Genomic DNA, 57,671 nt, shown 5'->3' with positions numbered 1-57,671 from the left:
TGATTTATTGCTTTGAAACTCATTAGATAGACAATTCCAGGCTTCTGAATATTGACGTTCATTAATGGCTAAATAGTAAGCTTCGACAAATTTTGTAGGTGCAGGGTTACTTAAAGCAGAAGACGGTAAACGTTGAGAATAAAGTCCCCATCCTTCAATCGAGTACCACCACATTGCTCCTCGATCAATAAATTGAGCAATGGTATTTTCTCCAAAAACCGGACGAAAATACCAAGTTAAAGTGAATACGATAGCTGATATTACAAACCATCCTCTATGAAGCAGCCATTTCTTTTTAAAGGCATACTCAAGTATTTTCCTTGATTTTTGTGTTAATTCATCAGAAGTCCTCACCATATCAGTTAGTAAATCATCAAATTTATAAATAAAAATTGGCGGTTGTTCACCTTTTTGTCGGATATATAACGTTACTAAATATTCTATAAATAATAGAATGGATGCTATAGCTTTCGCACAAATAAGCAGGAAGTGCGAAAATATAAAAAACAGACAAGGTAATGCTCTCCATAGAAACCAGGGAAAAACAAATATAAACAGAAGTAAAAAAATCAGAAACCGCCACGGCATTGGTATAATTAGTAGCAGTTCCCAAAATGCTCGAATAATGCTTTGCAGGAACTCGATCACAATAATTTTTTGCCTTTTATTCTGATAAATTAATTATCTTCCTCATCTTCTTCCCAGTTAAATTCAGGAACTACAGATTCGGCACTATTATTAGTTTCATCTTTTTCTGCTAGAGGTTTTTTATTTTCTGGATTGCTGATTGGATTGCTTTTCAAAGCAGGTGCTGGACGTTCAATAAGACCCATCAATCTCTGCACTATATGTTTCCCTGCATCATCAAATTGAGACCCTTCTATAGCATCTTCTTTTAATAAGACTTCTAGCAGTTTGACTTCGTTATCAACAGCAAGCTGACGCTGTTGATTGAGCATTTGAGCCACAGCCATTACATCATTAGGGTTTTTAGCAAGTTGTAATACAAGCAATTGCAAGCTACCAGTCTGGATAATTTCATTGTAAAAGTCCATTTTGATTCGCAAGCGCTCGATCTCTAATTTATCGCTTTCTATCTTGAGCTTTTCTAGCTTGTTCTGTTCCTCAATCACTGTTTTTTCTAGTTCACTTTTTCCTTTAATACTTGTTATATCGACTTCAACTTCTTCCTGAATATTTGTTTTCCGGCGAATTCGATCTCGTACCTCTTGTTCTAAAGATAGTTTCAATACAAAGCGATTGAGTTGGAATCCCGCATCGTATACTTCTTGTTTTACCCTATCACCGATCTCACGCTCTGCAATCCCAACTTCTTTAAATTCATAGCTACGGCTCATGCTTCGCATGACGTGATCAATTAGAGGTTCTAGTACTTCATAAACGTCGGTTACATTGCGTTGTACAATTATTTCTGGCTCATGTACTGAGCAATTAAACTTGACCTCAGCATGAAAATCGAAAGCATCAGTTTTACAAGGTAAGTCACACCGAAAACTCAATGGGTGTTCACTTATATCTACCTTGTAAAGCATATTATATTTGCCCCAAACCATTTCTCCTTTGGTAGGCCCCCTTTGACCCTGTGTAATAGTTAACAAGGGTTGCCCATCACCGACAAAAACTAAGGCTGTTCCTGGTTCAGGAACAGGGCGGCGCTGAAGTAATCCCCACCGGAGTGCTTCTTTGCTAACAATAGGATTGTATGTATTTGCCATTGTTTTACCTCATCTATTAGATATTTAGATACTTTTGAATTTTTGATAGTATTTTGCTAGCAGCATTGGGTTGTTCAACATCTGCCCATTTTTGCAGGTATTTCAGGATACGGTCTTTCTCTCGTTCGCTTCCTAAATCCACAAGTAAATATATAATTCGCCAAAGGATTGGAAGCAACCGATGGTCAAAATCTGCTAGCTTGAGCCAATTATGGAGTTGGTCAAATACGAGTTTGCGAGTCAGCTTCAGATTAAAAGCGTTCCGCAATAGACCCGTGATAATTTCTTCGTATGTACGCTCAGTTGTGAGATTTTCCTTAACAAGTTGATCTTCTTCTAATAGAAGCGACAGTAATATAGGCAAATGACTGTTATTAGAGTCTGCGGTAACTTTTGTCTCGCCCATCAGCAGCAAAAAGATTCCTAAACTCAAGTGGTTTGCCATATTTGTCTTAGGCTGCTGTGTCCATATTTGCAGTGTATTGAGGACTGTAAAATATTGACCTGGTAAAAACTGTCCAGCCTTGAAGAGGATAACTACACTTTCGGCTAGTACTGAAAATAATTGTCTGTCTCCAGATTTGGCGATCGCCAACAGATCCCGCAGTGCAATATCAGGAAAGCGCAATCCTACGTAGCCCCCATAAGTAGCCGTGGCTGTCCAGCGTAGGTTTGGATTGTTCACCGTACTCCAATGATGTAGCAAACCCATAACTTGTGGAGCAAGATCGCTTTCAAATACTGGTATGCTCAAAGCTTGTGCGGCTAATCTCTGCAAACGGCGATCGTCAGAATTTGCCCAAGGTCGCAGCACTTTTTCCAAAACAAAACCAAAAGCATACTTACTTAGTTCCCCAACTGCTGCTGCTGTTCTAATCCTCACCTCAAAGCTAGGGTGCGATCCTAGCTCATACAACCATAAAAGAAGCGGTTCGCGTAAATGGTCATACTCTTTCCAAACATAATGTAGAACAGCTGGCTGAAATCTGGGATTATCCAGTTCAATTAGCTCAACTGGACTGCGCCCAAACTCTGTATTTTCATATCCCTCGGTTGAATGAGCGCAAACTCCTTTTAACCACTGGCTGCGTCTTCTGTTAAAAATTGGCTCAACATCGCTAGCCTCTTTCTGGGCTGATGGAGGTTTGATCAGAAATTGTAGACGCTTGCTAGCATCGAGAACTGCTTGATAGCTACTTCCACTCAGAACTGCCAGAGTAATTATGAAAACATATTTACTCAGGTGTTGATTTTCTTCTTTCTCGAACCAGGATTCAACTTGCTCTCGAACCCGAACACTAAAGCCTGCTAGTGCTTCCTCAAGCTCAAGCTCCTTCCTGACAACCTTGGCTAGGAGTTCCGCTAACCGATCTACATCACCAGGTAATAAATTATTGTTGAGTAGCTGACGTACTGAGTCTGAGTGAATTAAGGAATGACTAACCTCAAGCATGGCTTGGTCTTTTAAATACCATGCAAGATGTTTTTCTAAAAGTTCCTCGCTCGTTGGTAGTTCACTCCAATGAACGATATATTCCTGCAAAGCTTCTGGTGATAGACGCACACGACTGTCTACAGTGATGACCAGATAACTATCTTGTTGGCTAAGTCTCTGATTCAGACCTTTGAGTAGATAACTATTTAGTTTTCCGGCACTATCATTTGCTAGCGTATCAATCACATACACTTGCTTCGATTCACATTGAAATGAACTGAGGTCTTCTACTGCTGGGTCGATTTCAAAAATCTCTTGATTTTGTGAGTGCAAAAGTAGGTGAATTGCAGTAGTTTGTTTGCCAATTTTAGAATCACCCCAGAGGAGTAAAACTCGCTTCTTTTTTAAAATGCTTTTTGCTTGTTCGTATCTAGTCGTTTCAATATAGACACTGCGTACTTTTTCAATATCAGCACTTAATACTAAACCAGCTATCTCTTTTACAGAAAGGTGTTTAGTCGATTTCGTCTGATTTCCTCCTACGACATCTCCTGTGATATCTACTTTGTTTGCAAAATAAGCGCCACCACTACGGGCATCAATAAAAATGTTTGCTGCGCCCTGCCATTGCAAGAATTCATTAATATTTCTGGCTGTATCTTTCCCTACAAAATTTTTAATGAATTCTTCTTCTGGATTGGTATGATTCGATGGTTCAGTACCCTCATTTTTATGAGGCTGCTCTGGATTTTCGGCATTCTGCTGCCCAGATGATGGATTTTGGTCGGAATCATCACTCACTGACTCAACTTACTCCCCAGTTATCAAAAAGAATAAATTAAACGCATGACCTACACTCACTAAGTGAAGAGAGGTTTGCAGATATTTGTTTATGAAAAAATGTCAGTTTTACTTGTCAAATTTTTCCTGATTACCTCCAATTACATCACCTTTGATCTGAACCGATCCAGTTCCAAAATAAACACCACCACTGCGTTTATCAATGGTTAATTTTTCAAGTTCATTACTCTTGGGTTCAAGTGGAATCGGCTTTAAAGGAGTATTTAAGTTGTCACGAATAAATCTCTTGACCCGAATATAAATTGGTTTTTTATCCGATTCTGGTCTACAGATTGAGATATGATTTTCATCCATTGGGATTGGTATTACACCTCGAACCCCAGGATCGGCACTAGTTTCATTTACAACTAAAATTCCGTTGGTCTGATACTTTTCGCAGTAGACTTCCATTGGAATTTGACTCAGGTGTTCATGATTTCGATACAAAAGATTTAGCTCGCGTAACCGAGAATCGTGAGCCTTCAGCTCATCAACGCTGACTGTAGTTCTCAGAAGACCACCTATATATTTAATCCAATTAGCAAGGTCAGCACCCGAATGAGGAGTTGAGAGAAAAACAATTCCTTTAGTCTGCTGCGCGATCGCTTTCCATCTTGGAGTCCCGAAATCATTCGCATGGCGAAGCATTTGCTTAACTAAAAGTCCACCCATGCTATGGGTAATAAAAATCAGGGGGCGATCACCAATATCATACGTGTCTAGAAGCGCCAAGCAGTTGGTAGCTCGATCTACCAATGGCATTGTATTTCCTTTCCAGGCGAAAGGTTCCACTTCATACCCTAGTGACCAAATACCAACATTTGGTAGATCCCTACCCAGCCAAGCCGGCCAGAAATCATTATCATTACCCTTAACCTTGCCTTTGGGATGCCAAGTATCTCGGTAATTACCCATCAATCCGTGAACAAAAATTACGTCCCCAATTCTTTGGAGGTCGTTGCAACCTGAGATTGGGAATAAGTCATTCAAGTTTTCCACGCCCTAGTTCTCCAATTGACGATTCTATGTATTAACGAAATTAAGTCGTTTCAGGCTGTTGGCAACTACCTCCAAATAGGTCGTTTAGAGACTATGCAGCTTGTCGTTACAACTTGCTTGCTAATAATGAAAAAATAAAATTTTTATTTAATCATTTCTTCCTATGTAATTTATATATGTGTGCTTTTTGTATAGGGAAAATGTAATATGTAGCTTATCAGCCATAATACAAGTAATAATATATAGATTTCATTAAAATTTTTGTAAATTTTTAGCGCTCGCTTCCTGGTTTTCACTAGAGTTACAATCACACAAGACATTGGATAGTACTTCAGTTCAGCAAATCATGAGCCTGGAAAGATGGCAGTATTAAGCCAATCTCCCTGATACCAAGCAATGCGGGGTAAAAAATCTAAAGTTAAGAGTTAACGTCAAAATACTTACTATTAATCATTGATCAAAAAAATATCCCCTACTTCAGAAGCGCAGTTGCAAGGGAGCGCTAAAAGCAGGGGTTTATTAACTTTTATTTTGTTGTTAAAACTACTTAACAGAAACAGCATCAACATCTATGGTGCTTGCAGTGGAAGTAGAACCCTCGGTAGTATTAGGTACTTCAGTAGCCACATCACCCTTACGAGCTTTCCAACCTTCAATTACTAGGCCAGACACCTCACTAACTAGCAGGGTCAAAAGAAAAACATCATCGATCTGTCCTACGACAGGTATAAAATCTGGGAGAATATCAAATGGGCTGACCAAATAGACCAACGTTCCTAAAATTACCCACCAACGGTACTTGGGGTTACGAAGCACATCGCGATACCAGGTGTAAAGTGATTGGATTGAAAATTTCATATTTTGAACCTCCTAGTTATCTTTAATTTTGACAAATTATCCTAAAAACTCCCGGTGCGAATAACCGCCCTAGTTAGTCTGGAAGACGCTACTCATTATTTGTCAACAAAGATAAATTAAGTAGGTAAGCGGGAATATTTATAACTATGTTCCCTTAGAAGACAAATAGTTTGCCTCTTTGTCTAGCTTCACAAATAATTAGTTATTCGACAAAAATAAATCGGGATGACTGGATTCGAACCAGCGGCCCCTTCGTCCCGAACGAAGTGCGCTACCAAGCTGCGCCACATCCCGCCATAAAAATGGCATTGTAAATTAAGAATATCACAACCTGTGCCAAATAGCAGAATTACATCTACATCTATATATAGATGATCGCTTCATCAAAGGCTTTGCTTGCTACGATTGAATTTGTATAACTCTAGTGGTAAAAGCGGATTGTGACTGTAAAACCAGACTGGTTGCGGGTAAAAGCACCTGGGCGTGAGCGCATCGGTAACGTTAAAGAAATTTTGCGGGATTTAGCCCTCAATACAGTTTGTGAGGAAGCGTCCTGTCCGAATATTGGTGAATGCTTCAACGCTGGGACTGCCACGTTTTTGATTATGGGCCCGGCTTGTACACGTGCTTGTCCCTACTGTGATATTGATTTTGAGAAAAAACCCAAACCACTAGACCCCACGGAACCTGCTCGATTGGCGGAAGCTGTTCGCCGCATGAACCTTAATCATGTGGTAATCACTTCTGTAAACCGAGATGACTTGCTTGATGGTGGCGCGTCTCAGTTTATGGCGTGTATTGATGCGGTTCGCTCTGTTTCACCTAACACCACAATTGAGGTGCTAATCCCTGACTTATGCGGTAATTGGAATGCTCTAGAGTTGATTCTACAAGCTGCGCCAGAGGTCTTAAACCACAATACCGAAACTGTTCCACGCTTGTATCGCCGCGTGCGTCCCCAAGGAAACTACGATCGCACATTAGAATTATTGCAGCGCACTCGCCAAGTTTCTCCTAGCACATACACTAAATCCGGGATCATGGTTGGACTCGGTGAAACTGATGCCGAAATCCGCCAAGTCATGCAAGACTTGCGAACTGTGGATTGCGACATTTTGACAATTGGGCAATACCTCCAACCTAGTCAAAAACACTTGCAAGTAAATGAATTTGTCAACCCAGAACAATTTGCTGCTTGGAAGGCATTTGGCGAAGAAGTAGGATTTTTACAAGTTGTTTCTTCACCTTTGACAAGAAGCTCATATCATGCCGAACAAGTCAGGGAATTAATGGAACGTTACCCCCGCAGCCAATTTTAGATTTGAGATTTTAGATTGGTGAGCTAAGAGAATGGGATGATCGGGTGATGGGGAGACTCTTGATTAATGACTAATCCAAAAACTGTAGCAATTCTTGGTGCGGGTGCTTGGGGTGCATCTCTAGCAAATCTCGCCGCAGCAAATGGTCATCAGGTACGCGTGTGGTCGCGTCAAGGTTCCCAAATCCAAACAGTTTTAAAAGATGTCCAAATAGTTTTGTCCGCTATCTCAATGATCGGTGTGAGGGATGTTGCTTCCCAAGTTCAGTCTTTCCCCCTTTCTCCAGAGACAATTTTTGTGACGGCGACGAAAGGCTTAGACCCCCAAACCACCTGCACGCCGTCACAAATTTGGCAAACAGTATTCCCTAACCATGCAGTGGTTGTTTTGTCTGGGCCTAATTTATCGAAAGAAATTCAAATGGAATTACCAGCAGCAACAGTGGTAGCCAGTAATATTGCCACGGCTGCGGAAGCAGTGCAGTTAGTATTTTCTTCTCATCGTTTTCGGGTATATACCAATCCCGATCCCTTAGGGGTGGAACTAGGGGGAACACTGAAAAATGTCATTGCGATCGCAGCTGGTGTGTGCGATGGGTTACAACTGGGAACCAATGCTAAAGCAGCTTTAGTCACCCGTGGACTTACAGAAATGGTTCGCATCGGTAACGACTGGGGCGCAAAGACGGAAACATTTTATGGTTTATCGGGTCTGGGAGATCTGTTAGCAACCTGCAATAGTCCTTTAAGTCGCAATTACCAAGTTGGCTATCAGCTAGCTGGTGGTAAGTCACTTACAGAAACTCTTGCAAATTTACAAGGAACTGCTGAAGGAGTGAACACTTGCCGGGTTTTGATGCAACGAGCCAAGCAACAAAACATTACTGTCCCAATTACTGAGCAAGTTTATCGGTTACTTGAAAGCGAAATCACACCCCGACAAGCACTTGATGAACTGATGCTGCGAGATATCAAGCCGGAGTACAACAACTAGTTAGTAGCCTGTCAAGTTGAAATTGACGGGTTAAGACTGCAAAAGAGGATGCGTCACTCACTCTTTGCATCTTCTATAGCCCTTTGGGGTTGAGTTCAATACAAACCGAACAAGAACAACAGCCCTTTCCCTACCTCTCCCTAACCTTTCCTAAGAAGAGCTTGTGTGCACACCGTAGCTCCTAGAAGGAGAAAAGAATGGAAGTGAGGTCAGAATGTATTAGATACATAGACGTGTAGCGGCTTGTCATAAGACATCGCTATATCTCCGTATCGAGATAATTTTTGCCGTTAATACTAATCACTTCCTCGATATCTATTAGTTCTACTTATACCTGAATAATCCTGAGAAAAAATTGGTAAATCGTCAGGATATTACTTTTGTAGCCATGTAAATGTGACTATGCCAATTATAAAGATGACATTCACTGAAGGATGTTTATACTGTGTTACAAAAGTTACTTTAAAACCATCAGGGTTAAAATGTTAACTAAGTAGTTGAAATATTGAAAGCCTAGCTGTGGATTTGAATAGCTATTGGTTCAATCAAAAGTTTAGCAGCCGATTAAGTTCAGTAATACTGTATCCAATAAAACCCTTACAGTTAATTTCTAAAAAAATTGTAATGGAACCTTCAACCATGTTAGTTCATCGTAAATCACGGGAACAATAGCAACAGTTGAATAGCTGACCGTAATCTAAGCTGACCGTAATCTATTGTTACCTGGAGCCATTGAGACGATCTTTATGCCAGCAACATCTTTTTATGCAGATGCCGCCTACAACACCAAAAAGTCCCGCCAGGCTTTGGACTCGGATCTCACGGTTGACGAAAGTGAGTTATCGGTAGATGACCTACAGGAGCTAGAAATGGCTTCTGTTGACCATGCTAGCTTTGCTGCTAACACTAACCGTCGTAGTACAGACCTAGTACGTCTATATCTTCAGGAAATTGGTCGGGTTCGCTTGTTAGGGCGGGATGAAGAGGTTTCAGAAGCTCAAAAAGTCCAGCGCTACTTGCGGATGCGGATAGTACTTGCTAACGCCGCCAAGCAAGGGGATGAAGTGATTTCGCCCTATCAGAGGTTAATTGAAGTTCAAGAACGTTTAACCTCAGAACTAGGACATCGCCCGTCTTTGGAAAGATGGGCTGCTACTGCTGGCATAATGGTAGCCGATCTCAGACCGACTTTGGCAGATGGCAAACGTCGCTGGGCTGAAATCGCCAAGTTGACAGTAGAAGAGTTGGAGCAAATTCAGTCCCAAGGACTGCAAGCAAAAGAACACATGATTAAGGCTAATCTTCGCCTAGTTGTGTCTGTTGCTAAAAAGTATCAAAATCGCGGTTTGGAATTGTTGGATTTAGTCCAAGAAGGCACACTAGGTTTGGAGCGGGCTGTAGAAAAATTTGACCCAACTAAGGGTTATCGCTTCAGTACCTATGCTTACTGGTGGATTCGTCAGGGAATTACACGGGCGATCGCTACTTCTAGTCGCACGATCCGCCTACCGGTTCATATTACCGAAAAATTAAACAAAATCAAAAAGGCTCAACGCAAAATTGCTCAAGAAAAAGGTCGCACCCCGACTCTAGAGGATTTAGCAACTGAGCTAGAGATGACACCGACCCAAGTACGAGAAGTTTTGTTGCGGGTTCCTCGCTCCGTTTCTTTGGAAACCAAGGTAGGCAAGGATAAGGATACTGAGTTAGGCGAATTACTCGAAACTGACAGTGTAACCCCAGAAGAGATGTTAATGCGAGAATCTTTACAAAGAGATTTGCATCATCTTCTGTCAGATTTGACTAGCCGGGAGCGCGATGTAATTTTGATGCGGTTTGGTTTGGCTGATGGTCATCCTTATTCCTTAGCAGAAATTGGCCGCGCTCTTGATTTATCGCGGGAACGAGTTCGACAAATTGAATCCAAGGCTTTGCAAAAGCTACGTCAACCCAAGCGACGCAACCTCATCCGCGACTATTTGGAGTCTCTAAGTTAGTCAATGCTCAAGAGTCATTTGTCATTAGTCATTTGTCATTAGAAAACTAAACTTGACAAATGACTAGGGACAAAAGGCTGATTTAATCTTTAGATCAAAAGCCTATTAGAAGCTTGTAGCAAATAATTTGCATTTAATTGGACAAGAGATTCCCCAGACCTTTGTTCAGATATCTTAAAGGTGGGGATCAATTAAGCAATTCAAAATTAACTCATTCAAAATTCAAAGTCAAGGGATGCAATCGTTACAAGTATCCTAACTATTAGCTGTATGCAAATTAAATGCACTACAGCTAATTACTTGAATTTTGATCAAGATTTGATGAATTGTTCTTATATATTTAGTAAGAATTCTCAATAGGCAATGATTGTTGCAAATTGCTCCCAAGATTTGTTATATTCTCAACTAACGAGCTTTGTTGAGAAATATTAGTATGACTGTCTACACAACTACTTCACTCAAGGCAGAACTGAACGAACGAGGCTGGCGATTAACTCCCCAGCGCGAAACAATTTTACACATTTTTCAAGAACTTCCGCAAGGTGAACATCTGAGTGCGGAGGATCTTTATCATCGGCTAGAAACTGATGGTGAAGGGATCAGTCTGTCAACTATTTATCGGACTTTGAAGTTGATGGCAAGAATGGGGATTTTACGGGAACTAGAACTGGGTGAGGGACATAAGCATTATGAAATCAACCAGCCTTATCCCCATCACCACCATCACTTAATTTGTGTTAGATGCAACTCAACTATTGAATTTAAAAACGACTCAATTCTCAAAATTGGGTCGAAAACCGCTCAAAAAGAAGGTTTTCATCTGCTGGACTGTCAAATGACCATTCATGCAGTGTGTCCCAAGTGCCAACGGGCGCTGATGCCGCTTTAGCACTTGGGTGGATAAATAAGACGAAACTACTCAAATTAACCAAATAAGTGGAATTTTGAGCAGTTCGTAATTTGCTGTTACTGGAGGCAAGCAACCAGTTGGGAACTGATAATAACAACACCAAAGCGGATGTTAAAAGCGTCCGCTCTTAAGATCCTTGAGACTGATGCCATAGAATTCCTGGGCTTGTTTAATCGCTTTTTTGGTGTCATCTGCCATCACACCGTTCAGCTTGCCTTTATAAAAACCCCGCTCCCGTAGTCGTGTTTGGATTTCTAGGGTGTTAAATTCGCTTTTGCTAGCAGTATTAACTGAGCTATATAACTTAGCTCGAGTAGTTGGGCCAGCAACGCCGCTTGCTGCTAGGAAATTAGCTGCCTGAAATCTCCTTACAGCATCGGCAGTATAGGGGCCATAGTAACCATTTGGCTCTCCCTCTAAATATCCTGCCTGGATCAATTGTTCTTGAACAATTCTCACTGGCTCACCGCGATCGCCTACACGAAGTTTATCTCGATTGACTACCTTTTTGGGAGCCTCTTCTCCATCACCGATGCCAACTCCCGGCAATTTACCTAATGTTGCTGGGCCAGCAATGCCATCAACGCTTAATTTGTATGAATCTTGGAACCGCTTGACAGCTTCTTCGGTAATTGGGCCAAATATTCCTGTGGCGTTTCCGTAATAAAAGCCTGCGACTCTTAAACGTTCTTGCAAAGCCCTGACATCTTCACCTTCATCCCCTTTAGCAAGGTAGTTGGGATTACGGCGTTGGCTAGTTGCGGAACTAGTAGTGTTGGACTTTTTGGTTTGTGTACTTACAACAGTGGCTTTTTTAGCTTGTGTAGTTGTAGTACTGGGCTTTTTGGCTTGCCAGCTTTCTAATTTTTGCAGGGTGCTTGCTCCAACAATGCCGTCCACTGGTAAACCAGCGGCCTTTTGGAAGCGCCGCACTGCTTCTTGTGTGGATACGTCATATACCTGGGTAACAGAAGCTTGGTAAAAACCTGCTGTTTTTAACTTTTGTTGTAGATTTCTGACAGAAGGGCCTTGATCGCCTTTTTCTAGTGCCATGACGCTGCTAACAGCGCCAAGAATAGATAAAGACAGAGCAAGGGGCAACATATACTTCCAAGCCCTACCTGAAAGCCTTTTCCAGTCTGGTGCAGCTGCGTCCTTAAACAAAGAACTGAGGGAGACCAATTCACTGGGTGTGCTGTCTTCGTAGGCGAAAGCTAGGTGCAAATACGCAAGATTCTCCATATTTGTTTCCTACACCATTGATTTTTCTTCGATAACTGCTTCAGCTTGATGTACTAGGTTCCTCAAAGCTTCTAATGTTCCTATATTTACATCCTCCCACAAATTGCGCTTGTGTGCTTCTAATAATTTTTCAGCAATATCACGCAGTGCGTAAGGGTTCTTTTGCTGAATAAATTCTGACACAACTGGGTCGAGCAAGTAAGCCTCTACTATGCCTTGATACATATAATCTTCGACACATTTAGCTGTTGCATCATAGGCGAATAGATAATCTACTGTCGCTGCCATTTCAAAGGCACCTTTGTATCCGTGGCGCATAACTCCCGCAATCCACTTAGGATTAACTACGCGAGAACGATACACTCGTGCAATTTCTTCTTTCAGTTGACGAACGCGTGGTTGGGTGGGTATAGAATTATCTCCAAAGTAAGTTTGGGGATTTTTTCCCTGTAGAGAACGCACCGCTGCGGTTAAGCCACCCTGAAATTGATAATAATCATCAGAATCGAGTAGATCGTGTTCGCGGTTATCTTGATTGTGCAGGACAACTTGCATTTGCGCCAAGCGTTGCTCGAAGGCTTCGGCATTGGGGATTGGGCATGGGGCATTGGGCATTGGGGATTGGGAGTTAGGAGGAATTTCTGCTCCTCTGCTCCGCTGCCCCTCTGCTCCCCTGCTCCCCTGCTCCCCTGCCCCTGCTCCCGAAGAGTAGGCGTAAGAACTCCAATTAATGTAGGCACGAGCTAAATCTTGATCATCTGTCCAGTTTTGCGATTCAATTAAACCTTGGAGTCCCGCACCATAAGCACCTGGACAAGAACCAAAGATGCGATAACGCGATCGCACCACTGCTGCTTCTAAAGTTAATCCTTGGCTTGTCCACAATTCAGTCTCTTGGCGCACTGCATCCGCTAGGGGATTTTGTTCTGGCGGTTCATCCAAATCTGCTACTGCTGATACTGCTTGATCGAATAAGTCAATCAAGTTGGGAAAAGCATCCCGGAAGAATCCTGAAATTCGCAAGGTGACATCTACACGGGGACGCCCCAAAATCGCTAAGGGCAAAATTTCAAAATCTACTACTCGCCGTGCTGCACCATCCCATACAGGTTGAACTCCGAGTAAAGCCAAGGCTTCGGCAATATCATCACCGCCTGTCCTCATGGTGGCAGTTCCCCACAATGATAAGCCTAGTGTTCTGGGATACTCGCCATGCTCTTGAGTGTAATATTCAACGAGAGTTTCAGCGGCTTTTCTACCGATATCCCAAGCTGTTTCTGTCGGAATGGCGCGAATATCTACAGAATAAAAGTTTCTCCCTGTTGGTAGAACTTCCGGGCGGCCGCGCGTGGGTGCGCCAGATGGGGCACTTGGGACATAACCGCCATCGAGTCCGTGTAATAAATGGGTGATTTCTTGATCGGTTTTTTGTAAGGCGGGAAGGAGGCGATCGCATATCCAGGTAGAGACGCGATTCATCGCATCTGTGCTGGGGGGGGAGACGCGATGAATCGCGTCTGTACAAGAGTCCTGAGTTATAAGTTGTTCTACTAAGAGGGCGGCGTGTTCTTCTAGGACTTCAACGATATCACCGAGGGTACGGCATTCTGTACCATTGACTACTGACCATTCACCACTAGGCATTGACAAATCTGCCGTGAGAGGATCGAAATCTAGTCCCCAATCTTGAGCTATGGCACGGGTAATACCTGAAGAATGGCGATTGGGTATGCGAGCGATCGCTACTATTAAGTCTCGCAGTTGCCGTCCTTGGGGACATTGCCCAAAAATGTGCAACCCATCGCGGATTTGGGCTTCTTTCAATTCACAAAGATAGCCACCGATGGAATTCAAAACTAGAGATTCAGAATTAAAAATTTCTGTTTCATTTTGAATTCCTAAATCTAGATGGAGATTTTCTTGGATCACCAGTTCGCGGATGCGATCGCGAATCACTGGTAAACGCGAAGGATCTAGACTGTCCGCTTCATAATACTCATCAATTAAATTTTCTAACTGTTGCAAAGAACCGTAGAGTTCCGCACGAGTCATTGGCGGCGTGAGGTGATCTATAATCACCGCTTGAGCGCGACGTTTGGCTTGGGAACCTTCACCAGGGTCATTCACAATAAACGGGTACAGGTGGGGAAGTGCGCCAAAAGCTACTTCTGGATAACAATTGCTCGATAAAGCCACACTTTTACCGGGTAGCCATTCTAGATTTCCGTGTTTTCCCACATGAACTACGGCATCAGCACCAAAACATTCTCTTACCCAATAGTAGAAAGCTAAATAAGCATGAGTTGGTTCTAAATCCGGCGCATGATAATTCAAACTGGGGTCATTATCATAACCTCTTGGCGGCTGAATTCCCACAAAAATGTTGCCGAGTTGAATTCCGGGAACGGGGAAAGAGGCAGGGGGGCAGGGGGGCAGCACTTCTCTACGAGAGGCTGCGCCAACGGCTACGCTCAGTGACCGAGGAGCAGGGGGGAATAATTCTTGATTGCTTCCCTGCTCTAAATTTCCCCACCTTTCACTAATACCTTGCTGTACTGCTGGCGGTAATGAAGCGAAATATTTTTGATATTCTTCCCAAGAAACACTTTGGTGTACCGGAAGCGATTCTCTACCTTCCGGATCGTTGGTTACGCCATCTGTCAGCCGTTGAATCAACTCGTCTCCTTGAGCAGGTGGATTTTCTACTTCATACCCAGCCTGATGTAAACCTTGCAAGATTTCTACACAACTAGCTGGGGTGTCGAGTCCCACACCATTGGCAAGGCGGCCATTCCGGTTGGGGTAGTTTGCCAGAATTAAGGCAATTCGCCTTTCTTGGGGTGGTTTTGAACGTAGACGCGCCCAATTTGCTGCTAGTTTAGCAACGAACTCGATGCGATCGCTCACTGGTTCATAAATTACCACATCTGTCTCTAGATGGGGATTACGAGTTTGTACTGCTTTAAAAGACACAGCACGAGTAATAATCCGCCCATCTACTTCTGGTAGCGCCACATTCATGCCAATATCGCGGGGAGAAAGCCCTTGAAACTGTGACTCCCACTGCTCAATTGACCCACCACTGAGGATCACCTGCAACACAGGCACATCTAATTTTTGCCACAGGTCGGTTTGGGGTGTTTCGCTTTCCAAGCGTGCTAGAGAAAAACTGGTGGTATTTAGCAGCACAGCAATTGAATCGGCTTCTTTGGGTTGGAAAAATTCACTCAACTCAACTTGAACATCAGGTTCACGCAATGAGGAAACAAACACTGGCACAGGTTGTAAATTTTTCTGTACCAAAGCTTCGCATAGAGCATCAATTACCTTGGTATTTCCCGCTAAATAATGAGCGCGGTAGAAGAGGATGCCGACTTTGGGGATTGGCAATTGGGCATTAGCTATTCTTTCTCCCCCTGCCTCAAGAGCCTCCCCTGCTCCCCCATCCCCCACTCCCCATTCATACAATCCCACACGCGGAATTGGCCGGGGTGACGGGGGATTGTATGCAGTTGACAAGCAACTGTCGGAGATAAATTGCAGAGCATTAACGAAATTTTCGACGCCGCCTTCGCTAAAATACTGCCATACCTGGTTAACAATACCCAAAGGCACGGTAGACTGGGAAATTAAATCGGGATCAAAAGCGTCGTCCCCTGGCATTACAATGAGGGTTCTACCATTACGTTGCACAATTTCCTGCACTACTTCTAAGCCATAACCCCAATAAGAACGTCCTCCTAACAGGCGCAAAATAATTACTTGGGCAAGTTCTAAAACTTGCTCTCCATAAGTATCTACACTTAATTGCTGCTGCAACTGCAACAGATTAGCGACTCTTAATGCAGGAAAGCTTGCAGGTAATTTCGGAACCGCCGCTGCCAAAGTTTGAATGTCGGTATCAGCAGCCGTAATCAGCACGAAAGGCGCTGGAGTCTGTTCTACAAAAATTAAACCCTCTGACTGATTCCATCCACCCGATGTGCTACTTATACGATGCATAATCCTGTCTTACCGTTTTAAACTGTTGGTTAGTAGATAATCAAAACAAACTTTTTTCCCTGCATTCAGCCCCTCTTACCAAAATGATTGAAAATGCTTAGTTCTCCTGATTTGAGCTTTTCTCGAACCTTGCCTATTGTTGTATTTAATCAGCTTGGGGAATTGTTGGAACAGATGGCTCAAACGGTGGGAAGTGCCGCTCTGGTACTGACAGAAGCTGTGTTAGTGCGGATTTGCATACCTGTGGAGTGGCAAAGGGAAAGGTTTACACTAGTGGTTTCTGAACAGTTTAGTGCACTTCTGGTAGGAAACTTGGAGGAGGAGCAGGGGAGCAGGGGAGCAGAGGAGCAAGAAGTTTACTCGGCACTCAATGCTAAATTGACATTTAATTTAGAGGCGATCGCTTCCTTTGTCTACAAATTGAGAGACTTGTTTGAGTGCGATTCTTCCACTCACCAAAATCTTGAACGCTATCGCCAAATTATTAGACCTAATGATGCCACGCTCCAAAGTCAATTCACGCTGTTGTTATTAGAATATCTCCTAACTCAGCCAAACCAAGAAATAATAGCACCTCCAAGCTCAACTGCGCCGGCAGTTTATATCTGTCAGCCAGTAGAAGATGCCTTAAAAAAACAGATTTCCCAAGAGCGGCTGTTGAATCAGGTAACAACACAGATCCGCAAAAGCCTGGATTTACCAGTGATTATGGCAACAGCGATTACACAGGTACGTGAGTTTCTAGAATTAGACAGATTAGTAATTTATAAATTTGAAGGTTCCAAAACCAAGACTCAACAATACCAGTCTGATATTATTCCCCTCAATGAAACGGCACTGGTAACAGGCATGGAACTATCAGTTAGGGAACCTGACGAAATCTATTTTTCTATACACGATAACAACTGTAAACACTTGCCTTTTTTGTCAGTCAATAATCAACCCCTACTGGAAGACTACCAAAAAGATGGAGGTTATATTGTCTATGAAGTCCGGGCTACAGATGCTATTACATCGGTGTTGAATTACAGGGAGAAAAATTGCTTTATCCGAACCTCTCAATGTTGGGAAAAGTATCGCCAAGGCTTTACCTTAGCTGTGGATGATGTCGAAAAAACTTATGCCCTAGAAGAGTGCTTGTTGCATTTTTTAAGGGAAAGCCAAGTTAGGGCTAAGTTGGCAGCACCAATTATGTTTGAAGAAAAATTGTGGGGGTTACTGATTGCTCATCAGTGCGATCGCCCGCACCAGTGGACTGAGAGTGAAAAAAACTTGCTGACTTCGATCGCAGAACAATTAGCGATCGCAATTCACCAAGCTGAGTTAATGCAAACGCTCACTCAAGAAAAACAAACTCTCGAACAACGAGTTATTGAACGCACAATCGGACTACGTGATGCCCTCCTGGCTGCTGAAGCTGCTAACCGTCTCAAAAGTGAATTTCTCGCTACTATCAGTCATGAATTGCTCACGCCTTTAACTTATGTTATTGGGATGTCTTCTACATTATTACGCTGGCCTTTGGGTGAATTGAGCCAACGACAACGTGATTATCTCCAAACAATCCACGACAGTGGAGAACATTTATTAGACATGATTAATGACATCCTCGATTTATCGCAAATCGAGGCTGGGAAGACAGCTTTAAATATTTCGGAATTCTCTTTAGTGAATGTTGCCGAAAATGCTATAGAATTACTGCGAAAAAAAGCAACAAGCGAACAAATCAATCTCAACCTTGATTTACAAATCGATCCCAGGCGCGATCGCTTTACCGCCGATGCAAAAAGAGTAGAACAAATTCTCTTGAATCTGTTAACTAATGCGATTAAATTCACACCCGAAAGTGGCAGCGTTACCTTACGTCTTTGGGTGGAAGATGATACTGCTATTTTTCAAGTGGAAGACACCGGAATTGGTATTCCTGAAGAACAATTACCATTACTGTTTGAGAAATTTCAGCAACTCGATACACCCTATCGCCGTCGCTACGAAGGCACAGGACTTGGACTGGCTTTAACTAAACAACTCGTGGAACTCCATCGAGGTCGAATTGAAGTAGAATCAACTGTGAGTATTGGTTCCATTTTTACTGTATGGATACCAACTCAGGCAATGAGAGTGGTGAGTTAGGATTTTGCTTGTTTCCCAATTCCCTTTATGCCAAGTGATTTTCTTAATTTAATTAAACTCCTGCGTAACGGACTGATTGTCTCTTGTCAAGCGCCTGTTGATTCACCATTACATGAACCTGAGATAATTGCTGCGATCGCACAAGCTGCTGTAAATAATGGTGCAGTTGGTGTGCGTATCGATACTCCAAATCACATTATCGCTGTGCGTGGAAGGCTACAAGTACCAATTATTGGGCTATGGAAGCAATTAATCGCCGGATCTGATGTCTACATTACACCACAGTTTCACCATGCTGCTGCGATCGCCAAAGCCGGAGCAGATATTATTGCTATAGATGCAACTACTAGAAACCGTCCTGGTGATGAAAAAATAGTGGATATCATTGCCCAAATTCATCAGGAATTGGGTAAACCAGTGATGGCAGATGTGGATACAATTGAGGCAGCAAAAGTAGCCGCAAATGCTGGTGCAGATATTATTGGGACAACACTTTACGGCTACACTGCTGCAACGAAGCATCTTTCTCCTCCTGGATGGGAACTCCTCACCCAAATCGTTCAACATCTAGATATTCCAGCGATTTGTGAAGGTGGTATTTCCTCACCCCAAATGGCTCGTAAAAGCTTAGATTTAGGAGCTTACGCTGTTGTAGTTGGTACTGCTATTACTGGGATTGATTTGCAAGTTAAAGCTTATAAATCTGTGCTGAATGCAGAGTGATAAATTAGCCAACCAAAGCACTGAATTATTTATTTTGAGGCTAGGCTAATAAGCATTTTTTCAAATATTTTCAACACAGGTTCTTCTCCATTATCTCTAATAAAAATACCAAAATTTGGGTGAGAATTGATTTCAATTAACCAATATTGATTATCTCGATCTAATACGATATCAAAACCACCATAATCAATGTCTAACTCTTCAAAAACTGGTTTGACAAAATTAGCAATCTCTGACAATATTTGTGGATCGTTGATATAATTTGCTTTTGCACCATTCCAGTGTAAAGGACTGAGATTACCGACAAATTTTGCATCAGTTATATCTTTTTCATAGAGCAAAACTAACTCTTTATTTAAGAAAACCGCTCTATATTCAGATTTGATGTGAATCAATTCTTGAGCAAGAGCGACGTAATCATACTTTTGATTAATATTAAAAATCTCTTTTAAAGCAGTTTCAATTTCATTTATAGTCTCACATAAAAAGACATTATGTCCGCCCGCACCAGAATTTCTTTTAATAATTACTGGTGTTTCAAACTTTTCTTTTATTTCTAATAAAATATCTTTAATAGTCGGGAATTTTAAGTAAATCTTATATTGGGCGTCACAAAAAGGAGAAAGAAAACCTACTGTCCGAGGAAGTTTAACTTTTTTATTTAAGACATGATAAGTATATTCTTTGTCTTTTATCAGGTGTGCTACTGCTTGATTAAGTAATGGAGTACTATAGTTACAAAAATAATGCTGTTTACTATTCAATTTTACTTTAACTAAGTTTTCAGCAGGATAAATAATTTCATAGCTGATGTTTAAGTTTTTACAAGCTTGTAGCAATAGCGAGACGTTGTCTAACATAAATACTTAAAGTTAAACGTCCAAATTACGAATTACGTTAGCGTTAGCGAGTAATGGAGCGTCGGAACCAGCGTTCCTAAGAGCGTCATTACGAATTATTTTAACTTGTTGTTTGCCGTTTAAAAATCACCATCTCAGTACCAACAACCGGGTTACGCGCTATCAGCCTATTTTGGGAGTCGAAAATTTCTAAATGGGTAAAATCAAGTTCTTGAGAGCGTTGTAATATCTCCGCAGCTAGTTTGTCCTGCTGAGATTCTTTGAGAGTGTACCAATCGTCACTAATTTTGACAGTTAGATTGCTGGTGCGGAAGTTGGCTTGAATTGACTTTATCAGACCAGAGGCAATGCGATCGCTAATTTCAGCTACCTGATTTTCAATAGCTGCAATCAAAGCTTGTTCTGGCGTCAATTCTATAGTTGGTGTTGGCGTTGGCGTGGGAATTGGTTCTGGTTCTGGTTCGATTTCGGGTTCTGGCGGCGTAATTTCTTCTGGTGGCTGCTGTACTTCTGGCGGCGGCGTAATTTTCTCTGGTGGCTGTGGTTCTGGTGCGACTGACTCCGGTGGAGTAGTTATCGTTGGTGTCGGTGCAGGAACCTCTTCAACTGGTGGAATTGTTGCGACTTCAGTCGGTTTACCAGTAAAGACAGTCGTAGTTGTCCAAACGAGAATTACAGCTATTCCAGTAACAATTCCCGTCAAAGCTGTATCTGATAACTTTGTTGACAAATTTGATGGCAAAAACAAGCGGATTGTTCTTAACAGTCCACCCCATCGCAACTGAAGCTGCTGCAAAAAACTAGGTGTTTCCTCAGTACCAGGTGGGGGTGCTGTCTCCAGTTTCTCCACCGTTACTTCTAAAACCCCAATCGTCCCTTGGAGAAGTTGGATAATTTTAGCCTTCCAAAATGGCTGAACTCTCTGGTAAGGTTTTTGGGGAGGTTGATTTACCTGCTCATCCGTCGGTTTTGACTGATTGTCTTGTGACATGGAACTTTCACCAAAAGCAGCGAATCAAAGACAAACAACGTACATTATTACTGGTGCTGCCTCTTTTGCCTTAATGTATCACTTCATTGCACATTACTTCAGCCAAACTGACTATTTATTAAATTTGGTGAATTATGAACCTGAAACGCCGTCAATTTTTATTTTTAAGTAGCCTCAGCGCCATTGGTACAGGATTTTTAGGCTGGACTTTAAATCGTCAAAATCATCAAAGTGCTAGTATTATCGATTCAACAACAGCTATAGCCGCCAATCCACCCAAAAAAGACTTGTTATTACGTTTTGTGTCTGTAGCAGATACGGGGACTGGGGCTAAAGGACAGTATGCTGTGGCTGGGGCAATGAATTTTTATCATAAGCAAAATCCTTATGATTTAGTCGTTTTAGCTGGAGATAACATTTACAATAACGGCGAAATTGAAAAAATTAATGCAGTTTTTGAGCGTCCTTATCAAGCATTGCTAAAGCAAGGTGTGAAATTTCAGGCTTGTTTAGGTAATCACGATATTCGTACTGCTAATGGTGAGCCGCAAGTCAAGTACGCCGGCTTTAATATGAAGGGACGTTATTATACATTTAAACGTAATCAAGTACAATTTTTTGCTTTAGATACTAACAGTAATGCTGATTGGAAAAACCAGCTAAGTTGGTTAGAAAAAGAATTAAGTCTTAGTAAGGTTCCTTGGAAAGTGGTGTTTGGACATCATCCGATTTATTCATCGGGTCAGTATGGGAGTAATTCAGCTTTTATTAAAACTTTCACTCCTTTATTTCAAAAATACGGCGTTCAACTTTACATCAATGGTCACGAACATAATTATGAACGCACTCGTGCTATTGATGGTACAACTTATTTAATTTGTGGCGCAGGTGCAGGGAATCGTCCTGTAGGTCGTTCTGAGTGGACAGAGTTTTCCACCAGTGATTTAAGTTTTGCCTCTTATGAGGTGTATAAAGATAGAATAGAGGTTGCTGCGATCGCTACTGATAAACGCATTTTTGATAAAGGTATTATTGAATTAAAATCAGCTTAGTTATATGACTCAGCAAGAATTTCCTTCTGCACTCAAAAATATTTTAGAATCGTACCAAGCACCAGATGCTTTCTTTTCTGCACTGTTACCAGCTATAGGCGATTTTTTGCAATCTGATAGATGTTTTCTATACCTGCACAATCCTCAAAATGACCTTGGTAAAGTTGCCTTTTGTTGGATTCGTACTCCAGATGTACCTACTGTTTATAATGAAGAATGGGCAGCACAACCCCCAACTTTAGTAGATGATGATCCGATGTTTGCGGCTGCGCTACGTGCTGAACCTTCAATCTTTGTAGAAGATGTAGAAACTGCTGATTCTAAGGTTTTAAATCGGGAATTTGAACAGAAGTATTTTGGACATCGCGCCCTTATTCATGCCCATATCCGCCAGGATGGTCAACTTTGGGGAATTTTACAACCATGCATTTTTGGTCATCCCAGAATTTGGACTGAATATGAACGAGGGGTGATTAATAATCTTGTCCAAAGAATTACACCTTTGACAGTTGATTACGTCAAGTCTGCTTTTGATTAGCTGAGTCTAGCTGACAATACAAATTATTTGTATAGCTCATTAAATCGCAAAAAAAATCTAAAACCTTTGATTCTAATTGTTGATAATTAGATAACAAATCCTCAACTTAATTCTCACCAAATAGTATATGATTCTTGAGGCTGTGATGCTTCATGTTAAACCTGGTTTGGAATCTGATTTTGAAAGTGATTTCAAAAAAGCTTCTAAAATTATTTCCTCAATGGACGGATATTTATCACATGAATTGCATAAATGTATAGAAGTTCAAGGTAAATATTTATTACTTGTCAGATGGGAAAGTTTAGAATCTCATACTGTAGGATTTAGAAGTTCTCCTGAGTATCAAGAGTGGAAAAAACTTCTGCATCATTTTTATGAGCCATTTCCTACTGTTGAACACTTTGAAGAAATTGAAATATGAAAAACAAGTCATAAGGGTTTAGCATTGCTCATACGTGTCAACTTAACGTGAAACCCTTGTCAAGACGTGATATTGAATTCATTCACTTACGGTTACTCACCGCTTTACCCCACCCCGGTTTTGTCTAAAGCCAAAACCGGGGTGGGGTAAAGCGTGTGTGGGACAAGCGTCTGAATACTTTGCAAACACCCCAACATCGCAAAGCTTTTTGTGCTGTAGCCGTCTAGCAGTTTTAAGAGAATAAGTTACAAAAACTCATCCTTTGATAAATTCAGAAGAAGCTGGAGTTAATACAACTTAAGCTCAACTTATAAATGTTGATGTTTTAGTTACAAATACTCGTTTTTAGATAAGTAAAACTAAAGTTGGATTTAATCAATTTAATCATTAATTATAAAAAGTCCAAAAATGATAAGTTAGGAAGGAGTTTTATTAACTAAAACTCCTTCCTAACTTATTAATCAACAAGTTTTAGTTAATCCAGCACGTTCTGGAGTTACAAATGAACAAGTTTTAGTTACTACAGCATGTTCTAGAGTTATAAATGCTTCTTCTGTAGTTGATACAGCTTGTTCTGTAGCAACGTATCATTAAAATATAGTCGATCTGGTCGTTTATATACGTCTTACTCTACTCGTTGCAACTGTGCTACTCTTGGGTCAACAATTTTTTGTCCTAAGCTGACAAATTTAATTGCCACAGACATCTTATTACCCGTTCCAAAAACATGCGTGATTTCACCAAGACCAAAAGTTTTGTGTAATACTCTATCGCCCACTTGCCAATTCTGTGTTGAGTCTTGTTTCCCATTAGAAGTAGAGGCACTCTTAGTATAAGTTTGACGACTCGCGCGTTTGGTAGATAATAATTCTTCTGGTAATTCGTCGAGAAATTGCGATCGCATCGCAGGTTCACGAGAACCATACAAACGGCGTTCCCGTGCGTGTGATAAATACAACCTTTCTTGGGCGCGAGTAATTCCCACATAACACAAGCGGCGTTCTTCTTCCAAAGATGCAGGATCGCTGAGGGAACGGTAGCCGGGAAATAGCCCCTGTTCTAATCCCACCAAAAACACTACGGGAAATTCCAAACCTTTGGAAGCGTGTAAAGTCATCAAAGAAACGGCTGTCTGTCCTTCTTTTAAGTTATCCAAATCTGAACTGAGGGCGGCACTACTCAGAAAGTCTCGCAGGGAAATCTCTTCGTTTTCTTCTTGAAATTGCAGTGCGGCGTTATAAAGTTCCTGGACGTTTTGTACCCGATCTGTAGCTTCATCTGTGCCTTGATTCATCAAGTCTTGAACGTAACCAGAATCTTCTAGTATTCCTTGCAAAACCTCAGTCACCGGAAGCGTGGCGACTTGTCCTTGCCAACGGCTAATCATTGCGGCAAAGTTATTTACAGCTTTTGTCGCCCGTCCAGCTAATGTATTAACTGATGTTTCGTCGCTGAGTATTTCCCACAAAGTTGTCCCTAATTGCTGAGATGCATTTATCAAAGCGTCAATAGTGGTTTTGCCAATTCCCCGCCGGGGAGTATTAATAACTCGTAATAAACTGACTGTATCAGCTGGGTTATTTATCGCTCTTAAATAAGCAACGACATCTTTAATTTCTTTGCGATCGTAAAATCTCATTCCCCCCACAACTGTGTAAGGAATTTGATATTTGACCAACAATTCTTCAAAGGGACGAGATTGGGCATTCGTCCGATAAAGTATGGCAAAACTACCCCAGTTTAACTCTGGATTTTGCTGTTCTAAAGTGCTAATTTGATTAATTACAAATGCCGCTTCTGCAAGTTCTTCATCGGCTTTGTGACAAGTAATCTGTTCACCCGTCCCCCGCGTTGCTTTCAGGACTTTATCAATCCGTTGGGTGTTATTTTCAATCAGTTCATTAGCCGCTTGCAGAATGTTTTCACAAGAACGATAGTTTTCTTCTAGCTTAACCATCGTTCGGGTATCATCATCTACCAAACCATCGCCAAAGTCTTCCTGAAATCCTAGCAAGATGGTGAAATCTGCCATGCGAAAGCTGTAAATTGATTGATCCGCATCGCCGACAACAAAAACTGAGCGATTTTCCCATTGCCATTCGCTCTTTTTGGTTTCGCCATTAGTAACTAATAAATTAATCAGTTGATACTGAGTGCGGTTAGTATCCTGATATTCATCTACGAGGATATGACGAAATTTGCGATGCCAGTAACCCAATACCTGCTCGTTTTGTTGAAATAATCTAGTAGGTACAAGAATAAGATCGTCAAAGTCGAGAGCGTTGTTTTGTGCTAACTTATCTTGATATAAATTGTAAACTTGGGCAATTACCCGTCCGCGATAATTTGGTTGGTCTTGCTCAAATTCTTGGGGCGATAAACCTTGGTTTTTAGCATTACTAATAGCGTAGCGGACAGAGCGGGCATCAAACTTCTTATCGTCTAAATTTAGCTCTTTATTAACGAGTTCTTTAATCAGAGTCATCACATCTGATTCATCAAAAATAGAAAAATTACGATTCCACTTGCGTCCTTTTTCGTCTACGTATTTTTCAATATCAAAGCGGAGAATGCGAGAAAATAGACTGTGGAAAGTGCCACACCATAAGTCTTTGATAGTGCTTTTGTAAACTTGCGATCGCAGCTGCGTTTGTTGATATTCTGTCAACAAATCCAATCGCTGGCCGTGTTGTTTCATTGCCAGTTGTTCGGCAAACAGCCGTTGAATCCGCTCTTTCATCTCCCGCGCGGCTTTATTGGTAAAAGTAACCGCCAGAATATTCTCTGGATCGACACGGTGTTTCAGAATTAGATTCGCAATACGATAAGTCAGCGCTCGTGTTTTACCGGAACCTGCGCCGGCAACGACTAGCAACGGGCCGCAGTAGTGTTCGACAGCTTGACGTTGACTAGGGTTAAGGTGACTGAGAAAGTCGATGGTTGTTGTCATGGATGTGAAAAAGCGATCGCCTGGTGTCACATCAATAGAGAGTCGCTATTGCCCAGGTTACAATATCCTAACGAAACTTGGTCAATAAAGATTGTGTGGCAATCTTCTTAACCAGAATGGTACTGTATCATGATTTATGTAGAAGCAAGAAAAAGCTATGCTGTCAGTCAAAGGCACATTCCAAAACGGTGTAGTTCATCCTAACGAACCAATTGAAGGGCATGGGGGGAGTTAATAGTTAGAATAATTGCTCCTGGACGATCTTCGCTAATTGTATAGGAGTTAGTGATGTCTGATTTATCGTTGGCACAAAATAATCCTTTGCTCGGAACTTGGAAATTAATTTCAGTAAGTGCAACACTTGACGACGGAACTGTGGAAGGACAAGCCTATGGAAGCAGTCCAAACGGTTACATTACCTATACACCTGAAGGGCGGATACTCGTTATCCTTTCCAGGAGCGATCGCTCACTACTAAATGGGGATATACACTCGCCACTGAGCCAAGACATAAATTTAGTAACCATTGCAGAACGCGCCCAAGCATTCTCTACATTTAGTGCTTATGCTGGAACCTATAGTGTAAGCGGCAATATTGTTACCCATCATATAGAAATTGCATCTATTCCCAATCGAGTCGGTACAGATTTAATTCGTACTTTCACTTTGAGAGAGAACCAAGTTACGTTAAAGACACCTCCGACTATGAGCAACGGTGTCTCAAAGGTTTTTGAGCTAGTTTGGCAACGTATAGAGTCATAGAGCCAAAATTGCGGCAGTAGCCCAATGAAAAGCATTGACACTCACAAGCTAGAAACGAGGTTTTAAAGGGGTTTGGTCTTAAGTTGACACCAATCAGCAATACTCTGCTGTGCCCTTAAAATATATGTGGTTCAAATAAATGAAAATTGCTGTAAGCAAGATTTGTGTAAGAGCAATTCATAAATTGCCCCTACAATACATTAATTTTTTCTACGCTAAATACGTTGATCGCGAGTTCTCCCTACACTTTCTGTCGTAAGATCAGCGACGGGGAATCCAACATCAAAAAATGTTGGGCAAGCTCTCACTTTTTCTGTTCTCAGCGCTGTTTAACACCTAATCAATAAGTATTGTCACCAATAGGACAATTCACTCCTTGAGTACCCAATTGATACGGGGTAGTCATACACAATACATCACGATTCAACTGTTAAGTTTTTAAAGATGAAAAATTTCTTTAATTTCAGGTTTAACCAATACAAGGATAGGTGGATATGGATCTGAGCTTAATTGTATCCAACATTTTGAATCCCCCAATTCTGTTTTTCTTTTTAGGCATGACTGCGGTTTTTGTCAAGTCCGATCTAGAAATTCCCCCACCAGTGCCTAAACTCCTTTCGTTGTATCTGCTGTTTGCCATTGGTTTTAAAGGAGGGGTAGAACTAATCAAAAGCGGACTTAATCAAGAAGTGATTCTAACACTCGCAGCAGCAATGATGATGGCTTGTGTTGTTCCAATTTACACCTTTTTTATTTTGAAGTGGAAATTGGATACTTACGATGCGGCTGCGATCGCAGCAACCTACGGTTCTATCAGTGCCGTCACTTTCATCACTGCTGGCGCTTTTCTTAGTGAGCTTGGTATTCAGTATGATGGTTACATGGTAGCAGCTCTTGCCCTGATGGAATCTCCGGCGATCATTGTTGGTCTGATCTTGGTGAGTATATTCACCGCCGATGAAAAGCGAGAGTTTGCTTGGTCGGAAGTTTTGCAAGAAGCATTTCTTAATAGTTCAGTTTTTCTCCTAGTTGGTAGCCTCTTAATCGGTGTCTTGACAGGAGAACGTGGTTGGCACGTATTAGAACCCTTTGCTCAAGGGTTGTTTTATGGCATTCTCACCTTCTTTTTACTGGATATGGGACTGGTTGCTGCCAGAAGAATTAAAGACTTGCAAAAAACCGGAGTTTTCCTGATTTTATTTGCCATACTAATTCCTATACTCAATGCAGGCATTGGGTTAGCGATCGCCAAATTCATCGGTATGCCTCAGGGGAATTCACTGTTATTCGCTGTATTGTGTGCCAGTGCTTCTTACATTGCTGTCCCGGCGGCGATGCGGATGACTGTTCCCGAAGCAAATCCCAGCCTATATGTTTCTACCGCTTTAGCAGTCACATTTCCGTTCAATATTATTGTGGGAATTCCGCTATATCTCTACGGAATTAACCTATTTTGGAGGTAATAATATGCACGTAGTTAAAAAGATAGAAATTATTGCCAACTCCTTTGAGCTTGCCAAAATTTTAGAGAGTTTAGACAAGTCGGGTGTACATAGCCATGCCGTAATCCGCAATGTAGTTGGTAAAGGATTACGAGGAACGACAGAAGATTTAGACATGACCATGCTTGATAATGTTTACATCCTCGCATTTTGTATGCCAGAAGAACTCAAGCGTGTTGTCGAAAATATCAGACCAGTCCTCAATAAGTTCGGAGGTACTTGCTACGTTTCCGATGTGATGGAAATTCGCTCTGTCAGATGTATCGCGTCGATTTAAGAGAGTTATAAATTCAATGAAGCATTTCATGGAACGTCGTGACTTTTTGAAGTTGGGAATGACCGGGGCCTTTGGAATGGCGATAACTGCCAGTGATTTACTCTGGCGGGTAGAACAGGCTAAAGCTGACGAAGCACACCCAGCCCCCACTCCATCTCTCAGTCCCGATGCCGCCTTACAAAAGCTGATTGAGGGAAATCAGCGATTTATCGATCATCATCCCCAATACCCCGATCAATCTGCGCTGCGGTTGCAGGAAGTTGCTCAAGCTCAACATCCATTTGCAACTATTCTTAGTTGTGCGGATTCACGAGTGCCGGCAGAAATTGTTTTCGATCAAGGCATCGGGGATATCTTTGATGTTCGGATTGCCGGAAATATTGCCACACATGAAGCGATCGGCAGTATTGAATATGCAGTTGTCTTATTAGGTTCTCCGCTGCTGATGGTGATGGGTCATGAACGTTGTGGCGCAGTAACCGCAGCTGTTAAAAAAGAATCATTACCTGGTGATATTAGTACTTTTGTTAAGGCAATTAAGCCAGCCCTGAAAAGGGTCAAGGATCAGCCTGGTGATGCAGTTGAAAATGCTGTGGTGGCAAATGTGCAATATCAAATTGAACGATTGAAGCGATCAAAGCTTTTAACTGAGCAGGTGCAGTCTGGCAAATTAAAAATTGTCGGAGGACGTTACGACTTGGATACAGGGAGGGTGAATATTATTACCTAATTCGGCAGATAATTCCTAACAATTAAACAATTTTAAATTCTTGCATTGAAGACAGTTTCAGTCCAGGTCAATAGCATTTCTCAGTTGCACAGAATACAGGTTTTCGTAGGGGTGCACATCTGTGCGCCCCTATATTGCATCCAAATGAGAGCAGTTATATAACCTGTTTGAAAACTTAAGCCCTGCCTCCTGCCCAATACTACTTGGATAAGCGTTTTTTCCTCCCCTGCTCCCCCTGCTTACCTCAACAGATAAATTTCTTAATCAAGCAGTATATATCTTCTGCCTCCTTCAATCCTGCACAGTCATTGGCAGACGAATGGTGAAAGTAGAGCCAATTCCCGGCTGACTTTTGACAATAATTTCACCACCCATCATCTGGCAAAAGTGGCGGCTAATTGCCAACCCCAGTCCCGTACCTCCATACTTTTTCGTAGTCGAGGTATCTCCTTGTGTAAAAGGTTGAAATAACTGCTGCTGTTGACGGTGAGACATACCTATACCTGTATCGGTAACGGTAAAAGTAATATTGCCTAAAGGAGCCTCCGGTCGGAATTCATCCTTTTCTCTCTTGACTGTCAACGTCACCTTGCCGTTTGTAGTAAATTTACTGGCGTTGCTTAGTAAGTTTAACAATACCTGCCGCATCCTGGTTTGATCGGCGTACATGGTTCCAAGTTGCTCATCAAAATCGACTTCTAAAACATTGGCATTTTTTTCTATAGCTGGTTTGACTGTGAGGACGACGTTATGAATCAGCGTCGCAATCTCAAATGTCTCTGGATAGAGGGTCATTTTCCCCGCTTCAATTTTTGACAAGTCGAGGATTTCGTTGATCAAGTGCAGTAGATGCTTCCCAGCAGAGTTAATTGTTTCTAAGTCGGTGATAAAGTCTGCCGATAAACCAAGATCGGTGGCGTCGTCTTCTAGAAGTTGGCTCAAGCCAATGACAGCATTTAATGGTGTGCGTAATTCGTGGCTAACATTGGCCAGAAATATGCTTTTTGCCTTGCTAGCAGCTTCGGCTAATTCTTTAGCTTGTTGTAGTTCTTTTGTTCGCTCCGATACGCGCTCAATCAAACGATTTAGAGATTTGGCGAGTAGGCCAATTTCATCCTCAGTGGTAACAGGTGCTCGTAAATCAAAATTATGTTTCCTCGCCACTTGTTCCGCTACTTGGGTGACAGTTATTACTGGTTCAGCGATCGCTCGACTAGTACGCCAAGCTACAATAGCTGCGATCGCTACCGAAACCAGCATACTCAGGATCACGATAAATCGCTCAACTACTTTTGCCTGCTCAACGGCTTTTTGTCTTTCTTGCTCTTGATCTTCAGCAGTTTGCAGGATGTTAGTCAAGTTCTGCGAAAGCTGGTCTAGCTGCATGGCTGTCTCACCACGCATAATTGTTAATAACTGCGATCGGGCAGAGGAAATCTGCTGAGGCTGCACTTGCTGTGAATCAACTTTCTTTAAGACGACCTCGATTTGGTCAACGTAGGCTTTTAAATTAGTCTTGTAATCTAGCAATAACGCCTGTAAAGTCGAACTTGTTGCTGCTAGTCTTTTAGGTTTACTGTCGATAAATCCGGCAATTTGTGACTCTAGTTGCTTGGCTTTTTCAACATTCTTCAGAAAATCGGCTTTTTTACTTTGTAGTTGTTGTGAATTTTCCAATACAGCAACTAGGTTAGAGCTATGTAATTGCGCCCCTACGACTGCATCTTTATAATTACTCAGTAGTTGTCCTTGTTCATAGGCTTGATTGAATTGCCTAACTTCCCTTCCCCGGTAGTAGTTGGCGATCACTAACCCAGTCAGTGAGCCAAAAAAGCCAATTCCGATAGCTACAAAGTACCCATAGCCAATTTTTTGATGAATGCGCCAAGAACTAGCTTTGAGTTTCCCTCGTGAGGGAAATTCTATGGTTGGGAGTTCGTCTGTCGATGGCTCTTCGGCTGACACTTTTTTGCTTTCTGAACTGCTGTCAATAGGGGTTGGCTTTTGAGTTGGCATTTCTCAAACCTCCTTGCCTTCCCACAAAAATCACCAAATTAGTTTAGCTTGTGCAAACACTTCAATTAGTCATCAACATCTACATTATCTTCTTTTATAGCAACAGCAAATTATTGCTTACTAGCTAATTAGCATAACCTTATATAGTAGGAGTAGTTTTTATAGAAATTTAGCTAAGTAGTATTACTGAGAGCGAATAGAATTCACTTTTTTCAGCAACGCCGAATTAGTTTACTGCACTAAAGACCTATCTGAGACTGTCTTCTCCTTACCACACTACTTTCCTCAATATACAGTTGATAGCAACGAGTTCTTGCCATCAGGAATGCCATTACTCTACCTTACTGCTTCCTTATAAAATTAATACAATCAGGAAAAAAACAAAAGCTTTGACACTCGTTGGACATTGGGCATGGGGCACTTGTACTGAGCGACTCGTGCCGACTTGTGCCGAGCGTACCCCTGCGGGGAAGCAAGCTACGCGTAGCGTCTCGCAGAGAAGCCAAGGTAAGCCGTAAAGCCTGCGGCATAGCTACGCTTAGGGCGCAGCCTCTCGTAAAGAAGTATTGGGTATTGGTTATTTCTCACTTATCCCCCTCATCCCCAGGCACGAACATCACAAAATACTTCTAAAGTCTAGTCTATATGAATACATAAAAACTTTTATTACGTATTAATATCAATACGAATGCCTTAATTGACGAGCGCGGCTTAAGATAGCTTTAATATCCGATAAAATCGGCTTTTAGGCTTATATAAATGAGAGGAAAGCTGATTTTTGCCTGATTTGTACTTATATTTAGTACGATTATGAGCAAATGACCCGGAATGGGATAATTACAACCTGAGGATTCCAGTTGATTAAAAAAACTCAGAAAGCTGATTATAATACATTCTGCTGCCTTCTGAGTTTTATGCTCCTACTGACTTTCTACCTTGTAGTTGATGCAGTAGATATTACGGGGCAATTATGGTTATAGGACACTCAAACCCTTTTGTGGCCTTCACGCAATTGTACTGATGCACTTGTGCATTACCTAATTAACAGCCTTTTGGTTGTAATTATCCAGATTAGAAAAACTCAACTGTCAAATTTATAGGAGTGAAAATGCCAGAACAAGAATTTACCGAAACCGCACCCAAAGATACTACAGTGGCAGAAATCAACAGCCAAACGGGAACCATCACCAAACTCCAGCCTCCCGCACAGTCTCAAGACGAATGGCTAAAATATGGGGAGCAAATTTCTAGCTTTTTAGCAACATTGCCAGAATATCTGGGAAGCTTTTTTAATCAATATAAGCAACCCCTGGTCACTGTTGGTTTAATTGTGGGATCAATTGTTGGGGTTAAAGTACTCTTGGCAATATTAGATGCTTTAAATGATATCCCCTTGGTAGCTCCTACTTTTGAGTTGATCGGTATTGGTTACTCTGCCTGGTTTGTTTACCGCTATTTACTCAAAGCCTCAACCAGGAAAGAGTTAACTAGTGAAATCACCACTCTTAAATCACAAGTTGTCGGTAAAATTCCAGAAGCTTAATAGTGATTATCGCTTCTCTACGAGACGCTGTGGATAGCTTGCTCCTGTATAAGAGTACGCTCTAATTGCAAATCACTGTTGTCTGAGCGCCGGAAGTCGGCGCTCAGACATCTCTGAAAATTCTCTGCGAAGTTCATTGAGACGAACCACCAGCGGACAATCTACCCTTTGAGTTCGGTTTTGGAGTCTGCGAAAATTCTGGAGATATTTTGGGCGATGCCTGCGGCGGGCTAGGCCTACGCACAATGTTTTGAGAGGGGATTGCTTCCAACTTACCCCGTTTTACTAAAGCTTGATGAATCATTGCCGCCACTTCAGCCCGACTAGCTACTTTGTTGGGAGCAAGAATTTGTGGATTTGGATAGTTAACTACTAGAGCATTGGCTGTAGCAGCAGCTATTTTGCCGATCGCATAGGTTGGTATATCTTTAGCATCTTTATAGACACTTAAAATCTGATTTGGGGAAGTGGGTGCTTTCAAATCTAAGCCACTGACAAGGGCAACTAAAACTTGCACTCGCGAAATATTTTGTTGTGGTTTGAAAGTTTTTTTCGGGTAGCCTTTGAGAAATTTGGCACTGATGGCTTGGTCAATTGCTGGAGTTGCCCAAAATTTTGCTGGTACATCTTGAAATGCGATCGCAGTCTTAGACGGTTCTTGGTCAAAGGCTTTTTGGAGTATAGCAGCAAATTCGGCGCGGTTTACAGGCTGATTTGGTCTAAAAGAATAATCAGGAAACCCTTTGAGAATACTACGAGAAGAAAGAACATCTATAAAACGCCGACCCCAAAAGTTATTGGGCACATCGTTAAATGCAATTGGCGGCGGAATGATTGATTTTTGTTTTGCCGGAGTTACTAAAGGCAATGCTGATGATGTAATTAATGGCTCAAGTCCTGTTGAAGAGGGTACAGGCGTCTGTATTTGTGGGGATTGAGTTGGAATTACCTTCGCAGATGGCAACAATGCGGGTGAAGGAGTTCTGCTGTTAGTTGGGAATGAAGGTGTCCTGGGTTCAACAACAGCCTCAGGTGGAGAATAGGGTAAAACATTGTTTGGTACTGCATTTGGTTCCACCTTGGGAGTAGGGGAGGGCAATACTTGATTTGGTTGAACGCTAGGAGAAGGAGTGGAGGAAGGCGACAGCAGTCCGTTTAAGTTCCAACTAGAATCCCTGCGGGACAATGACCAAAAAAGAATCGCTCCGATAGTCGTAAAGGCAACCAGAATGGCTATAAATTCATCAAAGCCAAGGGCAGTTTTTTGGGATGACTCCGGTTCGGAAGGAGGTCGATTTGTCATCGTGATTACCCTGTTAGCAGTAAAATTTGTGTCTAAACAAATTAAGCCACAGATGACTCTTTTACACCACCCCTTTTTAATTCGTAATTCGTAATACTCAACTCCGGCGAGAAGCAAGCTACGCGCAGCGTGTCGCAGACAACCCTCTCGTTCGCGTCTCTGAAAAAGAAGAGAAGGCTTTACGCTGCGCTAACGTAATTCGTAACAAAATATTAGGCTCTCTCTAAATATTCTCCACCAAGATTAGAAACCGCCCGCCCGTTACAGAGGAGGGAATTTTCAGGCTCAAAGGTGCAGCTTTCAGCATCAAAGGCGCAACTTTCACGCTCAAAGGTGCAACTTTCAGGCTCAAAGGTGCAACGTTCACCCTTAAAGGCTCAACGTTCATCCTCAAAGGTGCAACGTTCACCCTCAAAGGCTCAACGTTCACCCTCAGAAGCTCAACATTCACCCTCAAAGGCTCAACATTCACCCTCAAAGGCTCAACGTTCACCCTCAAAGGCTCAACATTCATCCTCAAAGGCTCAACATTCACCCTCAAAGGCTCAACATTCATCCTCAGAAGCTCAACTGCGGCATATTAACCTTGCAACTATATCAACAAGTAGAAACCTCATAGATGCTTGGACACTAAAGATAGCCATCTATGGTATAGAAATGTATAGAATCTTGTAAAGATATAAAATATAGTTCTTAAATGCACACATTTCTAGCTTCTTCCTCAATGCAGCTGTCTGTACCACCAAATCACTTTCAGCCAATGAAGATTGTCGCACTGGGGGACAGCTTAATTTATGGATTCGGTGACCCGGAAAAAGGAGGTTGGATTGAGCAACTACGGCGATGGTGGATGTTGCCGGATAGTGCGGGTCATGTTTTATATAATTTAGGGGTAAGAGGCGATCGCACGCAACAAGTAGCACAAAGGCTAGAAGTTGAATTTCGCCACCGAGGTGAACTCCGAAATCGTGTCCCCGACTTAATTATTTTATCAGTAGGCGTGAATGATTCAGCGCGGTTGACGCGTCCCGATGGTCGAAGTTACACAGATTTTACATTGTTTGAAAAAGAAATTGCTTCTCTGTTAGATTTAGCACAGCAACTCTGTCCTGTGTTATTTGTGGGCATGGTGCCAGTAGATGAAGCCAAAATGCCATTTTTAGATTGCTTTTACTATAATCATGCCGATCAGTATCGCTACAAAGAAGCAACTCGAATTGCTTGCACCAAACGGCAGATTCCCTATTTGGATATTTTTGAGCAATGGATGGAACGCGGTGAAAATTGGCGGCTCAAACGCTTGAGTGAAGATGGTCTTCATCCCAATACACTAGGCTATCAAGCTTTGTTAGAGGATGTAATCAATTGGGATGCAATAACTTCAGTGGGCTTTGCCAATGCAGCTTACCATTCTCAATTTGATTATCACCTTAAACCATCCTGAGAATCATCCTAATAATATAGATATGTTGGTGCTTTGGGGCTAGCTGATATTCTCATATTTGCCATCCTCACAAAAAGCACCAAAATCTTACTAAATTTTAAATGAAAGTAGGTGTAATATCCTTTTACAATTCATCTATAAAAACTTTTGTTCATTAACTCACCATTCCTAACTCTTGTACAGACGCGATTAATCGCGTCTCTCCTAACTCCTAATTCAGCACTCTTATGACACCAACTTTATTAGGTCGCTGGCAAACTCGATTATTATTACTTACAACTATAGGTGTATTCGTATCTCTGCCTTTTGCAATGGGTTGGATTGGCCCTGGTGCTAACTCGGTTTATTTTTGGATACTTGGTTATGTCGCCATCTTTGGCATAGGCTGGGATGTGCTTTATGATTATCTGCAAAAATCCCGCTGGGATAGAGATTGGCCCGCAGTTTATCAACTCTTAGCTGGCATCTGGGAATTGGTGTTTGTGTTTTGTGGAGTCAAACTGTTTGGTTTCTTACCAATACCTTTACCAAAAGAAGAACTTTCGCCAGCGGCTTTTCTATTGCACTATAGCGTCGTGTGGCTAGCAGTTTTTATTAGTTCACAAAGTCTGATGCGAATTATCTTTCTCCGTTGGCGTTTCCGGGGCGGCGAGTGGTTGTAAAATCTCAAATCCTCAAAACTAAATTTATCAAAAGTTTATCAAAAATAAAAAATTAAATCGCAAATTAAAAAAATCACATTTGGCAATTTTACTTGGGATGCAATATGTTGTATTGACGTACAGTTGTGTGCGTCCCTACGAACAACCTGTAAGCTGATATGCATTCACTTTGCAGTCTCCCCGTAGTTCTGGGAGTCATAAGCCAGGAGTCAAAATAAAAAAGGCTCCTGGCTCCTGATTTCTGACCCCTTGGCGGAAATTCTATTTCAACATGCAACATGAATGTCAATTAGCTAATCTCATCCAATAAAAAACACCTAATATTGTGTTTCCAAAATTGGCACTTGTGCTGATGTAATAGTCATGTATGAGAAAAACAGGACAAGTTTTGGAGTGTGGGAAAATTTTTCAATGCAGAGACGTAAATTAAGGTGGTGCAATGTCAAATTTTGATCTAGTTATTCAGCTATTTCTACAACTCACAGTTATTTTAGCCACGTGTCGCATCGTCACGATTTTAGGACGCCGCTATCTTGGTCAAACCGATGTTGTTTGCGAAATGATTGCAGGTGTAATGCTAGGGCCATCACTTTTAGGATTGATTGCACCAGATTTTCAGCAATGGCTGTTTCCTAAGCTTCCCATCATCACTGCTGTAGGACTCAAGATACCCAATCCATCGATGTCGATTTTATATGCTATCAGCCAGATTGGGTTGGTAATTTATATGTTTTTGATTGGTTTGGAGTTCAACACCAAACTGTTGAAACACCATATCAAAAGTGCAAGTTTGCTATCTGCTGCTGGGATTATCACTCCCTTTCTTTTAGGAGCGATCGCTTCTTTTTGGTTTTATCACAATGGTGATTTCTTTCAACCAAAAGTCATGCCTTGGTCAGCCGCTTTGTATTTAGGTGCGTCGATGACAATTACGGCTTTTCCAATGTTAGCTCGCATTCTTTACGAACGTGGTCTTGCACAAACCCGCTTCGGTACTTTGGCTTTAGGTGCAGCATCGGTAGATGATGCAGTTGCTTGGTGTTTACTGGCGATCGTGCTTGCTAGTGTGAAAAATTCTCTGAGCATTGCCATATTAGCAATTGGTGGTGGCATTTGTTACGTGCTATTTGCGATTTTTCTCGGTCAACCTCTACTGAGAGCGTTCACACGCATGACAAAACGCGATGCAGGTGTGAACAGACAAACCCTAACTTTAATGTTGATAATTTTGATGTTTTGTGCATGGTTTACCGATGTCACAGGCATCTATGCAATATTCGGTGCTTTTGTGCTGGGAGCAGTGACACCACGCGGAGAATTTGCCCAACAAATTCGCCAATATACGGAGTTTTTAACTACTTCTTTTTTGTTACCAATATTTTTTGTCTTCTCTGGACTGAACACTCAAATTGCGCTGGTAAACACACCTACTTTGTGGGGAATTACGCTCTTAATTATTGCGATCGCAATTCTTGGCAAAGGTGTTGCTTGTATGTTGGCTGCAAAATTGGCCGGCGAGAATTGGCGCGAATCTGCAACTATCGGCGCTCTGATGAATGCTCGTGGTTTGATGGAGTTAATCATCCTCAATATTGGTTTGGAGCAAGGTATAATTACCCCGACTTTATTCACTATCATGGTGATTATGGCAGTCATTACTACCCTCATGGCATCACCACTGATTGCCTTTTTGTTGCAAGGTACAAGCTATGATAAATCTTCCGCTTAAGCAAATTTAAATATAAAATTAATTACCTATAAATTGGGTAAAATTCTCTGCTTTGACTCTGGCTATCACCGCTAAATAGTTTGTAGTGGCGTTTAAGCGCTACTACAAACTGACTGCCTATTACCTAATTTTTTTGAGATGGGTAATTGGGAACATATTCTACATTTAGCTCCTAAAATCATCAAAATTCATGTTTCACGGCTGCAACTGCATCGTAACAGCAATTGACATGACAACAAAGCACAAATTACTCTTGGGTGTATCTGACAAACTTGACATTTTCCAGTCTTTTAAAGAATCATCTTAGAGAAACCAGATAGTTAATTGTGAGGAAACCATGCACATAGTTATTCTCGTTCTGGTTGAGGTACTGATTGTTATTGGACTTTCAAGGCTAGTAGGGCTAGGATTCCGTTCTATTAAGCAACCGCTGGTAATTGGTGAGATTGTCGCTGGGATTATGCTCGGCCCATCTTTATTTGGTTTAGTTGCTCCCGATGTCGCAGTTACCTTGTTTCCACCAGAAACTTTTCCTTTTCTAAATGTTTTGTCTCAGGTGGGACTAATATTTTTCATGTTTCTGATTGGGCTAGAACTTAATCCTAAATACCTCAGCGGACAATTAGAAGTAGCAGTTTTAACTTCTCATGTCAGCATTTTGGTGCCGTTTTCTTTAGGAACATTGCTAGCGGCGATCCTTTATCCTCTAGTTTCCAATGCAAGTGTATCTTTTACCGCTTTCGCCTTGTTTTTAGGGGCAGCGATGTCGATTACTGCCTTTCCAGTCTTAGCGCGAATCATTACTGAAAACAATTTACAAGGAACGCGTTTAGGAACGTTGGCATTAACTTGTGCAGCTGTGGATGATGTGACAGCCTGGTGTCTATTAGCAGTAGCGATCGCAGTTGCTCGGACTGGCGACTTTGCTGGTGCGATACCCACAATTATCGCCAGCATAGTTTATATCGGCTTGATGTTGACGGCGGGACGTTGGTTCCTCCAACGCCTTGCCAAACACTACCTTCGTGCGAGACGCCTCAGCCAATTGCTGCTAGCTGGGATTTATATGGCAGTGGTTGCGTCGGCACTAATCACCGAACTAATTGGTATTCACTTAATTTTTGGGGCATTTTTACTGGGAGCAGCCATGCCCAAAAATGAAGATTTAGTGCGGGAATTGGCAGTAAAAACCGAAGATTTTGTCCTAATTTTCTTGCTGCCAATATTTTTTGCCTACAGTGGTTTACGGACGCAGATTGGTTTGCTCAACCGTCCAGAATTATGGCTTTTGTGTGCGTTGGTTTTAGGAGTGGCGATCGCAGGTAAATATGTTGGCACTTATGTAGCGGCTCGTGTCAGTGGCATTAGTAAACGGGAAGCTTCGGCACTCGGTTGGTTAATGAATACTCGCGGCTTGACCGAACTGATAGTGCTCAATATTGGTCTAGAGTTAGGGGTAATTTCCCCCTTAATATTTACCATGCTGGTAATTATGGCATTGGTAACTACATTCATGACCTCGCCACTGCTGGAATGGACATATCCGAAGAAGCTGATCAGGTTAGATGTCATGGAACCGGAGTCGGAAGCAGAAATAGGTGATATAGATACAGAGACCACTGCTGGAAGTGAAACTTACGTTCGTCCCTACCGAATTTTGGTGCCAGTAGCTAATCCGAGTACCCAAAAAGGTTTGGTACAGTTGGCAGTAGCGATCGCTCTTAACTACCGACATCCCGCTGTTGTTAACCCTCTTAGCCTGATTGAATTTGAAGAAGACTATGCCTTTGAAAGTACCCCAGTTGAAGCAGACCGATTAATCGCCCAGCGCCGCCAACAGCTAGAAGAATTGATTAATACTCTCGAACCACTAGAAACACGCTCTTATGTGCATCCCATCGTTCGTATATCCAGCAATGTTGCACGGGAAACAGCACAGATTGCCGCACTAGACCAAGTTGATTTAATTCTCGTGGGATGGCATCGCCCAGCTTTTAGTAGCAATCGCTTAGGTGGAAGAGTCGGTCAAATTCTTACCAGTGCCCCAGTTGATGTCGCAGTATTTGTAGACCGGGGAAGCGATCGCTTAGAAAGCTTATTAGTGCCTTATTCTGCAAATATCCATGATGATTTGGCACTGATACTGGCGCTCAGACTGCTAATTAATCATGAAACTTGTATGTTGCAGATTTTACACGTTTTACCAAATCCCCTCAAGGATGAATTGAGTTATGAGTTGGACATGATGATAGAGCAATTACCGAGCAGTGTACGCGATCGCATAGAAATTAAAATTGTCCAAGCTCCAGATCCAATCCAAGCTGTAGTCGAAGCCTCAAAAAGTGTAGACCTGACAATTGCTGGTACCAGCCGTACTTGGGGTATCGAACGTCAAACCTTGGGTAGATATACAGATCAACTAGCCATCCAATGCCGCTCCTCCCTGCTGATTACCCGCCGTTACAGTCAAGTCTCCGCTCATCTAGCTTCCATGCTTCCTGAGGTTAGTAGTCAAGAGCCAACATTGAGGAGTTGAGATTATGAATCATTTCAACTTCAAATCTTTAGTTTTTTACGGAGTAGCAATAAGTTCAGTGCTAGTGTTGTTTAAAACTGTCAGCGTTTATGGGGAAAACAATCTCAAAGCTCCTCCTCCAGTTAACGGCCGATATCGTCTAACGCTGGCTGAGAATTTGCCGAACTGTGAAAAATCGGATACCCTGACGTTAAACATTGAGCAGTCGGGTATTTACTTAAATGCCTCTGTATTACCAGCAAACGCTAACGCCGATACTGACGAAAAGCACTCTCTGGCAGGCATCTTCAGAAATCAACAGTTAAATTTATCTGGGAAAGTTGGCAAATCAATCCTTTGTAATATTCCTCGCCCCCAAAATGATCCTCTAAAGTCAGTCACAATTCAAATGCAACTTGTGGATAAAGGTAGTATGACCGGTCAATTAGCCGTAAATGGCATCCCACAAACTCTGAAATTTACTGCTGTGCCCCAAAAAGCTCAGGAAAAATCTCAGAAGTTAAACAGCCATTGAACTGGTTCCTGGGGGTTGGGGATAGGAATTGGAAGCGCGAAGTAAACAGCAATGTCAGCGCAGTTTTATGGAGCAGATAAAAAGAATGGATCAGGGACTAAAGACTAAACAATTTTGCCAATGGCGCAAGCAGCTATTTAGTATCAGTCTATTAGGCTTTTATGCAGCGATCGCCCTCGAAACTTCCACTACTGCTGCTACACCAGTGGCAAAGCTAAATAATTGGCGTTTTTCCCCCAAGACACAACAACTCGAAATAAATCTCTCAGCAGGCACAACCCCCCATTATTTCTACCTGGCCCAACCCTCTCGTCTGGTTGTAGATTTACCAAATACTAAGTTGGGCAAAGTTACCACACAACAAAATTATTCTGGAGCAATCAAAAGCATTCGCGTTTCTCAACTGAACGATCGCGACACACGCATTGTCCTAGATTTAGCACCAGGGACTGTTTTTAATCCCAAACAGGTACAACTGCAACCCGTTTCCCGAAAAAACTCCACTCGCTGGGTATTACGTTCGGTTATTTCTGGTAAAACTACTGCCGTGAAACCAGGAAACTCCCCACCTTCACCCAAGAAACAACCTCAAACACTTTATAAGTCACAGCCGCCTAATTTACCCGTAACTACTACTAATCCACAACCGCCCTTACTCACAGTTCCTCCTCCATCCAATGAACTGCCCTCAACAATTACTACTAATTCAGGGCAGCCTTTTGTCACTGTACCTCCCCCAACTCCGAATACATCCTCTCAACAACCTGCTTTGATTCTTCCCCCTCCGTCTTTCCCAAATCAACCCGGTAATTTAAATAGCATTCCTCCTTTCGGGATGTCAGAATTTCCAGTTCCAACAGTCCCCAATGTTCCCGAACCCCAGGTGATCGAGTTTGGTCAACCTCTTCCTAAAACTAGATAGGGACTGGGGTGAAAAGAAGAGGAGCAGGGGAGGCAGAGGGAGAAAGAATAACCAATACTTCGGCTTACCTCGGCTTCTCTGCGAGACGCTACGCGTTAGCGGAGCTTTCGCTTTAGCGATACGCTCGGCACGAGTCGCTCAGTACAAGTGGCCCATGCCCCATTTCCAAATCTAAAATCTGTCCGTTTCCTGGGGTGTTCCAACTGCTCCTGGTTGAGCCGTGAAGAAGTTTTGAGCAGCTTCATTCTGATATATACACCTAATATCAGGTTTGTCACTGTCCAAGTTCCCTGTGAAGCCAAAGGTGTTCAGGCGATTTTTGCAATCTCTTACCTGATCGGATGTCACCAGCTTACGATTCTCTAAAAGCGCCCAGTTATTTTGTCGGATCACGCATCCAGGACGCATACTGGGTTGGGCAACATAGACATTGAAGGGGTTGAGAGTGACGAACAGTCTAGCGTCCATCACCATCGCGCTGGCTCCGTACTGCACACAAATCTCAGGGTTTGGTGCTTTGGTGTCAATGAATTCACGAGAAGCCACATTTGATGGAGTCAAAGTGGTTGTAGAACTAAAAGCAATGCCAATCCCAATTCCCAAAATCAACACCCCTCCCATAATTGCGATGGTGAAGAGGTTAAACATAGGGGATTGGAAAATAGAGGGTTTAGAAGTAGTAGTCGATCTACCAGTCGGTTTACGTCTCATTGTTGCTTAATCACCTTCACGCCGATTTAGCAGGGAGTAGTCTAAAGTTTTCTCCCTCTTTTCAGTATGCCTAGTCTTGACTGTAATTGCCTGTGACTTTCTGTGCGATATTCTTGTTATATGAGAAAAATAGGAACTTATCTAGATAATTTAGTGGGCGTAAATAATTAAAGCCTGGTAGTAAGCGGCTCTAACACTGAAAATAGGGCTAGAGCCACTTACTAAGAGCCAATATCAATTTAACATTGTTTATATTTGAATTCATTCTTGCAGGCTTATATATCTGGACAGAATTTTAAGTTGATCGCTTTTTGTTTCTGTCTGAAATAATTTGTGAGTATTCTTCTTTATTTGCTCGTTAACCAATTGTTATTACTTATGCATGAATTTTGTGCTGTTTAACTTAACATTAATTTTTGATGGATTTATATTTACCAATTATATCATATAGGACTCATATTTGATTTTTGAAATATACGTAGGATGCGTTAGCCAGAGGCATAACGCACCGTCCGAAGGCTTTGGTGCGTTCCGCTACGCGATAACACGCCCTACAGATACTTAGATTTTTTCAGAAATCAAATCGGATTCCTATATTTTTGATTATTATCAGATAGCCTGAATTAAATTTTCACAATTAATGCAGTCAAAATGCTGAGATTATCTAGCTTTTGTTGTTAATTTTCAATTTTTAGGATGAGATATTTTTGTTACCCCTAGTAATTGATGTGTCAAACAATGTAAATTAACACTTAATCAAATTTTGATAAGTAATTGAAAGCACGTGACATCTCAAAGAGCGCTACTTTCGGGCAAGAGGTTCAAAACTTCGCAACTTCAACTTCTCCTAGCTGATAGTCTGACTATTTTTTGGGGAGATTGGTTAGATTTACGTGTAAGAATCGTACAAGTTGCTGCATCAGGCTTAATATCTCCACTGATATATATTTTAGCTTTTGGTTTGGGTTTGGGTAGTTCCATCAAACCAGGTTCAGGAATTAGTGGTAACTATGACAACTATTTGGAATTCATATTACCGGGGATGGTGGCGCTATCATCGATGACGATTAGCTTTGGTGGAACGACATTTTCGATTTGTGGAGACAGACTATTTACCAAAACCTTCGAGGAATTGTTGTTAACTCCTATACAGCCGTTAGCGTTGCACATTGGAAAAATGCTGGCGGGAGTCGTGCGGGGGTTGATGACTTCCGGTTCAGTGATTTTAGTCGCGCTGCTGTTGACTGGAAACTGGAATTTTCTCAACCCACTATTTCTACTGTTGGTGGTACTAAATTGTGCGGTATTTGCTGGGTTAGGGGTGATTGTGGGGTTGAGTGTGCGATCGCTCGAATCAGTCGGACTCTACAACAATTTTATAATTATCCCCATGTCCTTCTTAGGAGCAACTTTCTTTGACCCTGCAACATTACCAGCTGCCCTCAAAGTCGTAGTTTACCTGTTACCGTTGACCTACGCCAGCATCGGACTGCGTGCAGCGGCTTATTTACCCTTATCCCAGTTTCCTTGGTACAGCATACCGATTTTGCTGGCGATCGCGATTGCTCTTTCTCTATGGGGTGGTTATAAATTTGCTCATCAACAGGATTAAAGCCTTCATTACAATCTGTGCTTTAACTGTTGAATTTTCTGTAAAACTTTTTCCCGATGCTGTGTAAGCTTGAGCCATTGAGGTAAGCGACTGGCAAGACTGCCATTTTGCCAGCCTAAAGTGTCATCTGCCAGGCGTTCTCGCAACCTTGATTGAACATAGCTTTCTAAGAAGTTCAAATGTGCTTCATTATACGCCCAAAGCACCTGACCGCAACAAGAGGTTTGTAGCCACAGGGGCAAGCCAAAAAAATGGTCTAATATTCCATAGCTGGAATTTCTTTGAGCCATGTAATTGTTCTGCCACAATCGCAGTGCAGATTTTCGTTTGGCAGCATTTGACTGTTGTTTTGTATAGCTACAGTGCTGACAGGTAATTCTTTTGATTGAACTGGGACTTGATTGCTCAGAGTTTACAGTTAATACCTTGGCAGTGCGTAGGCGCAGCCCGCCGTAGGCATCGCATTGGGGACAACGAACTAAAATTTCTTCCTCAAAATCAGAAAGCCGTTTGCTATAGTCTCTAAATCTTATAACCATTTCATATCAAGCCTAGTACGTAGCTCACAGTTAAGACAGTAATGAACCACGGTTCATTAGAATTAAGAATAATTATTTATGAGCCACATATTGTCTAATCTGTCAACGCATAAGTTCTAATTTAGATTTTTTATAAAGATTGCGTGAAATTACTAGTTATCGTGATAAAGCATTACAAGAATTGCTTTATAAATCAACCTATGGGTAGATATCAACTCAGTGAGCAAGCACACATTAACCACTATTTATCTAGCAGGTAGATAGCAGTTTCAAAGTGAGTTTTTGCTGTTTGATTTAACCTAAGCGGTATAGCATTCTGTTAACCAATATGAAAAGGACACAAATATGACTACAATCACAACCAAAATAGCCTTGTCTGTTCTAGGAGCAGTAGGAATCAGTTTTTTGTCTTGGACACCAGCGAGAGCCTTCATTTTTGTAGAACCCATTGTGACGACTAAAAATCAAGACATACTCGACACGAAAAGCCCAAGAATCCTTACAGACTATCTACCAGGCCAAGTAATAGAATATGGTGTTCCAGATGTAGCTAATAACTTTCTAAATTCCACCGGGTACGATATAAATAGTTTGGTTTTTGATTTAAAAACGCTGTCCTATAGTAATCCGAATTCTACTCCACCATTTGATAATGAACCAGTACAGTGGGGAGATGTTAATGGAGATGGGAAGATTGGTTACTCTACTAACTCTGATTTAAAGGATATTTTTACAGACATTACCATTGATGGTAGTATTATCACTTTTAGTGGTGGCGTGATTCCAAATGGAACCCTGTTTTATAATCCATTCGCTACCCTGCCTAATCTAGCGCCAGGTGGTGGAATCATTCCACCAATACCAGCAGATGTACAGGATAAAGATGGGCCGATCAGAGTGGCTGCTTATTACACCGCGATTCCGGAATCAACTAATGTTTTGGGTGTACTAGTCTTTGGCGCTTTAGGTGTAGCTTTAAAATTAAAGCGATCGCTACACTGTTAATGCTGTTACGGGAGATTGGGGACTGGGGAAGAAGCAGGGGAGCGGGGAGCAGAGGGAAAATTCCTCTCCCCCTTGCTCCCCGCACCCCGCCCCTCTGCCTCTTGTGCCCAATATCCTTACTCTGTAATTAACTCACGATACACTGCCAGTGTTTCCTGATGGACACGGGCAACACTCAGCCGCTCTAGGTTTTGATTTGCCCGTTGTTTCCACTCGTGCAGCATCTCGGCATTACTCAATAATTGTACTAAGACCACAGCCAAAGCATTACTATCTTTTACTGGCACCAAAAGACCCGCTTGCCCATTGTCCAAAGCTTCAGGAATCCCGTCTACCTGAGTACCGATGATAGCGGTTCCAGTTTCCCTAGCTTCCGAAAGTACCAGAGGGCAAGGGTCACGGTGCGAAGCCAGCACAAATATGTCACAAGATATCAGATAGCGTTGAGGTTCTGGTTGGAAGCCTTCAAAATGAATACGTTCTTTTACAGAAGTTGCTTGTGCCTGTGCCTCAAATAGCTGTTTATCAGGGCCATTTCCTACCAAATAAAGATTAGCTTGGGGAAAATCTGAGGCAATTTGTTCAAAAGCAGCGATTAACTCAGCAATTCCCTTACGTTGATACATTCCGGCTACGGTGGCGATCGCTGGATGCTGTAATGGTAAAGGTTGATAATCTTTTATCTGTCGGGTGCGGGGACTGCCCAAAGTTCCGTTACATACTACCCGCAACTTATTTTCTGGGATACCACGCCGAATCATCGAATCTTGCACAGCTTTACTCACAGCAATTACCCTGTCAGCTAAACCCATCAGCAGGCTAGAACGCTGAAATTCGTTGTGTACTGTGGAAACTAAGGCATATTTGTGTCCTTTAAAAATGCGTGCTAGGATGACTCCTGTCATCATGTGGGCATGAACTATATCCGGCTGAAATTCAGCTGCGATCGCTCGGTAACGCCTAGCTGCTTTAATCATACTTATCGGTTTCCGGCTTTGGTCTAATTGGTAGTGTTTGACACCATAACTATTTAGTAAAGCCTCGTATTCACCACCAGCAGAAATAACCGCTACCTCATAACCAGATTTTGCCTGTAGACAAGCCAGATCCACAGCCACATTCACAATACCGTTACCTATTTCTTGAACGTGGTTCAAAATATGTATAATTCGCATAATCTTTGAGATGTGTATAAAAAATAAAGATAAGTAACTGAGTGTAAATCAACATAATCATTGAGGTTATTAGTGACAACTCAAAAGTAGCCAGTAGCGTGTAAAATTGACCACTTGCTACTGACTAACAGCGCTTCTAATCAGTTACTTAGCTTAAAGACTTATTCAGTAACGGCTCGATAAATCGGGGTAAAACTCCAAAATTCTGAAGGCTGAATCTGCTATTTCAGTCGCTTTGCTATTCCCCAATTGGTACGGTCAGCATGAGCCAATACCCAGGCATCTGACTCTAGTACAGCACAGCAGAAATATGAATACGATTCTTTTGATTTTTGAGTTCCCAGTCATCTAGGCCGAAGCAGCTTTACAAAAACAGCAATTTGCCTGATGATAAAAAAGAAATTATCTAGTAATAAATAATTCATTACTATTGTTAGTAATTGTGTGAAAACCCAGTAAAGACAAAGCTTCAGTCAGTTTGAGTTGACCTCATAACCTTATCTTGAAGTAACAAAATGGTAACTTTACAAACTCCACACTTCCAATTAAATACAGTAATTTCCACATCATATACACCTCACCTGGTCTTCATCGACACGGCAGTTGAAGACTATCAGAGTTTAATTAACGGTGTTATCCCCCACACCGAAGTATTCGTTATTGACCAGACAAAGAACGGTGTTGAGCAAATTACGGAGATTTTGACGACTCGTGCTGACCAGAATCTTAGCAGCATTCATATTGTTTGCCACGGTGCCCCCGGTAGCTTGCAACTGGGTAACACTCACTTGGGACTCGATTCCCTCGAATCCAATAGCCAGCAACTGCAACAATGGCAGAAGATATTTTCCACCTCGTCCAAAACTGCTAAATCATTAGTTCCATCTGCTACAACATCTATAGTAAACTTACTCATTTATGGTTGCAATGTAGCTTCTGGTGATGTGGGTACAGAATTTATTGCCAAACTGCACCAACTTACAGGAGCGAATATTGCCGCTTCGCGTCAGTTGATAGGCAATGCAGCATTAAGAGGTAATTGGGAACTGGAAGTACGCACCAGTGATATGGAAGTGAGTTTAGCGTTTGCAGAAACGACGCGTAAAGCTTACGCAGGAGTACTAGCAACGTTTACCGTGAATAATACCGGGGACGCAGATGATGGTGATGCGAACAACGGTATTACCACACTCCGGGAAGCAATTAACTTAGCCAATGCGACTGCTGGAAATGATGCGATCGCCTTTGGGGGCGTATTCAGCGATACTACGCCAGATGTAATTACCCTGACCTCTGGGCAACTGACAATTACCGATGATGTTACTATCTTGGGCACTGGGGCGTCGAACCTCACAGTGAGTGGAAATAATGCCTCCAGGGTATTCGAGATATCGGGATTAGGGAGAGATGTCAGTATTGATGGTTTAAAAATTTCTAACGGTAATGATAGCGGTATTTTGGTTAATAACAATACCCTTCTTAGTCTGTTCAATAGTAATATCTCTAATAATACGGCAACCTCCAGCGGCGGCGGTATCAATAACAAAGGCACCCTTAAGCTTACCAATACTAATGTCTCTGGCAATACGGCAATCTCTAGCGGCGGCGGTATCGCTAATCAAGGCATCCTCAGCCTAACTAAAAGCAGTGTCTCTGACAATACAGCAACCTCCAGCGGTGGCGGCATTTATACGGAAGGCATCCTCAACGTAACTAAAAGCAGCGTCTCTGGCAATACGACAACCTCCATCGGTGGCGGCATTTATACGGAAGGCGACTTAAAGCTTACCAATAGCACTGTCTCTAACAATACGGCGAACAACGGTGCAGGCATTTATAACGGAGGAATTAATGTTTCTTTTAGCATCGGTACAGCTACCCTGACTAATAGCACTGTCTCTGGCAATAAGGCATTAAAGGATGGCGGTGGCATTTATAACTTTAACAGCCTTAGCCTCATCAACAGCACGATTACCAATAACACTGGTGACTCAAATGGCGATGGTGTTGGTAACGGTGGTGGCGTTTTCAATAGTGAGCCTGAGATATACAAGTACCCACTCACCGTTGTGGGCAACACCATTATTGCAGGCAACTTCGACAAATCTAGCTCCGGGAATATCAACCCCGACCTGTCCGGCATCACTTTCAAAGATTCGGGCAATAACCTGATTGGTAATCAGACTGGTAGCACTAATTTTACCACCAGCACCTTAGTCGGCACTAACGCCAACCCCATTGACCCAAAACTTGGGCCGCTGCAAAATAACGGTGGTGCGACTTTAACTCATACCTTACTTGCTGGTAGTCCCGCCATTAACGCAGGCAATAATTCTCTAGTTGGAGCTAATGTCACTACTGACCAAAGAGGTGTTGGATTTAACCGAATTTTCAGCGGTACAGTTGATATTGGTGCTTATGAAGTCCAGTCACCGATTGCCCCACTACCTATTAACACAGATACAGTGGTGACTAATACCAACGATTCTGGGGCAGGGTCGTTGCGGCAGGCACTCCTGAATGCCAATGCAACTGCTGGGGCAGATACGATTACCTTTGCAGGCAGCGTATTCACTGATGCTACCCCAGATATTATCAGCCTTACTTCTGGTCAACTGACGATTACTGATGATGTAAGCATTGTGGGAACTGGAGCATCTAAGTTAACCATTAGCGGCAATAATGCTTTCAGTGTATTCGAGATTACGGGGACAGGGACAGATGTCAATATTGATGGCTTGAAGATTGCCAATGCTAATGATCTTATATATGGCAGTATTTTCCTCGATAGCAATGCCAGCCTCAACTTGACTAATAGCACTGTCTCAGACAATCAGGGAGCAGTAGGAGGCATCTTTAACAGAGGCAACCTCAACCTGACCAACACCACTATCTCTGGCAATCAAGGGTCATCATTAGGCGGTGGTGTATTTAACACAGGCACTCTCAGCCTGACTAATAGTACTGTCTCTGGTAATAGGGCATATATCTACAGATCGTTCAATGCCTACGGGGGCGGCATATTTAATACAGGCATCCTCAAGATAATGGGAAGCACTGTCTCTAATAATACGGCATATGCCGAAGGTCTGGCGTACCGTTTTCCTAACCCCTACCCGTCCTATGGTGGTGGAATTTATAACTCAGGCATTGCCGATATATCGGCAAGCACCATCTCTGGTAATGGGGCAGCAGACGGCGGTGGCGTCTTTAACGATGGTACTTTTAGCCTGACTAACAGCACTATCTCTGATAATAATGTAGATACTAAGGGCGGTGGCATCTATAACAACAGCGGCACTCTTACCCTCACCAATGACACTATTACCAATAACAAGGCAATAGGTGGCTACAGGAGTTATGCTGAGAATGCGGGTGTTTTCAATGAATCTGATGGCACTGTTATCGTTGGAAATACCATCATTGCAGGCAACTTAGATGATAGCGACGTTAAAGGAAACTTCACCGACCTCGGCAATAACCTGATTGGCGATAACACTAATAGCACTGGCTTTACTACCAGCACCCTCGTCGGCACCAACGCCAATCCTATCGACCCCAGACTCAGCCCCCTGCAAAATAATGACGGTGCAACCTTTACTAATGCCTTAATTGGGGATAGTCCCGCTATTAATGCAGGCAATAATGCTCTAATTCCAGCAGGTATAACCACCGACCAACGCGGCGCTGGATTTGACAGAATATCTGAGGGTACAGTTGATATTGGTGCCCTAGAGTTCAACGGGCTGAATGGAACCAATGGCGCTGATAATCTAGTGGGCAATAATTATAATGACATAATTAACGCTCAAGCCGGGAATGATACTATCACAGGTAATAAAGGTAATGACATCTTAACTGGTGGCGGCGGCAAAGACAAATTTGTTTACAATTTAGGTGACGGTATTGATATCATCACCGATTTTGGTGGGCTAGGTAAAGGCTCAAATCCCTCGGCAGCGATCATTAGCGAATTGGATACCCTCAAATTCCAAGGTGCTGGATTGACTGCCCGAAATCTGGTACTCACCCAGAATGATAACAATCTGGAAATCACTTTTGAAGGGGTAGCTGATGACAAAGTTATCCTGCAAAACTTTACCCTGGAAAACCTAGACAACCTCTCTACCGTCGGCAATATCTTGTTTGATGGGCAAAGCAGCATTCGTGACAGCTTTGATGTCTTCAATGCCAACTCTACCCAAAGCACCATCTTCAACAAAAACACAGTCACCTTTCTCAATGGACTAATCAATAATAATGTCAATGGCTTTGACAACTCTGATGATGTGATTAATGGTCAGGGGATTTATAACCGCATCGACGGCAAAAGTGGCAACGACTTACTACGGAGTAGTTTCTTGGGCGGTTACGATACCCTTATTGGTGGTGCTGGCGATGATACCCTGCTTGGTGCTTTTGGCGAACCTGATACCCTCATTGGTGGTGCTGGCGATGACATCCTTGTTGGTGGTAGTGGTACACATTACAATATCCTAACTGGCGGTAGCGGTCGTGACCAGTTCATCTACCAAACCTTTGATGCCAATGATACAATCACTGACTTTAATCAAAGCCAGGATAAGTTAGTCCTTACTGACGTGTTTAAGAGTCTGGGCTACACTGGCAGCAATCCCATCTTAGATGGCAACCTACAATTTGTGCAATCGGATACTTCTACACTAGTTAAAGTCGTTGCTAATTATTCTTACACCTTGGCGATTTTGGATAATTTTACCGCGACAAATCTGGTAGTTGGTACTAACGTCATCGTCTAGGACTCAGAAGATTCCTTACCCTATCTGCAACCCTGCCCTCAGCAAGAAGAGGGTTGCAGATGGGTTTTGTCCAAGTGTTGTATTCTTTTTCAAATTGGTATTATTTACTTCTTAATTTCCGTAAATGCTAAGTTTTTAATAGCAAAAACCATCGCCAACGCTTAAAAAATTAGGACTCAATCAACACAAGTTTACGAACCTGAGAATTGTTTCCCTGAGAACGGCGTGATGAGGCAGCAGTGAGCAAAAACTTCCAAGACTGAGGAGAAAGTATAGACGGGTCTATCATTGAAAGAAAACTCTTGAGATTTTTCTGCTTCAGTGCTACTAAACTCCAATGGAGTTTCAGGTAATTTTTGATATCTTGAAGCAAAGGAATCTTTGAGCGATGTTGCTCATTTACCAAGGCGTAAATTTTTTCCTTCATCAAAATATTTGTCGCCAACCGCCGAGACAAAGAAAACTTTTGATTATAAGCACCGGGCCAGATAGTCCGGTAAGCAAGACACTGATTGAAGAAAATAGCATCTCCAAACTGGGCAATCCGAATCCAGGAATCGATATCATCACAGTTAGCATCGAGTGTAGAGTCCCAACCACCAGTTTGCAGGAAAGCATCACGCCGACAAGCTACTTGTACAGGTGTGCCAAAGGGTACAAGCTCTAAGAGCATACCGTAGTGAATATCGGCTTGTGGGATATAAAAAGCTAAACCGGGGCCAACTTGGGGGGTGCGAGAGAGTTCAACTTCATTGCCATCCACCTGAGCAGCGACACAAGAGCAGATTACAGCATCGGGACGAAGTGCGATCGCCTTTGCCATTTCTTCTATGCAGTTGGGCGCTAAATAGTCGTCATCATCTAAAAACTTAATCCAGTCGCCGCTAGCTTTGGCAACTCCAGCATTTACCGTTGCTGCATGACCAAGGTTCACCTCGTTACGATGATAAACAACCTTGTCCCCGAAGCTTTTGAGATAGGTTTGGGTCTCATCAGAAGAACAATCGTCAGCAACAACCACCTCGCACTCGATTGTTTGGTTACGAGCCGAATCAATTGCTCTTTGCAGCAAGTTCAAGCGATTATAGGTACTGATAACGACGCTAAATTTCATAAATTTCACCCCTGTGTTACAGCATTCTGCAATATAGCTTTGAACTTTACGCTGTTGTATCAGTAAAATTATCAATCTCAACAAGTAGACTGAAATAGGATTATCGATTTATCATTGATGATCGTGAGATTTTTTTAAGCAGACAGAAAGACTATGAGCGCTCAAGAGATTATCCGCTCGATTGAAGCGGAACAACTAAAATCAAATCTGCCCGACATTTATGTGGGCGACACAGTAAAAGTGGGAGTGAAAATCAAGGAAGGCGATAAATACCGCGTACAACCCTACGAAGGAGTAGTAATTGCCAAGCGCAATGGTGGCATCAATGAAACTATTACAGTCCGTAAGGTTTTTCAAGGTGTGGGCGTCGAGCGTGTGTTTCTGTTGCATTCTCCCCGGATTGACAGCATCAAGGTATTACGTCGTGGTAAAGTCCGTCGTGCTAAGCTGTATTATCTCCGCGATCGCGTAGGTAAGGCAACTCGGATCAAGCAACGGTTTGACCGCCCTTTGTGATTCGTCCTTCAAAAATATGGGAGAAATCTCAAGCCTCAAGCGGCATCTGCCGCTGACTTGTTTCCCCGACAAAATTGAGGTATGATAGAAATCGCATATTGCGTTAAACTGAAATTTAGTTCAGCGCAATGACTGAAACAAAAACAGCTTGTGCGCTCTTAGTTCAGTTGGTAGAACGCAGGTCTCCAAAACCTGATGTCGGGGGTTCAAGTCCTCCAGGGCGCGCTCAAGAGCAAAAAACAAAGCCCGAAATAATTACGCAGCTGCTAATATAGCAGTTAGCGCTAATAATTTCGGGTAAACTTATTGTATTTGCAGTTGTTTTGCTTCTAGTAAGTGAAATAGAGTCGAAACTGCAAACTTGGATGACAATTAACTAAGGTATAGCTGTATAAGAAACGGGGGAATAAACGGTCGTGGCCAAAAAAAGTGAAGCAGAATTGCCAGAAACTACAAATGGGTTTAGCTTTGGTAACTTCATACAAGGAATCAAAGAAGAACTTGAAAAAGTAGTTTGGCCTAGTCGAAAACAGATAGTGAGCGAATCCGCCGCTGTCTTGTTAATGGTGGCACTCTCCGCATCTTTGATATACTTGGTCGATGGATTGTTTGCTTGGGCAGCCAAACAGGTGTTCTGATGACTTTTGCAACAGATGAACCGCGCAACTCAATGTTGCAGTCGGAGGAAACAGCAGAAACAGCAGAAGCAGCGTCAAAAGAAGCACGCTGGTATGCAGTGCAGGTTGCCTCAGGCTGTGAAAAGCGTGTAAAGACTAACTTAGAGCAACGCATTCAAACTTTTGATGTAGCTGACAAAATTATCCAGGTGGAAATTCCGCACACGCCAGCGGTAAAAATCCGCAAAGATGGCAGTCGGCAGCATACAGAAGAAAAAGTTTTCCCTGGCTATGTGCTGGTGCGAATGATGATGGATGATGATACCTGGCAGGTGGTACGAAACACCTCCCATGTAATTAATTTTGTCGGTTCAGAACAAAAACGTGGTAGTAGTAAGGGTCGCGGTCATGTGAACCCAATACCGCTGAGTTCTTCAGAAGTCGAACGCATATTCAAACAAACCAGCGAACAGGAGCCAGTTCTTAAAATTGACATGGCTACTGGTGATAAGATAATGGTGCTTTCTGGTCCATTTAAAGACTTTGAAGGCGAGGTAATTGAAGTGTCTCCAGAACGGAGTAAGCTCAAAGCCTTGCTCTCAATTTTCGGCAGGGATACACCAGTAGAATTGGAATTTAATCAGGTAGAGAAACAGAGCTAAATACAAATGGCGAAGAAAGTAGTGGCGGTCATTAAACTGGCCTTGAATGCTGGAAAAGCCAACCCAGCACCGCCAGTGGGCCCTGCCTTGGGTCAACATGGCGTCAATATCATGATGTTTTGTAAAGAGTACAACGCCAAAACAGCAGATCAAGCTGGAATGGTGATACCTGTAGAAATTTCGGTTTTTGAAGACCGGAGTTTCACATTTGTACTCAAGACGCCACCAGCATCAGTGCTGATTCGGAAGGCAGCGAAAGTTGAAAAAGGCTCGAATGAACCCAACAAAAAGAAGGTTGGGTCAATTACTAAAGCGCAATTGCAAGAAATAGCCCAAACGAAACTCCCCGATCTCAATGCCAACGATATAGACGCGGCCATGAAGATTGTGGCAGGAACGGCTAAAAATATGGGCATAACAGTCACAGATTAGTCATTGGTCATTGGTCATTAGTAAAAACCAAATGACATAGACCCGTTAGCGGCTTTCCGCAGTGTAGGACAAATGACAAAGGACAAATAACTAAAAATTATCGGGGGAGAGGCAAAGCTTCGGAATTACCCCAGGAGAACAAAATGCCAAAAATATCGCGTCGTTTGCAGGGACTGCAAGCAAAAGTAGAAGATAAGGATTATCATCCTTTAGAGGCTTTAGCCCTTCTCAAAGACACAGCAACAGCTAAATTTACCGAAGCTGCTGAAGCCCATATCCGGCTGGGAATTGACCCCAAGTATACAGACCAACAGTTGCGGACAACGGTAGCACTGCCCAAGGGTACAGGACAAATTGTCCGGGTGGCGGTGATAGCCAGAGGCGAAAAGGTAAACGAAGCAAGCAACGCTGGTGCTGATTTAGTCGGTTCAGAAGAACTGATTGACGAAATCCAAAAAGGTAGAATGGATTTCGACAAGCTGATTGCCACACCCGATGTGATGCCACAGGTAGCGAAGCTGGGTAAGTTGCTTGGGCCGCGTGGTTTGATGCCATCGCCCAAGGGTGGAACTGTGACATTTGATTTAGCAGGTGCGATCGCAGAATTCAAAGCAGGTAAATTAGAATTCCGGGCCGATCGAACTGGTATTGTCCATGTTATGTTTGGTAAGACAACCTTCTCGCCCGAAGATTTGTTAGTCAACCTGAAGGCATTGCAGGAGACGATTGACCGTAACCGTCCTTCAGGAGCTAAAGGTCGTTATTGGCGCACATTTTATGTGTCAGCCACTATGGGGCCATCAATTAAAGTTGATATCAGTGCCCTAAGAGATTTAAAACTGAGCCAAGCAAGTTAATTTTTAGTCATTAGTCATTTGTAAAGGCAAAGGACAAATGACTAAGGACAAATGACAAAATTAAATAAGCAAAGCCGGAGACAGCAGGTGCTAATAACTTAATATCCTGCCGAGGTTAAAACTCTAATTGTCAGAATTACCACCCACAAAGGTGTGATAACTATGGCATCACGAGTCTTACTACTCAACCCCGGCTAAGTTAGCTGGGGTTTGTTGTTTGGGTTCAGGTTGAGAAAAAACACATAACTAGGGCACTTCCCCGATTGTTTTAAGGAGGTGAGATTGGAATGGGTAGAACACTAGAAAATAAAAAAGAGATAGTAGCTGACCTCAAAGAAACTTTGAGTGCGTCAACTCTGGCACTGGTAATTGACTATCAGGGGCTAACAGTTTCAGAAATCACAGACTTACGGCGGCGGTTACGTCCCAGTGGCACTGTTTGTAAGGTGACGAAGAACACCTTAATGGGCATTGCTATCAAAGACGATGAAAAATGGCAGCCTTTGTCGGAATTGCTCAATGGTTCTTCCGCCTTTTTGCTGGTAAAAGATGATTTTTCATCGGCAATTAAGGCGTACCAAGAATTCCAGAAAGTCACCAAGAAAACAGAACTTCGTGGTGGTGTGCTGGAAGGTCGCCTACTCAAAGAACCTGATGTCAAGGTACTAGGAGACTTGCCATCTAAGGAACAACTCATTGCACAAATTGCTGGGGCTATCAATTCCTTGGCTACCAAGATTGCTGTGGGTATCAACGAAGTTCCTGGTTCGCTGGCTCGCGCTTTGCAGGCTGTGGCCGACCAAGAGCAAAGTGGTGGTAGTACCGAAACTGCTGCTGTACAAGATAGCGGCACCGAAAGCACTGCTGAAGGTGATAGTAGCACTGAAACTGCTGCTGAATAGACTTCGTGGTTCATCAGTCAAAAGTCAAAAGTCTATAGTTAAAGACTAATGACCTATGACAAATAAATAATCAAAATTACAGGAGTTATATCAATGTCTGCTACAACCGATAACATTTTAGAACAACTAAAAACTCTTTCTTTGCTGGAAGCTTCTGAGTTAGTCAAGCAAATTGAAGAAGCTTTTGGTGTAAGTGCTGCTGCACCTGTTGGCGTAGCGTTCGCAGGCCCTGGTGCCGCTGCTGCGGCTCCTGAAGCTGTAGAAGAGCAAACTGAATTTGAAGTGGTTCTCGAATCAGTCCCAGCTGATAAGAAGATTGCCGTACTGAAGATTGTACGGGAATTGACCGGTTTGGGTCTGAAAGAAGCTAAAGACTTGGTGGAAGCTGCGCCCAAGGCAGTTAAAGAAGGTGTTGCTAAGGATGCCGCTGAAGATGCTAAGAAGCGCATCGAAGAAGCTGGCGGTAAGGTGACTGTTAAGTAGTCACAATTCTCTTACCACTTTTTTATTAAGGAGCCTAAGTTAGGCTCCTTTTTTTCTCGTAGAGTCTTATGTTGCAGATAAAAATAGTATAATGCTTGGTAAATATCGTCTACCAACACCTTTGCCCCTTGATTTTCACTGCGGCGATCGCCAATCCCGCAGATGCCCAACTCGTTATACTTTTTTACTAATGCATAAATCCATGTCCTGCTGTAGCCCGTTATTTTCTCTACTTCCTCTGTTTTCTTTCCTTGCGCTAGTAACCATATAATCTGATACTGGCGACTTTCTATTCCATCTTTAGCTTGTTTGTAAAGCTGCTCTAATTC

At 42.4% G+C, this 57,671-nt stretch carries 47 protein-coding genes, 2 tRNA genes, 1 pseudogene and 1 other annotated feature (1 of these 51 running past the window's edge); of the genes and pseudogenes, 31 read left to right on the top strand and 19 right to left on the bottom strand.

The genetic code is table 11. The annotated features are described in order from the left end of the window. From RM347_RS25370 to RM347_RS25345, 6 genes are all read right to left on the bottom strand, one after another. Window positions 1-648: the 5' portion of a hypothetical protein gene (locus RM347_RS25370; RefSeq protein ID WP_428850613.1), read on the bottom strand. 237 nt of this gene lie to the left of the window's left edge; only the first 648 of its 885 coding nucleotides appear in the window; it begins with the start codon at window positions 646-648; its stop codon lies off the left edge, out of view. 29 nt (window positions 649-677) lie between these two features. Continuing rightward, window positions 678-1,736, bottom strand: a complete 1,059-nt coding sequence (locus tag RM347_RS25365) for a hypothetical protein (protein ID WP_322721050.1) — start codon at window positions 1,734-1,736, stop codon at window positions 678-680. 16 nt (window positions 1,737-1,752) lie between these two features. Next, window positions 1,753-3,972, bottom strand: a complete 2,220-nt coding sequence (locus tag RM347_RS25360; RefSeq protein ID WP_322721051.1) for a hypothetical protein — start codon at window positions 3,970-3,972, stop codon at window positions 1,753-1,755. A gap of 108 nt (window positions 3,973-4,080) precedes the next feature. Continuing rightward, complete coding sequence (locus RM347_RS25355; RefSeq protein ID WP_322721052.1) at window positions 4,081-5,010, bottom strand: esterase/lipase family protein; 930 nt, start codon at window positions 5,008-5,010, stop codon at window positions 4,081-4,083. 543 nt (window positions 5,011-5,553) lie between these two features. Then, on the bottom strand, window positions 5,554-5,868 hold the full coding sequence (locus RM347_RS25350) for a YkvA family protein (protein WP_322721053.1): 315 nt from the start codon (window positions 5,866-5,868) through the stop codon (window positions 5,554-5,556). A 220-nt stretch (window positions 5,869-6,088) separates the two neighbouring features. After that, a tRNA-Pro gene (locus tag RM347_RS25345) sits at window positions 6,089-6,162 on the bottom strand. Between the two features lie 146 nt (window positions 6,163-6,308). On the opposite strand from RM347_RS25345, the gene lipA reads away from it, so the two are divergent. From lipA to RM347_RS25325, 4 genes are all read left to right on the top strand, one after another. After that, window positions 6,309-7,187, top strand: a complete 879-nt coding sequence (gene lipA, locus RM347_RS25340; protein WP_322721054.1) for a lipoyl synthase — start codon at window positions 6,309-6,311, stop codon at window positions 7,185-7,187. Window positions 7,188-7,253: 66 nt separating this feature from the next. After that, window positions 7,254-8,180, top strand: a complete 927-nt coding sequence (locus tag RM347_RS25335) for an NAD(P)H-dependent glycerol-3-phosphate dehydrogenase (protein ID WP_322721055.1) — start codon at window positions 7,254-7,256, stop codon at window positions 8,178-8,180. 746 nt (window positions 8,181-8,926) lie between these two features. Continuing rightward, complete coding sequence (sigC, locus tag RM347_RS25330) at window positions 8,927-10,177, top strand: RNA polymerase sigma factor SigC (protein WP_322721056.1); 1,251 nt, start codon at window positions 8,927-8,929, stop codon at window positions 10,175-10,177. A 433-nt stretch (window positions 10,178-10,610) separates the two neighbouring features. Beyond that, a complete protein-coding gene (locus tag RM347_RS25325; RefSeq protein ID WP_012407750.1) occupies window positions 10,611-11,066 on the top strand; it encodes a Fur family transcriptional regulator in 456 nt (151 codons plus the stop codon). A gap of 132 nt (window positions 11,067-11,198) precedes the next feature. On the opposite strand, the gene RM347_RS25320 is transcribed toward RM347_RS25325, so the two are convergent. After that, complete coding sequence (locus RM347_RS25320; RefSeq protein ID WP_322721057.1) at window positions 11,199-12,329, bottom strand: peptidoglycan-binding domain-containing protein; 1,131 nt, start codon at window positions 12,327-12,329, stop codon at window positions 11,199-11,201. 9 nt (window positions 12,330-12,338) lie between these two features. Then, on the bottom strand, window positions 12,339-16,331 hold the full coding sequence (gene cobN, locus RM347_RS25315) for a cobaltochelatase subunit CobN (protein ID WP_322721058.1): 3,993 nt from the start codon (window positions 16,329-16,331) through the stop codon (window positions 12,339-12,341). A 93-nt stretch (window positions 16,332-16,424) separates the two neighbouring features. Between cobN and RM347_RS25310 the strand changes: the two genes are divergently transcribed. Together RM347_RS25310 and RM347_RS25305 are read left to right on the top strand one after the other, a co-directional pair. Further along, window positions 16,425-18,464, top strand: a complete 2,040-nt coding sequence (locus RM347_RS25310; RefSeq protein ID WP_322721059.1) for a GAF domain-containing sensor histidine kinase — start codon at window positions 16,425-16,427, stop codon at window positions 18,462-18,464. A 27-nt stretch (window positions 18,465-18,491) separates the two neighbouring features. Next, window positions 18,492-19,187 (top strand): N-acetylmannosamine-6-phosphate 2-epimerase, encoded by a 696-nt coding sequence (locus RM347_RS25305; RefSeq protein WP_322721060.1) that lies wholly within the window; start codon window positions 18,492-18,494, stop codon window positions 19,185-19,187. 29 nt (window positions 19,188-19,216) lie between these two features. On the opposite strand, the gene RM347_RS25300 is transcribed toward RM347_RS25305, so the two are convergent. Together RM347_RS25300 and RM347_RS25295 are read right to left on the bottom strand one after the other, a co-directional pair. After that, a complete protein-coding gene (locus RM347_RS25300; RefSeq protein WP_322721061.1) occupies window positions 19,217-20,047 on the bottom strand; it encodes an ATP-grasp domain-containing protein in 831 nt (276 codons plus the stop codon). A 100-nt stretch (window positions 20,048-20,147) separates the two neighbouring features. Next, entirely contained in the window at window positions 20,148-21,038 is an 891-nt protein-coding gene (locus RM347_RS25295) for a hypothetical protein (RefSeq protein WP_322721062.1), read from the bottom strand. Window positions 21,039-21,172: 134 nt separating this feature from the next. On the opposite strand from RM347_RS25295, the gene RM347_RS25290 reads away from it, so the two are divergent. The 3 genes from RM347_RS25290 to RM347_RS25280 all read left to right on the top strand — a co-directional run bounded on the left by RM347_RS25290 (window position 21,173) and on the right by RM347_RS25280 (window position 23,049). Further along, window positions 21,173-22,090 (top strand): metallophosphoesterase family protein, encoded by a 918-nt coding sequence (locus RM347_RS25290; RefSeq protein ID WP_322721063.1) that lies wholly within the window; start codon window positions 21,173-21,175, stop codon window positions 22,088-22,090. A 4-nt stretch (window positions 22,091-22,094) separates the two neighbouring features. After that, a complete protein-coding gene (locus tag RM347_RS25285; RefSeq protein WP_322721064.1) occupies window positions 22,095-22,628 on the top strand; it encodes a GAF domain-containing protein in 534 nt (177 codons plus the stop codon). A 127-nt stretch (window positions 22,629-22,755) separates the two neighbouring features. Further along, on the top strand, window positions 22,756-23,049 hold the full coding sequence (locus RM347_RS25280) for an antibiotic biosynthesis monooxygenase family protein (protein ID WP_322721065.1): 294 nt from the start codon (window positions 22,756-22,758) through the stop codon (window positions 23,047-23,049). Between the two features lie 625 nt (window positions 23,050-23,674). On the opposite strand, the gene pcrA is transcribed toward RM347_RS25280, so the two are convergent. Then, window positions 23,675-25,999 (bottom strand): DNA helicase PcrA, encoded by a 2,325-nt coding sequence (pcrA, locus tag RM347_RS25275; protein WP_322721066.1) that lies wholly within the window; start codon window positions 25,997-25,999, stop codon window positions 23,675-23,677. A gap of 288 nt (window positions 26,000-26,287) precedes the next feature. Between pcrA and RM347_RS25270 the strand changes: the two genes are divergently transcribed. The 4 genes from RM347_RS25270 to RM347_RS25255 all read left to right on the top strand — a co-directional run bounded on the left by RM347_RS25270 (window position 26,288) and on the right by RM347_RS25255 (window position 29,270). After that, the gene (locus RM347_RS25270; protein WP_322721067.1) at window positions 26,288-26,761 is read left to right on the top strand and encodes a lipocalin-like domain-containing protein; all 474 of its coding nucleotides are present in this window, start codon (window positions 26,288-26,290) and stop codon (window positions 26,759-26,761) included. Between the two features lie 494 nt (window positions 26,762-27,255). After that, complete coding sequence (locus RM347_RS25265; RefSeq protein WP_322721068.1) at window positions 27,256-28,224, top strand: sodium-dependent bicarbonate transport family permease; 969 nt, start codon at window positions 27,256-27,258, stop codon at window positions 28,222-28,224. A 4-nt stretch (window positions 28,225-28,228) separates the two neighbouring features. Continuing rightward, on the top strand, window positions 28,229-28,540 hold the full coding sequence (locus RM347_RS25260; RefSeq protein ID WP_322721069.1) for a P-II family nitrogen regulator: 312 nt from the start codon (window positions 28,229-28,231) through the stop codon (window positions 28,538-28,540). Between the two features lie 28 nt (window positions 28,541-28,568). Beyond that, complete coding sequence (locus RM347_RS25255; RefSeq protein ID WP_322721092.1) at window positions 28,569-29,270, top strand: carbonic anhydrase; 702 nt, start codon at window positions 28,569-28,571, stop codon at window positions 29,268-29,270. 291 nt (window positions 29,271-29,561) lie between these two features. On the opposite strand, the gene RM347_RS25250 is transcribed toward RM347_RS25255, so the two are convergent. Continuing rightward, window positions 29,562-31,286, bottom strand: a complete 1,725-nt coding sequence (locus RM347_RS25250) for a sensor histidine kinase (protein ID WP_322721070.1) — start codon at window positions 31,284-31,286, stop codon at window positions 29,562-29,564. Between the two features lie 1,108 nt (window positions 31,287-32,394). On the opposite strand from RM347_RS25250, the gene RM347_RS25245 reads away from it, so the two are divergent. Beyond that, window positions 32,395-32,829, top strand: a complete 435-nt coding sequence (locus tag RM347_RS25245) for a CAAD domain-containing protein (RefSeq protein WP_322721071.1) — start codon at window positions 32,395-32,397, stop codon at window positions 32,827-32,829. A 133-nt stretch (window positions 32,830-32,962) separates the two neighbouring features. Here RM347_RS25245 and RM347_RS25240 read toward each other — a convergent pair whose 3' ends face one another. Both RM347_RS25240 and RM347_RS25235 read right to left on the bottom strand, forming a co-directional pair. Further along, on the bottom strand, window positions 32,963-34,132 hold the full coding sequence (locus tag RM347_RS25240; protein ID WP_322721072.1) for an S-layer homology domain-containing protein: 1,170 nt from the start codon (window positions 34,130-34,132) through the stop codon (window positions 32,963-32,965). A 223-nt stretch (window positions 34,133-34,355) separates the two neighbouring features. Beyond that, complete coding sequence (locus RM347_RS25235) at window positions 34,356-34,688, bottom strand: hypothetical protein (protein WP_322721073.1); 333 nt, start codon at window positions 34,686-34,688, stop codon at window positions 34,356-34,358. A 141-nt stretch (window positions 34,689-34,829) separates the two neighbouring features. On the opposite strand from RM347_RS25235, the gene RM347_RS25230 reads away from it, so the two are divergent. The 6 genes from RM347_RS25230 (at window position 34,830) to RM347_RS25205 (ending at window position 41,939) form a co-directional block, all read left to right on the top strand. Continuing rightward, complete coding sequence (locus tag RM347_RS25230) at window positions 34,830-35,576, top strand: GDSL-type esterase/lipase family protein (RefSeq protein ID WP_322721074.1); 747 nt, start codon at window positions 34,830-34,832, stop codon at window positions 35,574-35,576. A gap of 227 nt (window positions 35,577-35,803) precedes the next feature. Continuing rightward, window positions 35,804-36,238: a hypothetical protein gene (locus tag RM347_RS25225; protein ID WP_322721075.1), complete on the top strand. Its 435-nt coding sequence runs from the start codon at window positions 35,804-35,806 to the stop codon at window positions 36,236-36,238. A gap of 439 nt (window positions 36,239-36,677) precedes the next feature. Then, entirely contained in the window at window positions 36,678-37,967 is a 1,290-nt protein-coding gene (locus RM347_RS25220) for a cation:proton antiporter (protein ID WP_322721076.1), read from the top strand. A 337-nt stretch (window positions 37,968-38,304) separates the two neighbouring features. After that, complete coding sequence (locus RM347_RS25215) at window positions 38,305-40,503, top strand: cation:proton antiporter (protein ID WP_322721077.1); 2,199 nt, start codon at window positions 38,305-38,307, stop codon at window positions 40,501-40,503. Window positions 40,504-40,507: 4 nt separating this feature from the next. Beyond that, window positions 40,508-41,017: a hypothetical protein gene (locus RM347_RS25210; protein WP_322721078.1), complete on the top strand. Its 510-nt coding sequence runs from the start codon at window positions 40,508-40,510 to the stop codon at window positions 41,015-41,017. Window positions 41,018-41,102: 85 nt separating this feature from the next. Beyond that, window positions 41,103-41,939, top strand: coding sequence for an AMIN domain-containing protein (locus RM347_RS25205; RefSeq protein WP_322721079.1), 837 nt, complete (start codon window positions 41,103-41,105; stop codon window positions 41,937-41,939). A 171-nt stretch (window positions 41,940-42,110) separates the two neighbouring features. Here RM347_RS25205 and RM347_RS25200 read toward each other — a convergent pair whose 3' ends face one another. After that, the gene (locus RM347_RS25200) at window positions 42,111-42,650 is read right to left on the bottom strand and encodes a DUF3172 domain-containing protein (RefSeq protein ID WP_322721080.1); all 540 of its coding nucleotides are present in this window, start codon (window positions 42,648-42,650) and stop codon (window positions 42,111-42,113) included. A 784-nt stretch (window positions 42,651-43,434) separates the two neighbouring features. On the opposite strand from RM347_RS25200, the gene RM347_RS25195 reads away from it, so the two are divergent. Continuing rightward, window positions 43,435-44,262 carry an ABC transporter permease gene (locus RM347_RS25195; RefSeq protein WP_322721081.1) on the top strand — a complete coding sequence of 276 codons (828 nt, stop codon included), beginning with the start codon at window positions 43,435-43,437 and terminating at the stop codon, window positions 44,260-44,262. 8 nt (window positions 44,263-44,270) lie between these two features. Here the strand turns inward: RM347_RS25195 and RM347_RS25190 are convergent, their stop codons facing one another. After that, the gene (locus RM347_RS25190) at window positions 44,271-44,801 is read right to left on the bottom strand and encodes a hypothetical protein (protein WP_322721082.1); all 531 of its coding nucleotides are present in this window, start codon (window positions 44,799-44,801) and stop codon (window positions 44,271-44,273) included. Window positions 44,802-45,146: 345 nt separating this feature from the next. On the opposite strand from RM347_RS25190, the gene RM347_RS25185 reads away from it, so the two are divergent. Continuing rightward, window positions 45,147-45,806 carry a hypothetical protein gene (locus RM347_RS25185; RefSeq protein WP_322721083.1) on the top strand — a complete coding sequence of 220 codons (660 nt, stop codon included), beginning with the start codon at window positions 45,147-45,149 and terminating at the stop codon, window positions 45,804-45,806. A 116-nt stretch (window positions 45,807-45,922) separates the two neighbouring features. Here RM347_RS25185 and RM347_RS25180 read toward each other — a convergent pair whose 3' ends face one another. Further along, on the bottom strand, window positions 45,923-46,981 hold the full coding sequence (locus RM347_RS25180) for a glycosyltransferase (RefSeq protein ID WP_322721084.1): 1,059 nt from the start codon (window positions 46,979-46,981) through the stop codon (window positions 45,923-45,925). 515 nt (window positions 46,982-47,496) lie between these two features. On the opposite strand from RM347_RS25180, the gene RM347_RS25175 reads away from it, so the two are divergent. Beyond that, complete coding sequence (locus RM347_RS25175; RefSeq protein WP_322721085.1) at window positions 47,497-51,759, top strand: DUF4347 domain-containing protein; 4,263 nt, start codon at window positions 47,497-47,499, stop codon at window positions 51,757-51,759. 169 nt (window positions 51,760-51,928) lie between these two features. Here the strand turns inward: RM347_RS25175 and RM347_RS25170 are convergent, their stop codons facing one another. Further along, the gene (locus RM347_RS25170; protein ID WP_322721086.1) at window positions 51,929-52,873 is read right to left on the bottom strand and encodes a glycosyltransferase family 2 protein; all 945 of its coding nucleotides are present in this window, start codon (window positions 52,871-52,873) and stop codon (window positions 51,929-51,931) included. Between the two features lie 153 nt (window positions 52,874-53,026). On the opposite strand from RM347_RS25170, the gene rplS reads away from it, so the two are divergent. The 8 genes from rplS (at window position 53,027) to rplL (ending at window position 57,342) form a co-directional block, all read left to right on the top strand. Then, window positions 53,027-53,389: a 50S ribosomal protein L19 gene (gene rplS / locus RM347_RS25165; RefSeq protein ID WP_229463194.1), complete on the top strand. Its 363-nt coding sequence runs from the start codon at window positions 53,027-53,029 to the stop codon at window positions 53,387-53,389. A 152-nt stretch (window positions 53,390-53,541) separates the two neighbouring features. Beyond that, window positions 53,542-53,614: transfer RNA gene (locus RM347_RS25160), tRNA-Trp, on the top strand. Between the two features lie 191 nt (window positions 53,615-53,805). Beyond that, window positions 53,806-54,027: a preprotein translocase subunit SecE gene (secE, locus tag RM347_RS25155; protein WP_322721087.1), complete on the top strand. Its 222-nt coding sequence runs from the start codon at window positions 53,806-53,808 to the stop codon at window positions 54,025-54,027. Then, entirely contained in the window at window positions 54,027-54,668 is a 642-nt protein-coding gene (gene nusG / locus RM347_RS25150; protein WP_322721088.1) for a transcription termination/antitermination protein NusG, read from the top strand. Before secE ends, nusG begins: the two co-directional genes overlap by 1 nt. A gap of 6 nt (window positions 54,669-54,674) precedes the next feature. Beyond that, window positions 54,675-55,100 (top strand): 50S ribosomal protein L11, encoded by a 426-nt coding sequence (gene rplK / locus RM347_RS25145; protein ID WP_069071558.1) that lies wholly within the window; start codon window positions 54,675-54,677, stop codon window positions 55,098-55,100. A gap of 143 nt (window positions 55,101-55,243) precedes the next feature. After that, window positions 55,244-55,957 (top strand): 50S ribosomal protein L1, encoded by a 714-nt coding sequence (gene rplA, locus RM347_RS25140; RefSeq protein WP_322721089.1) that lies wholly within the window; start codon window positions 55,244-55,246, stop codon window positions 55,955-55,957. A 56-nt stretch (window positions 55,958-56,013) separates the two neighbouring features. Next, window positions 56,014-56,181 (top strand) — a sequence feature (ribosomal protein L10 leader region). A gap of 63 nt (window positions 56,182-56,244) precedes the next feature. After that, window positions 56,245-56,859, top strand: coding sequence for a 50S ribosomal protein L10 (rplJ, locus tag RM347_RS25135; protein ID WP_322721090.1), 615 nt, complete (start codon window positions 56,245-56,247; stop codon window positions 56,857-56,859). 93 nt (window positions 56,860-56,952) lie between these two features. Beyond that, the gene (rplL, locus tag RM347_RS25130) at window positions 56,953-57,342 is read left to right on the top strand and encodes a 50S ribosomal protein L7/L12 (RefSeq protein WP_322721091.1); all 390 of its coding nucleotides are present in this window, start codon (window positions 56,953-56,955) and stop codon (window positions 57,340-57,342) included. Window positions 57,343-57,413: 71 nt separating this feature from the next. On the opposite strand, the pseudogene RM347_RS25125 reads toward rplL, so the two are convergent. After that, window positions 57,414-57,671, bottom strand: a pseudogene (locus tag RM347_RS25125) (helix-turn-helix domain-containing protein); the annotation flags it as partial.

The sequence above is a fragment of the Nostoc sp. ChiQUE02 genome (assembly GCF_034531305.2).
Taxonomy (GTDB): domain Bacteria; phylum Cyanobacteriota; class Cyanobacteriia; order Cyanobacteriales; family Nostocaceae; genus Nostoc.
This window is presented reverse-complemented; position numbering and strand designations above follow the sequence as displayed.

Bases quoted from the DNA above. Each gene is read 5' to 3' on its own strand.
- RM347_RS25365 (WP_322721050.1), bottom strand. From the start codon at position 1,736: ATGGCAAATACATACAATCCTATTGTTAGCAAAGAAGCACTCCGGTGG.
- RM347_RS25350 (WP_322721053.1), bottom strand. From the start codon at position 5,868: ATGAAATTTTCAATCCAATCACTTTACACCTGGTATCGCGATGTGCTT.
- RM347_RS25335 (WP_322721055.1), top strand. From the start codon at position 7,254: ATGACTAATCCAAAAACTGTAGCAATTCTTGGTGCGGGTGCTTGGGGT.
- sigC (WP_322721056.1), top strand. From the start codon at position 8,927: ATGCCAGCAACATCTTTTTATGCAGATGCCGCCTACAACACCAAAAAG.
- RM347_RS25325 (WP_012407750.1), top strand. From the start codon at position 10,611: ATGACTGTCTACACAACTACTTCACTCAAGGCAGAACTGAACGAACGA.
- RM347_RS25320 (WP_322721057.1), bottom strand. From the start codon at position 12,329: ATGGAGAATCTTGCGTATTTGCACCTAGCTTTCGCCTACGAAGACAGC.
- cobN (WP_322721058.1), bottom strand. From the start codon at position 16,331: ATGCATCGTATAAGTAGCACATCGGGTGGATGGAATCAGTCAGAGGGT.
- RM347_RS25310 (WP_322721059.1), top strand. From the start codon at position 16,425: ATGCTTAGTTCTCCTGATTTGAGCTTTTCTCGAACCTTGCCTATTGTT.
- RM347_RS25305 (WP_322721060.1), top strand. From the start codon at position 18,492: ATGCCAAGTGATTTTCTTAATTTAATTAAACTCCTGCGTAACGGACTG.
- RM347_RS25300 (WP_322721061.1), bottom strand. From the start codon at position 20,047: ATGTTAGACAACGTCTCGCTATTGCTACAAGCTTGTAAAAACTTAAAC.
- RM347_RS25295 (WP_322721062.1), bottom strand. From the start codon at position 21,038: ATGTCACAAGACAATCAGTCAAAACCGACGGATGAGCAGGTAAATCAA.
- RM347_RS25290 (WP_322721063.1), top strand. From the start codon at position 21,173: ATGAACCTGAAACGCCGTCAATTTTTATTTTTAAGTAGCCTCAGCGCC.
- RM347_RS25285 (WP_322721064.1), top strand. From the start codon at position 22,095: ATGACTCAGCAAGAATTTCCTTCTGCACTCAAAAATATTTTAGAATCG.
- RM347_RS25280 (WP_322721065.1), top strand. From the start codon at position 22,756: ATGATTCTTGAGGCTGTGATGCTTCATGTTAAACCTGGTTTGGAATCT.
- pcrA (WP_322721066.1), bottom strand. From the start codon at position 25,999: ATGACAACAACCATCGACTTTCTCAGTCACCTTAACCCTAGTCAACGT.
- RM347_RS25270 (WP_322721067.1), top strand. From the start codon at position 26,288: ATGTCTGATTTATCGTTGGCACAAAATAATCCTTTGCTCGGAACTTGG.
- RM347_RS25265 (WP_322721068.1), top strand. From the start codon at position 27,256: ATGGATCTGAGCTTAATTGTATCCAACATTTTGAATCCCCCAATTCTG.
- RM347_RS25260 (WP_322721069.1), top strand. From the start codon at position 28,229: ATGCACGTAGTTAAAAAGATAGAAATTATTGCCAACTCCTTTGAGCTT.
- RM347_RS25255 (WP_322721092.1), top strand. From the start codon at position 28,569: ATGGAACGTCGTGACTTTTTGAAGTTGGGAATGACCGGGGCCTTTGGA.
- RM347_RS25250 (WP_322721070.1), bottom strand. From the start codon at position 31,286: ATGCCAACTCAAAAGCCAACCCCTATTGACAGCAGTTCAGAAAGCAAA.
- RM347_RS25245 (WP_322721071.1), top strand. From the start codon at position 32,395: ATGCCAGAACAAGAATTTACCGAAACCGCACCCAAAGATACTACAGTG.
- RM347_RS25240 (WP_322721072.1), bottom strand. From the start codon at position 34,132: ATGACAAATCGACCTCCTTCCGAACCGGAGTCATCCCAAAAAACTGCC.
- RM347_RS25235 (WP_322721073.1), bottom strand. From the start codon at position 34,688: ATGAATGTTGAGCCTTTGAGGGTGAATGTTGAGCCTTTGAGGATGAAT.
- RM347_RS25230 (WP_322721074.1), top strand. From the start codon at position 34,830: ATGCACACATTTCTAGCTTCTTCCTCAATGCAGCTGTCTGTACCACCA.
- RM347_RS25225 (WP_322721075.1), top strand. From the start codon at position 35,804: ATGACACCAACTTTATTAGGTCGCTGGCAAACTCGATTATTATTACTT.
- RM347_RS25220 (WP_322721076.1), top strand. From the start codon at position 36,678: ATGTCAAATTTTGATCTAGTTATTCAGCTATTTCTACAACTCACAGTT.
- RM347_RS25215 (WP_322721077.1), top strand. From the start codon at position 38,305: ATGCACATAGTTATTCTCGTTCTGGTTGAGGTACTGATTGTTATTGGA.
- RM347_RS25210 (WP_322721078.1), top strand. From the start codon at position 40,508: ATGAATCATTTCAACTTCAAATCTTTAGTTTTTTACGGAGTAGCAATA.
- RM347_RS25205 (WP_322721079.1), top strand. From the start codon at position 41,103: ATGGATCAGGGACTAAAGACTAAACAATTTTGCCAATGGCGCAAGCAG.
- RM347_RS25200 (WP_322721080.1), bottom strand. From the start codon at position 42,650: ATGAGACGTAAACCGACTGGTAGATCGACTACTACTTCTAAACCCTCT.
- RM347_RS25190 (WP_322721082.1), bottom strand. From the start codon at position 44,801: ATGGTTATAAGATTTAGAGACTATAGCAAACGGCTTTCTGATTTTGAG.
- RM347_RS25185 (WP_322721083.1), top strand. From the start codon at position 45,147: ATGACTACAATCACAACCAAAATAGCCTTGTCTGTTCTAGGAGCAGTA.
- RM347_RS25180 (WP_322721084.1), bottom strand. From the start codon at position 46,981: ATGCGAATTATACATATTTTGAACCACGTTCAAGAAATAGGTAACGGT.
- RM347_RS25175 (WP_322721085.1), top strand. From the start codon at position 47,497: ATGGTAACTTTACAAACTCCACACTTCCAATTAAATACAGTAATTTCC.
- RM347_RS25170 (WP_322721086.1), bottom strand. From the start codon at position 52,873: ATGAAATTTAGCGTCGTTATCAGTACCTATAATCGCTTGAACTTGCTG.
- rplS (WP_229463194.1), top strand. From the start codon at position 53,027: ATGAGCGCTCAAGAGATTATCCGCTCGATTGAAGCGGAACAACTAAAA.
- nusG (WP_322721088.1), top strand. From the start codon at position 54,027: ATGACTTTTGCAACAGATGAACCGCGCAACTCAATGTTGCAGTCGGAG.
- rplK (WP_069071558.1), top strand. From the start codon at position 54,675: ATGGCGAAGAAAGTAGTGGCGGTCATTAAACTGGCCTTGAATGCTGGA.
- rplA (WP_322721089.1), top strand. From the start codon at position 55,244: ATGCCAAAAATATCGCGTCGTTTGCAGGGACTGCAAGCAAAAGTAGAA.
- rplJ (WP_322721090.1), top strand. From the start codon at position 56,245: ATGGGTAGAACACTAGAAAATAAAAAAGAGATAGTAGCTGACCTCAAA.
- rplL (WP_322721091.1), top strand. From the start codon at position 56,953: ATGTCTGCTACAACCGATAACATTTTAGAACAACTAAAAACTCTTTCT.